Origin of the sequence: Methylobacterium sp. Leaf93 (assembly GCF_001422345.1) — a bacterium.
Classification (GTDB): domain Bacteria; phylum Pseudomonadota; class Alphaproteobacteria; order Rhizobiales; family Beijerinckiaceae; genus Methylobacterium; species Methylobacterium bullatum.
This window is the reverse complement of record NZ_LMMS01000023.1, coordinates 169,622-223,463: the sequence shown is the minus strand read 5'-3', so window position 1 is coordinate 223,463 and position 53,842 is coordinate 169,622. Positions and strand designations below refer to the sequence as shown.

60 protein-coding genes, 1 tRNA gene and 1 riboswitch (2 of these 62 cut by a window edge) are annotated in these 53,842 nt (G+C 67.9%); of the genes, 35 read left to right on the top strand and 26 right to left on the bottom strand.

Going from position 1 to position 53,842, the window contains the following annotated elements:
- The 3 genes in view from ASF26_RS12805 to ASF26_RS12795 are tightly spaced (at most 30 nt apart) and all read right to left on the bottom strand, a layout consistent with a single transcriptional unit that may run on beyond the window.
- Positions 1-42: the beginning of a DUF1636 domain-containing protein gene (locus ASF26_RS12805; RefSeq protein ID WP_056254394.1), read on the bottom strand. The gene continues 381 nt to the left of window position 1, outside the view; 42 of the gene's 423 nt are visible here — the first part of the coding sequence; it begins with the start codon at positions 40-42; the stop codon falls past the left edge of the window.
- Positions 35-814: a CbtA family protein gene (locus tag ASF26_RS12800; RefSeq protein WP_056254391.1), complete on the bottom strand. Its 780-nt coding sequence runs from the start codon at positions 812-814 to the stop codon at positions 35-37. The genes ASF26_RS12805 and ASF26_RS12800 overlap by 8 nt, the downstream gene beginning before the upstream one ends.
- A gap of 30 nt (positions 815-844) precedes the next feature.
- A complete protein-coding gene (locus tag ASF26_RS12795; RefSeq protein ID WP_056254388.1) occupies positions 845-1,021 on the bottom strand; it encodes a CbtB-domain containing protein in 177 nt (58 codons plus the stop codon).
- Positions 1,022-1,077: 56 nt separating this feature from the next.
- Positions 1,078-1,272: riboswitch (cobalamin riboswitch) on the bottom strand.
- A gap of 106 nt (positions 1,273-1,378) precedes the next feature.
- Here ASF26_RS12795 and cobU point away from each other — a divergent pair.
- On the top strand, positions 1,379-1,891 hold the full coding sequence (cobU, locus tag ASF26_RS12790) for a bifunctional adenosylcobinamide kinase/adenosylcobinamide-phosphate guanylyltransferase (protein ID WP_056254384.1): 513 nt from the start codon (positions 1,379-1,381) through the stop codon (positions 1,889-1,891).
- Complete coding sequence (gene cobO, locus ASF26_RS12785; RefSeq protein WP_056254381.1) at positions 1,888-2,508, top strand: cob(I)yrinic acid a,c-diamide adenosyltransferase; 621 nt, start codon at positions 1,888-1,890, stop codon at positions 2,506-2,508. Before cobU ends, cobO begins: the two co-directional genes overlap by 4 nt.
- A gap of 13 nt (positions 2,509-2,521) precedes the next feature.
- Here the strand turns inward: cobO and ASF26_RS12780 are convergent, their stop codons facing one another.
- A complete protein-coding gene (locus ASF26_RS12780) occupies positions 2,522-3,163 on the bottom strand; it encodes a hypothetical protein (protein WP_156462982.1) in 642 nt (213 codons plus the stop codon).
- A gap of 5 nt (positions 3,164-3,168) precedes the next feature.
- Positions 3,169-3,582, bottom strand: a complete 414-nt coding sequence (locus tag ASF26_RS12775; RefSeq protein WP_056254375.1) for a RusA family crossover junction endodeoxyribonuclease — start codon at positions 3,580-3,582, stop codon at positions 3,169-3,171.
- Positions 3,583-3,721: 139 nt separating this feature from the next.
- Between ASF26_RS12775 and ASF26_RS12770 the strand changes: the two genes are divergently transcribed.
- Positions 3,722-4,396 (top strand): hypothetical protein, encoded by a 675-nt coding sequence (locus ASF26_RS12770; protein ID WP_056254890.1) that lies wholly within the window; start codon positions 3,722-3,724, stop codon positions 4,394-4,396.
- Positions 4,397-4,453: 57 nt separating this feature from the next.
- Positions 4,454-5,914: a cobyric acid synthase gene (locus ASF26_RS12765; RefSeq protein WP_200925925.1), complete on the top strand. Its 1,461-nt coding sequence runs from the start codon at positions 4,454-4,456 to the stop codon at positions 5,912-5,914.
- A 117-nt stretch (positions 5,915-6,031) separates the two neighbouring features.
- Here ASF26_RS12765 and ASF26_RS12760 read toward each other — a convergent pair whose 3' ends face one another.
- Both ASF26_RS12760 and cbiB read right to left on the bottom strand, forming a co-directional pair.
- Positions 6,032-7,099, bottom strand: a complete 1,068-nt coding sequence (locus tag ASF26_RS12760) for a DUF3616 domain-containing protein (protein WP_244475915.1) — start codon at positions 7,097-7,099, stop codon at positions 6,032-6,034.
- 35 nt (positions 7,100-7,134) lie between these two features.
- Entirely contained in the window at positions 7,135-8,136 is a 1,002-nt protein-coding gene (gene cbiB, locus ASF26_RS12755) for an adenosylcobinamide-phosphate synthase CbiB (protein ID WP_056254371.1), read from the bottom strand.
- A 44-nt stretch (positions 8,137-8,180) separates the two neighbouring features.
- On the opposite strand from cbiB, the gene cobD reads away from it, so the two are divergent.
- Positions 8,181-9,200 (top strand): threonine-phosphate decarboxylase CobD, encoded by a 1,020-nt coding sequence (cobD, locus tag ASF26_RS12750; protein ID WP_056254367.1) that lies wholly within the window; start codon positions 8,181-8,183, stop codon positions 9,198-9,200.
- Here cobD and ASF26_RS12745 read toward each other — a convergent pair whose 3' ends face one another.
- Positions 9,201-10,388, bottom strand: a complete 1,188-nt coding sequence (locus tag ASF26_RS12745; RefSeq protein ID WP_056254365.1) for an MFS transporter — start codon at positions 10,386-10,388, stop codon at positions 9,201-9,203. It abuts the gene before it with no gap.
- A 374-nt stretch (positions 10,389-10,762) separates the two neighbouring features.
- Here ASF26_RS12745 and ASF26_RS22085 point away from each other — a divergent pair, with 374 nt between their 5' ends.
- From ASF26_RS22085 to ASF26_RS12705, 9 genes are all read left to right on the top strand, one after another.
- Complete coding sequence (locus ASF26_RS22085; RefSeq protein WP_082472996.1) at positions 10,763-10,957, top strand: hypothetical protein; 195 nt, start codon at positions 10,763-10,765, stop codon at positions 10,955-10,957.
- A 220-nt stretch (positions 10,958-11,177) separates the two neighbouring features.
- Positions 11,178-12,584 (top strand): malonyl-CoA decarboxylase, encoded by a 1,407-nt coding sequence (locus ASF26_RS12740; protein WP_056254360.1) that lies wholly within the window; start codon positions 11,178-11,180, stop codon positions 12,582-12,584.
- 54 nt (positions 12,585-12,638) lie between these two features.
- Positions 12,639-14,159 carry a malonyl-CoA synthase gene (locus ASF26_RS12735; protein WP_056254357.1) on the top strand — a complete coding sequence of 507 codons (1,521 nt, stop codon included), beginning with the start codon at positions 12,639-12,641 and terminating at the stop codon, positions 14,157-14,159.
- A gap of 162 nt (positions 14,160-14,321) precedes the next feature.
- Positions 14,322-15,401, top strand: a complete 1,080-nt coding sequence (locus ASF26_RS12730; protein ID WP_082477616.1) for a YihY/virulence factor BrkB family protein — start codon at positions 14,322-14,324, stop codon at positions 15,399-15,401.
- A gap of 64 nt (positions 15,402-15,465) precedes the next feature.
- Positions 15,466-15,873 (top strand): peptide-methionine (R)-S-oxide reductase MsrB, encoded by a 408-nt coding sequence (gene msrB, locus ASF26_RS12725; protein WP_056254355.1) that lies wholly within the window; start codon positions 15,466-15,468, stop codon positions 15,871-15,873.
- A 291-nt stretch (positions 15,874-16,164) separates the two neighbouring features.
- Complete coding sequence (locus ASF26_RS12720) at positions 16,165-17,058, top strand: hypothetical protein (protein WP_056254351.1); 894 nt, start codon at positions 16,165-16,167, stop codon at positions 17,056-17,058.
- 267 nt (positions 17,059-17,325) lie between these two features.
- Positions 17,326-18,717 (top strand): dicarboxylate/amino acid:cation symporter, encoded by a 1,392-nt coding sequence (locus ASF26_RS12715; protein WP_056254347.1) that lies wholly within the window; start codon positions 17,326-17,328, stop codon positions 18,715-18,717.
- Positions 18,718-18,726: 9 nt separating this feature from the next.
- The gene (locus ASF26_RS12710; RefSeq protein ID WP_056254345.1) at positions 18,727-19,647 is read left to right on the top strand and encodes an ROK family protein; all 921 of its coding nucleotides are present in this window, start codon (positions 18,727-18,729) and stop codon (positions 19,645-19,647) included.
- Positions 19,648-19,716: 69 nt separating this feature from the next.
- Positions 19,717-20,994, top strand: a complete 1,278-nt coding sequence (locus ASF26_RS12705; RefSeq protein WP_056254341.1) for an aminotransferase — start codon at positions 19,717-19,719, stop codon at positions 20,992-20,994.
- 281 nt (positions 20,995-21,275) lie between these two features.
- Here ASF26_RS12705 and ASF26_RS12700 read toward each other — a convergent pair whose 3' ends face one another.
- Positions 21,276-21,809: a GcrA family cell cycle regulator gene (locus ASF26_RS12700; protein WP_082477631.1), complete on the bottom strand. Its 534-nt coding sequence runs from the start codon at positions 21,807-21,809 to the stop codon at positions 21,276-21,278.
- Between the two features lie 369 nt (positions 21,810-22,178).
- Here ASF26_RS12700 and ASF26_RS12695 point away from each other — a divergent pair, with 369 nt between their 5' ends.
- The 4 genes from ASF26_RS12695 to ASF26_RS12680 all read left to right on the top strand — a co-directional run bounded on the left by ASF26_RS12695 (position 22,179) and on the right by ASF26_RS12680 (position 26,365).
- Positions 22,179-23,258, top strand: a complete 1,080-nt coding sequence (locus ASF26_RS12695) for an ABC transporter ATP-binding protein (protein ID WP_200925924.1) — start codon at positions 22,179-22,181, stop codon at positions 23,256-23,258.
- A gap of 125 nt (positions 23,259-23,383) precedes the next feature.
- Complete coding sequence (locus tag ASF26_RS12690; RefSeq protein WP_056254337.1) at positions 23,384-24,412, top strand: extracellular solute-binding protein; 1,029 nt, start codon at positions 23,384-23,386, stop codon at positions 24,410-24,412.
- 11 nt (positions 24,413-24,423) lie between these two features.
- Positions 24,424-26,145: an iron ABC transporter permease gene (locus ASF26_RS12685; RefSeq protein WP_082477615.1), complete on the top strand. Its 1,722-nt coding sequence runs from the start codon at positions 24,424-24,426 to the stop codon at positions 26,143-26,145.
- 145 nt (positions 26,146-26,290) lie between these two features.
- Positions 26,291-26,365 (top strand) — tRNA-Val (locus ASF26_RS12680).
- Positions 26,366-26,370: 5 nt separating this feature from the next.
- Here the strand turns inward: ASF26_RS12680 and gph are convergent.
- Positions 26,371-27,060, bottom strand: a complete 690-nt coding sequence (gene gph / locus ASF26_RS12675) for a phosphoglycolate phosphatase (RefSeq protein ID WP_056254332.1) — start codon at positions 27,058-27,060, stop codon at positions 26,371-26,373.
- Between the two features lie 341 nt (positions 27,061-27,401).
- Here gph and ASF26_RS12670 point away from each other — a divergent pair, with 341 nt between their 5' ends.
- From ASF26_RS12670 to ASF26_RS12655, 4 genes are all read left to right on the top strand, one after another.
- Positions 27,402-27,869, top strand: coding sequence for a hypothetical protein (locus ASF26_RS12670; protein ID WP_056254328.1), 468 nt, complete (start codon positions 27,402-27,404; stop codon positions 27,867-27,869).
- Between the two features lie 148 nt (positions 27,870-28,017).
- Positions 28,018-28,728 (top strand): ribose-5-phosphate isomerase RpiA, encoded by a 711-nt coding sequence (gene rpiA / locus ASF26_RS12665; RefSeq protein WP_056254325.1) that lies wholly within the window; start codon positions 28,018-28,020, stop codon positions 28,726-28,728.
- 56 nt (positions 28,729-28,784) lie between these two features.
- Positions 28,785-29,375, top strand: a complete 591-nt coding sequence (locus tag ASF26_RS12660; protein ID WP_018045232.1) for a DUF2059 domain-containing protein — start codon at positions 28,785-28,787, stop codon at positions 29,373-29,375.
- A gap of 22 nt (positions 29,376-29,397) precedes the next feature.
- Positions 29,398-30,681, top strand: coding sequence for an O-antigen ligase family protein (locus ASF26_RS12655; RefSeq protein WP_056254317.1), 1,284 nt, complete (start codon positions 29,398-29,400; stop codon positions 30,679-30,681).
- On the opposite strand, the gene ASF26_RS12650 is transcribed toward ASF26_RS12655, so the two are convergent.
- Positions 30,630-32,003, bottom strand: a complete 1,374-nt coding sequence (locus tag ASF26_RS12650) for a PleD family two-component system response regulator (RefSeq protein ID WP_056254311.1) — start codon at positions 32,001-32,003, stop codon at positions 30,630-30,632. The two genes, ASF26_RS12655 and ASF26_RS12650, sit on opposite strands and share 52 nt — an antisense overlap.
- Positions 32,004-32,060: 57 nt before the next feature.
- Complete coding sequence (locus ASF26_RS12645; RefSeq protein WP_018045229.1) at positions 32,061-32,438, bottom strand: response regulator; 378 nt, start codon at positions 32,436-32,438, stop codon at positions 32,061-32,063.
- Between the two features lie 76 nt (positions 32,439-32,514).
- On the opposite strand from ASF26_RS12645, the gene ASF26_RS12640 reads away from it, so the two are divergent.
- Entirely contained in the window at positions 32,515-32,820 is a 306-nt protein-coding gene (locus ASF26_RS12640; protein ID WP_018045228.1) for a DUF3572 domain-containing protein, read from the top strand.
- A gap of 90 nt (positions 32,821-32,910) precedes the next feature.
- Here the strand turns inward: ASF26_RS12640 and ASF26_RS12635 are convergent, their stop codons facing one another.
- Entirely contained in the window at positions 32,911-33,771 is an 861-nt protein-coding gene (locus ASF26_RS12635) for a cell envelope integrity EipB family protein (protein WP_156462981.1), read from the bottom strand.
- Positions 33,772-33,838: 67 nt separating this feature from the next.
- Positions 33,839-34,591, bottom strand: a complete 753-nt coding sequence (locus tag ASF26_RS12630) for an alpha/beta fold hydrolase (RefSeq protein ID WP_056254865.1) — start codon at positions 34,589-34,591, stop codon at positions 33,839-33,841.
- Between the two features lie 111 nt (positions 34,592-34,702).
- Between ASF26_RS12630 and ASF26_RS12625 the strand changes: the two genes are divergently transcribed.
- Genes ASF26_RS12625 through ASF26_RS12615 form a run of 3 tightly spaced genes read left to right on the top strand, consistent with a single transcriptional unit; the run spans position 34,703 to position 38,511 of the window.
- Complete coding sequence (locus ASF26_RS12625; RefSeq protein WP_056254309.1) at positions 34,703-35,896, top strand: MFS transporter; 1,194 nt, start codon at positions 34,703-34,705, stop codon at positions 35,894-35,896.
- Positions 35,897-35,922: 26 nt separating this feature from the next.
- A complete protein-coding gene (locus ASF26_RS12620; protein WP_056254307.1) occupies positions 35,923-38,100 on the top strand; it encodes a primosomal protein N' in 2,178 nt (725 codons plus the stop codon).
- Between the two features lie 51 nt (positions 38,101-38,151).
- Positions 38,152-38,511, top strand: a complete 360-nt coding sequence (locus tag ASF26_RS12615) for an STAS/SEC14 domain-containing protein (protein WP_056254862.1) — start codon at positions 38,152-38,154, stop codon at positions 38,509-38,511.
- A 6-nt stretch (positions 38,512-38,517) separates the two neighbouring features.
- Here the strand turns inward: ASF26_RS12615 and ASF26_RS12610 are convergent, their stop codons facing one another.
- The 7 genes from ASF26_RS12610 to ASF26_RS12580 form a co-directional block, all read right to left on the bottom strand.
- Positions 38,518-38,910 (bottom strand): hypothetical protein, encoded by a 393-nt coding sequence (locus ASF26_RS12610; protein ID WP_056254304.1) that lies wholly within the window; start codon positions 38,908-38,910, stop codon positions 38,518-38,520.
- A gap of 313 nt (positions 38,911-39,223) precedes the next feature.
- On the bottom strand, positions 39,224-40,213 hold the full coding sequence (locus ASF26_RS12605; RefSeq protein ID WP_056254301.1) for an asparaginase: 990 nt from the start codon (positions 40,211-40,213) through the stop codon (positions 39,224-39,226).
- Positions 40,214-40,221: 8 nt separating this feature from the next.
- Positions 40,222-40,428 (bottom strand): Trm112 family protein, encoded by a 207-nt coding sequence (locus ASF26_RS12600; protein ID WP_056140807.1) that lies wholly within the window; start codon positions 40,426-40,428, stop codon positions 40,222-40,224.
- 24 nt (positions 40,429-40,452) lie between these two features.
- Positions 40,453-41,121, bottom strand: a complete 669-nt coding sequence (locus tag ASF26_RS12595) for an LON peptidase substrate-binding domain-containing protein (RefSeq protein ID WP_018045219.1) — start codon at positions 41,119-41,121, stop codon at positions 40,453-40,455.
- A 28-nt stretch (positions 41,122-41,149) separates the two neighbouring features.
- Positions 41,150-42,079: a co-chaperone YbbN gene (locus tag ASF26_RS12590; RefSeq protein ID WP_056254297.1), complete on the bottom strand. Its 930-nt coding sequence runs from the start codon at positions 42,077-42,079 to the stop codon at positions 41,150-41,152.
- Between the two features lie 170 nt (positions 42,080-42,249).
- Positions 42,250-42,717, bottom strand: a complete 468-nt coding sequence (locus tag ASF26_RS12585; RefSeq protein WP_056254295.1) for a hypothetical protein — start codon at positions 42,715-42,717, stop codon at positions 42,250-42,252.
- A 59-nt stretch (positions 42,718-42,776) separates the two neighbouring features.
- Entirely contained in the window at positions 42,777-43,754 is a 978-nt protein-coding gene (locus ASF26_RS12580) for a glutathione S-transferase family protein (protein ID WP_056254291.1), read from the bottom strand.
- A gap of 105 nt (positions 43,755-43,859) precedes the next feature.
- Here ASF26_RS12580 and ASF26_RS12575 point away from each other — a divergent pair, with 105 nt between their 5' ends.
- From ASF26_RS12575 to ASF26_RS12560, 4 genes are all read left to right on the top strand, one after another.
- Positions 43,860-44,396: a 2'-5' RNA ligase family protein gene (locus tag ASF26_RS12575; RefSeq protein ID WP_056254289.1), complete on the top strand. Its 537-nt coding sequence runs from the start codon at positions 43,860-43,862 to the stop codon at positions 44,394-44,396.
- Positions 44,397-44,431: 35 nt separating this feature from the next.
- Complete coding sequence (locus ASF26_RS12570) at positions 44,432-45,190, top strand: phosphatase PAP2 family protein (protein WP_018045214.1); 759 nt, start codon at positions 44,432-44,434, stop codon at positions 45,188-45,190.
- A gap of 120 nt (positions 45,191-45,310) precedes the next feature.
- Entirely contained in the window at positions 45,311-45,883 is a 573-nt protein-coding gene (locus ASF26_RS12565; protein WP_056254286.1) for an RNA pyrophosphohydrolase, read from the top strand.
- Positions 45,883-46,554, top strand: coding sequence for a DUF2939 domain-containing protein (locus tag ASF26_RS12560; RefSeq protein ID WP_056254858.1), 672 nt, complete (start codon positions 45,883-45,885; stop codon positions 46,552-46,554). The genes ASF26_RS12565 and ASF26_RS12560 overlap by 1 nt, the downstream gene beginning before the upstream one ends.
- 126 nt (positions 46,555-46,680) lie before the next feature.
- On the opposite strand, the gene ASF26_RS12555 is transcribed toward ASF26_RS12560, so the two are convergent.
- The 3 genes from ASF26_RS12555 to ASF26_RS12545 all read right to left on the bottom strand — a co-directional run bounded on the left by ASF26_RS12555 (position 46,681) and on the right by ASF26_RS12545 (position 48,764).
- Complete coding sequence (locus ASF26_RS12555; RefSeq protein ID WP_056254282.1) at positions 46,681-47,760, bottom strand: ROK family protein; 1,080 nt, start codon at positions 47,758-47,760, stop codon at positions 46,681-46,683.
- Positions 47,761-47,912: 152 nt separating this feature from the next.
- Positions 47,913-48,296, bottom strand: a complete 384-nt coding sequence (locus ASF26_RS12550) for a hypothetical protein (RefSeq protein WP_056254280.1) — start codon at positions 48,294-48,296, stop codon at positions 47,913-47,915.
- Positions 48,297-48,335: 39 nt separating this feature from the next.
- Positions 48,336-48,764, bottom strand: coding sequence for a response regulator (locus ASF26_RS12545; protein ID WP_018045209.1), 429 nt, complete (start codon positions 48,762-48,764; stop codon positions 48,336-48,338).
- A gap of 209 nt (positions 48,765-48,973) precedes the next feature.
- Between ASF26_RS12545 and ASF26_RS12540 the strand changes: the two genes are divergently transcribed.
- The 5 genes from ASF26_RS12540 to ASF26_RS12520 all read left to right on the top strand — a co-directional run bounded on the left by ASF26_RS12540 (position 48,974) and on the right by ASF26_RS12520 (position 53,142).
- On the top strand, positions 48,974-49,645 hold the full coding sequence (locus tag ASF26_RS12540) for a YoaK family protein (protein ID WP_056254276.1): 672 nt from the start codon (positions 48,974-48,976) through the stop codon (positions 49,643-49,645).
- 14 nt (positions 49,646-49,659) lie between these two features.
- Complete coding sequence (locus ASF26_RS12535; RefSeq protein WP_056254274.1) at positions 49,660-50,667, top strand: WD40 repeat domain-containing protein; 1,008 nt, start codon at positions 49,660-49,662, stop codon at positions 50,665-50,667.
- A gap of 7 nt (positions 50,668-50,674) precedes the next feature.
- On the top strand, positions 50,675-50,941 hold the full coding sequence (locus ASF26_RS12530) for a hypothetical protein (RefSeq protein ID WP_056254270.1): 267 nt from the start codon (positions 50,675-50,677) through the stop codon (positions 50,939-50,941).
- 284 nt (positions 50,942-51,225) lie between these two features.
- Positions 51,226-51,744, top strand: a complete 519-nt coding sequence (locus ASF26_RS12525; protein ID WP_018045205.1) for a DUF2937 family protein — start codon at positions 51,226-51,228, stop codon at positions 51,742-51,744.
- A gap of 126 nt (positions 51,745-51,870) precedes the next feature.
- Complete coding sequence (locus ASF26_RS12520; RefSeq protein ID WP_056254267.1) at positions 51,871-53,142, top strand: hypothetical protein; 1,272 nt, start codon at positions 51,871-51,873, stop codon at positions 53,140-53,142.
- Between the two features lie 26 nt (positions 53,143-53,168).
- Here ASF26_RS12520 and ASF26_RS12515 read toward each other — a convergent pair whose 3' ends face one another.
- Together ASF26_RS12515 and ASF26_RS12510 are read right to left on the bottom strand one after the other, a co-directional pair.
- The gene (locus tag ASF26_RS12515; protein WP_056254265.1) at positions 53,169-53,588 is read right to left on the bottom strand and encodes a metallopeptidase family protein; all 420 of its coding nucleotides are present in this window, start codon (positions 53,586-53,588) and stop codon (positions 53,169-53,171) included.
- A protein-coding gene (locus ASF26_RS12510) for a pyrimidine 5'-nucleotidase (protein WP_056254262.1) crosses the window boundary here: on the bottom strand, positions 53,585-53,842 show its final stretch. 471 nt of this gene lie beyond the right edge of the window; only the last 258 of its 729 coding nucleotides appear in the window; its start codon lies off the right edge, out of view — the gene reads right to left on this strand; it ends in the stop codon at positions 53,585-53,587. Before ASF26_RS12510 ends, ASF26_RS12515 begins: the two co-directional genes overlap by 4 nt.

Here is a 53,842-nt window from a genome sequence, read left to right as displayed (position 1 = left end):
GAGTACGACCGGGCTGCCGGCCTGGAGGTCCTCGTCAGGCATTCGACGCCGCCGGGCTCTTGCGCCCGACGCTGTTCCAGGCCCAGCCGAAAGCGAGGCCGATCACCGCCCAGAACACGAAGGCGATGCCCAGCGACCGCGCGGCGAACTGCGCCGCATAACCCGGCGGCAGGGCAGAGGCGGTGTGGCTCGTCTCCGGAGCGCCTGCCAAATGCGGCGCGACCAGAAGCACGAGCCCTCCAGCGATGGCGATGGAGGAGCGGCGGATCGCGATGAGGTAGAGCCCCATGGCGGTGGCGGCCGCGGTCATGATCCACCAGAACTGGCGTTCGGCGAGCGGGGCCGCCTCCATGCCGGGCAGTTCCGGCGGCAGGCCGAGGGCCGGGGCGAGAGCCACGGCGAGGAACCCCGCAATGGCGAAGCGCAGGCCGGTTTCCGGGCTCGGCTCGCGCCCGCAGGCGATGAGAGCCGCGCCCAGCAACAGGGCATAGCCGACGCCGCCGACGAGGGTGGCGAGGGCGGTGAAGACCATACGGGGCAGGCCGGGGCCGGGCTGCCAGGCCGGTGCGACCTCGCCGCCTTCGACACCGTCCGTCTTGCCGCCATGGTCATGGCCGGAATGGACGGGCACGATGAGGGAGGCCGGCGAGGCGCCGCGCGGCATCCATTGCGCGGCCGGCGCCGTGGCTTCGCCGCTCTCGTAACGCTCAGCCGCGATAATCAGTGGCGAGGTGAGGGCGAGCTGCAAGCCCGTGGCGACGACAGCCGCCAGGAAGCCTGCGACCAGGGCCGCCGACACGAGTCGGATCATCATGGAATCAGGTCCTGACTGAGCGCGAGGCGGTCAGTGGCAGGGGAAATTCTGGGCGTGCCGGAAATCGTGGGCCGCGTTGTGCAGCGCCATCGCCGGGGCGAAGCCGGCCATGAAGACGAGCCCGAGCCCGAGGAAAGCGGCCATGAGCATCGCGCCGAGACGCTCGTTGCTGCGGGTGCCGGTGAGGACGAGGGTGTTGGTGGTCATCGTGTCAGGTCTCCGGCCGCCCCGCCGGCGGCGTTCGAGGATAGAGCGGGAGGACGATGTGGTCCCCTTCGGAAGGCAGGTCTCCTGGCTCGCGGGTCGTCCGGTCCTGCCGCCTTCCCGGATCGCTCCAGTGGCCGATGGCAGGCCCGTCTCCGCTCACAGTTGCGGGGGCAGCTGCGGTTTCAGGCGCGAGCCCTCACCGCATTCCCTTTTCACCCCGTCGCCGGGGCACCGTCCGAACCTCGCTTCTACGCGCTCGCGCGACCGCTGACAACGCGGCGCCAAAGCGTTTTACCGGCTTTGACGGGGCAGGGCGGTTTCGCGCTAAAGGGAGCCATGCGGCAGCCTTCTCCAAGAATGACACTGGTCCTCGGCGGCGCGCGCTCGGGCAAGAGCCTGCACGCGGAGCGCCTGATCGAAGCCTGCCCCGCGCCATGGCTCTACCTCGCCACCGCGCAGGCCTGGGACGACGAGATGCGGGAGCGCATCGCCCTTCACCGGTCGCGCCGCTCGGCCGATTGGATCACGCGGGACGTGCCGATCGACCTGCCCGAGGCCGTCGCCGCGGCGACCGGGCCGGTGCTGGTCGATTGCCTGACCCTGTGGCTCACCAACCTAATCCTGTCCGAGGCCGATATCGAGGCGGCGAGCGCCGCCCTGATCGAGGCCTGCGATCGCGCGTCGGGGCCGGTGGTGCTCGTCGGCAACGAGGTCGGTCTCGGCATCGTGCCGGACAACGCGCTCGCCCGCCGCTTCCGCGACGCGGCCGGGCGCCTGCACCAGCGCCTCGCCGCGCGGGCCGACCATGTGGTGTTCATGGTGGCGGGACTGCCGATGATCGTGAAACCCCAACCCGGAGCGAGCGCATGAACGATCTGGAAACGAATGACCCGGAGGCCGACCGTCACCGCGAGAAGATGGAGAAGCGCAAGGCCGTCCAGGACGCCGAGGTCGCGGCCAAGACGATCGAGAAGGGCCTCCTCATCGTCAATACCGGCCCCGGCAAGGGCAAGACCACGGCCGGGCTCGGCCTCGTCCTGCGGGCGCTCGGCCATGGCTGGCGGGTCGGCGTGGTCCAGTTCATCAAGGGCGCCTGGGATACGGGCGAGAAGCACGCGCTGAAGGCCTTTGGCGACCGGATCGAGTGGCATACGCTCGGCGAGGGCTTCACCTGGGAGACGCAGGACAAGGCCCGCGACATCGCGGCGGCCGAGCATGCCTGGGCCAAGGCCGAGGAGCTGATGGCCGATCCGACCATCCGCCTCATCCTCCTCGACGAACTCAACATCGCCCTGCGCTACGATTACCTGCCCATCGACGCCGTGGTGGCGGCTTTCCGGGCGCGCCGGCCCGATCTCCACGTCATCGTCACCGGGCGCAACGCCAAGCCGGCCCTCATCGAGGCAGCCGACCTCGTCACCGAGATGGGCAGCGTGAAGCACCATTTCGCCGCCGGGGTGAAGGCACAGGAGGGGATCGAGTTCTGACTACTGGGCGCGGTCAGGCCCCAGCGCCGAGCGGCTGGTTCTCGTGGAGGACGAGCTTCAGCGTGGCGACGAAATCCTCCAGGGCGGTGCGATCGAGGTCGCGCTGCAAGGCCCCGTGGGCGACGGCGTTGCGCAGGTTCGCGATGGGACGAAGACGATCCGCCTCGTCCGGCGTCACGATGCCTTCGCCCGCGAGCTGCTCGATCAGCCGTGCGGGCGATTGAGAGTGTGACAGGCGGTTCGGAATCAAGGCCCGCCCGATGGCTTCGAAGGTCGACCAGCCGAGCAGCAGAGCCGCTTCCATCTGGCCGGCCGCGATGAGGGCCTCGACCTTCGTGATCGTGCGGTCGATGATGTCTGGCGTCACGCCGTCGATGGCGGGCACGCCGCCGCCGGAGCGGGCGTAGTAGATCCGAAGCTCCCAATCGGTGACACCGAGGAACCGGTCAGCGACCCTTTCCCGGCTTCCGGATCGCGTGCCATCCCGTACGATTTCGATCGCCAGATTCTTTGGTTTGCCAAGCGCGATGGCGTCTGGAACGTAGTCGCCCATGAAGGAGGGCAGAAGCTGGCGTGAAGGGTGAGTATAGACCTCGTAGCCGGCATCCGTAAGTGCCGGGATGATGAGGTCGAGGACCGGCCGTTCTGATTCCATGCCGCTCATGCCAGTTCCTCGAAGGGATCGTCCGAAAGCCTTACGTATAGGATCGGCTTCTGTGCCGAAAGAGCCGCCGTCAGGACTGGGCTCGGCTGCGTGAAAGAAAACACCCGCTGCGGTTCGAACTTCTGGATGACTACCCGTTCGATCTGGGAATCATCCATGTAGATATGCTGGTTGAGGGCATCGAGAACCAGTTTGACGATATTGTCCACGTCGCCCTGCACGGGGCCGACCGGGAAGTAGAACAGCGTCACGGCGAGTTTGCCCTCGCAGGCGAAGTGGTTCTCGGGCAAAGAGCCGTCGCTTGCCGCCCGGACCTTCTGCTTCCACTGCGATTTGGAACTCGGTCGGGCCGATTGGAACGAGACCGGTGTGCCGCTGACGAGGAACTCGATGGGAAAGATGAGCTCCACGAGAGATCACCTGGCGTCGCGGGCTTCGGTCCCGCAACTTATGCACGGCTTCGTCAACGTGTATAGTATGATTCTAAATCGCCCTTGGGTTGTGTCTCGTCGCTGCTTCCGGCGCTGCCTCGTTCTTCTCACGATTTTTCTGTCCGGTGCCGGTGCGGCATCCGCCCAATCCGTCACGTCCTGGCCGGACACCTATCTCGGCCGGGTCGAGGCGCTGGCGGTGATGGAGGGGCTGAATGCGCGGCTCCTGGCGGGCCGCAGCGCCACCGCGACGCTCGAAGGCTGGTGCTCCGAGCACGGCATGGCGACGGACCCGCGGCTCACGGCGACCCTCCTGCGCGATGTGGACAAGCCCGCCTCGGAAGAGACGCGCCGCCGCCTCGCCGCCGGACCCGACACCGTCCTGAAATACCGCCGCGTCCGGCTCGCCTGCGGCGACCACGTCCTGTCGGAGGCCGACAATTGGTACGTGCCCGAGCGGCTGACGCCGGAGATGAACCGCCTGCTCGAGACCACGGACACGCCGTTCGGCAGGGCGGTGCAAGCCCTGGGAACCACCCGCCAGACCATTGGGGCGGACCATCTCTGGCAGCCCTTGCCGCCCGGGTGGGATCAAGCGGTCCCGCCGGACCCCGCCTGCGCGCCGCTCGCGATTCCGGACCGGCTGTTCAGCCATCGCGCCGTGCTGTTCACGGCCGAGCGGGTGCCGTTCTCGGAGGTGGTCGAGACCTACGCCTCCGCCATCCTCGATTTCCGCCGGGCCGCGCGGCCTGCCGATCCCGCCTGCGGCGCCGGCCCGCCGTCGCGGCCCTAACGCGGCCGTGCTAGGGCTCGCCGACGCCCCTCGGCACACCGGACGAGACCCGATCGCATGACCGCCCGCGCCTTCATGATCCAGGGCACCGGCTCGGATGTCGGCAAGTCGCTGATCGTGGCCGGCCTGTGCCGCGCCTTCACGCGGCGCGGGCTCAGGGTGCGGCCGTTCAAGCCGCAGAACATGTCGAACAACGCGGCCGTCACCGCCGATGGCGGCGAGATCGGCCGGGCCCAGGCGCTGCAGGCGCGGGCCTGCGGGGTGGCGCCCTCCATCCACATGAATCCGGTCCTGCTGAAGCCCCAGAGCGAGACCGGCTCCCAGGTGGTGGTGCAGGGACGGATGGTCGGCACCGCGAAGGCCCGAGACTATCAGGCCTGGAAGCCGCGCCTGCTGGCTTCCGTGCTGGAGAGTTTTTCACACTTGAAGGCTCAGGCCGATCTCGTGATCGTGGAGGGCGCCGGTTCGGCCTCCGAGGTGAATCTGCGGCGCGGCGACATCGCCAATATGGGTTTCGCGCGGGCCGCCGACACGCCGGTGATCCTGCTCGGCGATATCGACCGGGGCGGCGTCATCGCCAGTCTCGTCGGCACCAAGGCTGTGATCGACGCGGCGGATGCGGCCATGATCGCCGGTTTTCTCGTCAACCGCTTTCGCGGCGACCCGAGCCTGTTCGCCGACGGCATGGACATCGTCGCCACGGCGACCGGCTGGCCCGCCCTCGGCCTCGTGCCGCATTTCCCCCTTGCCGCCCGTTTGCCAGCCGAGGACATGCTCGGTCTCGCGGGTTCCGCGGCCACCGCCCGCACGCGGATCCGCGTCGCGGTGCCGGTCCTGCCGCGCATCGCCAATTTCGATGATCTCGACCCTCTGAGGGCGGAGCCGGAGGTGGAGGTGGTGCTGGTCAGGCCCGGCGAGGCGATTCCGGGCGACGTCGCCCTCGTCCTGCTGCCGGGCTCGAAGACCACGATCGACGATCTCGACGCCCTGCGCCGCGAGGGCTGGGACGTGGATATCCGCGCCCATATCCGGCGCGGTGGTCATGTTCTCGGGCTCTGCGGCGGCTATCAGATGCTGGGCCGGACGTTGAGCGACCCGCACGGGATCGAGGGCGAGCCGCGCAGCGTCGCCGGACTCGGCCTGCTCGACGTCGAGACGGTGATGACGCCGCTGAAGCGGCTCGAAGCGGTGAGCGGCCGGACGCTGGTCGACGATCTGCCGTTCAACGGCTACGAGATGCATGTGGGCGACACGGCCGGTCCGGACACGGTGACGCCGCTGCTGCGCTTCGCCGACGGGCGGGCGGACGGCGCCGTCTCTGCCGACGGGCGGGTCAGCGGCACCTATGTCCACGGCCTCTTCTCCGACGACCGGCAGCGGGCCGCCTGGCTCGCGCGCCTGGGGGCGGCGTCTGACGGCCATTCCTACGAAAGCGGGGTCGAGCGCGTCCTCGACGAATTGGCGCGACACATCGAGGCCCATGTCGATTGCGATCGCCTGCTGGCGCTGGCGCGTTAGCGGTTTCGCGGCGTAGGCTCGTCCCATAAGGCCCCGTTCGAGGGGCGAGCCTGATGTTCGCGGTGCTGTCCGCCCTGCGCCGAGGCGATGTAACCGCGCCGCGCCCGGCCTGATCCGTCAGGGCAGCGTGTATTCGAGCGGCCCGCCATCCTTGATGCTGTCGAACATGACGAGGATGCGCTTGTCGCCCAGCACCGCGACACCTTCCGCCTTGGCGCCCTTTTCCGCCCCGGTGAGACGCCCGATCGGCTCGAGTTTCGCGTTGACGGAGGCGCCGGCCGCGAACAGGCTGTAGGGCACGTCGGTCTGTCCTTGAGCCGGCCCGGTGAGGACGAGGAGCCGCCCGTCAGGCAGGATGGCGAGATCGCGGATCCCGGCCCCGCGGCCGACCGCGAGGGGGATCACCTGCGGGGCGGCCTTGAGCGGTTCGTGCCCCTGCGCGAACAGAGCCCCCACATCCGCCTCGACGATGAAGGTCTTGCCGTCATGGGATGGTGCGCGCAGCCCGGCGAACAGCCGCGTCCCGTCGACGGCGACCCCCTCGATGTTGAGGCCGTTGGGCGTCGCGTCGCCGTCATCGGTCTGGAGATCCTGCGTGTAGTAGGCGCTGACGGTCTCTGCCAGGCCGAGGGCATCGCCTAGACGGTAGGTGGTCTCTACCGCACCCGGTCCCGCCGGCTCGCCGTTCGCGTCGACTCGGATGCGCGCCAGCACGAAGGTGGAGAGCTTGAACTTCGCCTTTCCGCGCGAGCAGCCATGCGAACCGACCACGTAGAAGTAGGGGGCCGCATAGGCCACGCCTTCGCCGTCGAGATCGTCGAATTTGCCCTCGCCGCCCGTACACCCGTTCCTGGAGGGCGGGGTGCCCAGCGTGTTCGGGCTCGGTCCCCCGCCGACGAGGTCGATATCGGCCCCGGGCGTGATCGTGTGCCCGTCGATGGTGATGAACTGCGCGCCGGTATTCTCGTCGTTGACCACGAGGCAGCGCCGCTTGCCGTCCTTCGGCGGCATGCAGGCGATGCCGCTGATATCCTTGGCGGGTTTGCCGTTCTTGCCGCTCAGGCCGGACGTCATCGTGTAGGGCGGGTCCACCGGAACGAGGTCGCGCATGACGCTTCCCGCCGCGAGAGCCGGCGCGGCGGCTCCGTGGAAAAGCAGGATCGCCAGAAGACCAGTCCGTATCATTGCCCGCCCGCCCATAGGAATGTGAGTGATCTCAATTATATCAAAACAACCTTGAGTATAGATGCGCCGAGGGCAATACATCCGAAAAGTATCGCGCAGGCGATGCGGTACAATGCCAGCGCCCGTTCCACATCGCGCGGACCCGCCTCCGCCCGGCCATTGCCCATCCAGGCATCGTCGACGATTTCGGCGCCGTACATGCGCGGCCCCGCCAGCCTCAGACCGAGCGCGCCCGCCATCGCCGCCTCGGGCCAGCCGGCATTGGGTGAGCGGTGACGGCCCGCATCGCGCCGGACGGCGTGGAACGCCCCAGCCGCCGAAGCCCCGGGATGGAGGAGGCACGCCGCTACGATCAACCCCGCCGAGAGCCGCGAGGCGGGGAGGTTCACGAGATCGTCGAGGCGGGCCGAGGCCCAGCCATAGGCCTCGTGTCGGGGCGTGCGGTGGCCGATCATGCTGTCGGCGGTGTTGATCGCCTTGTAGAGCGCCCCTCCCGGTAGGCCGCCGATCCCGATCCAGAATGCCGGGGCCACGATGCCGTCGGAGAAGTTCTCCGACAGGCTCTCGATGGCGGCGCGGCAGATGCCGGCTTCGTCGAGGCTTTCCGGGTTGCGCCCGACGATCATCGAGACCTCGCGCCGCCCGCCCGCCAGCCCTTCGGCGCGGAGGCCCATGGCGACGCGGGCCACATGGTCGTGGAGGCTGCGTTGTGCCGGAAGGCTCGCACAGGCGAGGCCGAGGAGCAGCATGGCTGGGATTTGTCCCGCGGCGGCGGCGAGCGCCGTTCCCGCGACCGACACCGCCGCGACCGTTCCCAGGAGGATGAGGAGACCGAGGATCCCGGCCGCGCGCCGCCGTCTCCCGCCGCCCGTATTGAGGGTCCGGTCGAGCCAACCGATCAGGCGGCCGATCCAGGTGACAGGATGACCCAGCGCCTTGTAGAGCCGGTCCGGATAGCCCGCCGCCGCCTCGATGGCGAGGGCGAGACCCAGCACCACGAGCGTGTCCGGCGGATGGGCGAGGGCGGTCCAGGTCATCTGTTCGGGAATGGGGTTCGGTGCGGCAGGGTGATGGAAGAGCAATGAGCGGGACGGAGGAGGCGAACGGTCGTGGCGGGCTCATCGCCCATGGGGGCGATCTCGATGCCGCCCAGGCGCTGTTCCCCCACGCCGAACTGCCCTGGATCGACCTCTCCACCGGGATCAATCCGGTCCCGTATCCCTGTCCGCTGCTGGAGGCCAGCGCGTTCCGACGACTTCCCTCCCGCGCCGACCTGAACGCCCTGTGCGCCGCCGCCGCCCATGCCTATGGCGTCGCCGATCCGGCCCGGGTCGCGGCGGCGCCCGGCACGCAGATTCTGATCGAGACGCTGCCGCGCCTGAGGCCGCATTCGCGCGTGGCCGTCATCGGTCCCACCTATGGCGAGCACGAGGCGGCGTGGCTCCGGGGCGGACATGCCGTGACGGTGGTGCCTGATCCGGCCCAGGCCGAGGGGGCGGCCGTCGTCGTCGTCGTCAATCCGAACAATCCCGATGGCCGGACCTGGGAAGCGGGCCGTCTCCTTGATCTGGCGGGACGGATCGCCGGGCGCGGAGGCTGGCTCGTGGTCGACGAGGCCTTCATCGACTTAGAGGCGGTGGAATCCCTCGCACCGCGAGCGAGATCCGGCCTGGTGGTGCTACGCTCCTTCGGCAAGACCTATGGCCTCGCCGGCATCCGTCTCGGCTTCGCCCTCGCCGAGCCGGCGCTCGCCCTGCGGATCGGCGCGGCGCTCGGACCCTGGGCGGTGCCGGGACCGGCGCTCGCCATCGGCCGGGCGGCCTTGTCCGATGGGGCCTGGCTGCGGGAGGCGGCCATCGATCGTCACGCCGACGCGCTGCGCCTCGATCGGCTGCTCGCCTTCCGGGGAGGGCGCATCGTCGGCGGTACCTGCCTGTTCCGCACGGCTGCGTTCGACGACGCGCCAAGTCTTTTCCGGCGCCTTGGCGAGGCCGGGATCTATGTCCGCCGGTTCGAGGCCAACCCGCACTGGCTGCGCTTCGGTCTGCCGGCCGACAAGGGCGAATGGTGCCGCCTGTCCCGCGTGCTCAAACCCGCTTGATCAGGCGGGCTTCGAGCGCGACCGGTCGCCGATCGAGACGAGAAGGCCCGCCCCCGAGAGCAGGGCGCCCACCGCGCAGACACCTGGCCACCCCGCCATGAGGAAGGCCTGCGAGCCGGCGAAGGCGCCCAGCGCTCCGAACACGAACATCACCGTGAACAGCACGGTGTTGATCCGACCTCTGGCGCCAGGGACGAGTGCATAGGCCCGGGTCTGGTTGGCGATGAGCGCGCCGTTGATGCCGATATCGATGAGGAGAACGCCGATGGCGACCGCCACCAGAGAGACCTCTCCTCCCAGCCACAGAACCAGGAACGACGCGAGGACGAGCGCACCACCGGTGACGACCACCGGCCGGGCGCCCTTCCGGTCGGTGTAGCGTCCGGAGAGCGGGGCGACGAAGGCGCCGCAGACCCCGATCACCCCGAACAGGCCGGCGCCGGCAGCGGTGAGATCGAAGGGCGGAGCCTCGACCAGGAGGGCCAGGGTCGCCCAGAACGCATTGAAGCTCGCGAAAAGAAGGCCCTGCGAGAGGCTGGCATTGCGCAGGATGGGCTGCGTCTTCACGAGATGCAGGATCGACAGCATCAGCGCGCGGTAGCGCAGCGGTTTGGTCTGCTTCGTCTTCGGTAGAGTCGCGGCCGCCACGGCGGCGATGACCAGGGCCACGACAGCGGCGGCGAAGAACACCGCGCGCCAACCGAAATGCGCGCCCACGAAGCCGCTCATCGTCCGGGCGAGGAGGATGCCGGTGAGCAGGCCCGTCATCACTTGGCCCACCATCCGGCCGCGGCTCTCGTCCGGCGCGAGCTCGGCCGCGAAGGGGACCGCCTGCTGAGCGGCCGAGGACAAAAACCCGATGAGGAGACAGGCGACCGTCAGGAAGGCGAGGGTCGGCGCGAGGGCGGCACCCAGAAGCGCCACGCTCAGGCCCAGCAATTGCGCCACGATGAGCGTCCGCCTCGGCCAGGCATCCCCGAGGGGCACGAGGCCGAGAATGCCGAGCCCGTAGCCCATGAGGCACGCGGTGGGAACGAGGAGGGCGGCACGCTCACCGAACTCGCTCACCAGAACCGCGAGGAGGGGCTGGTTGTAGTAGATGTTGGCGACGGCGCCCCCGGCGATCAGGGTCAGGCCGAAGCGCGCCCTGGCGGTGAAGCCGTGGCCGGAACCGGTGCCGGGCTGCATGCTCAGGCTCGCACCGGAGCGGCGCCGTCCGCCGTGCCAAGCCGATGGAAAAGCGATGAATTGGTCGTCATCCGGTGGGGCGGGTCCGTGAGCAACGGGATGGGTGTGCCTCCGGTTAGGGGCGCCAGCGCGCGGGGGCAACCCGTGGGCGCGCGAAATGGTCCCACGTCAGAGTGCGGGCCGCGACGGGCCACACCTTCCATCGGATGCGTCGATCCCCATATACGAATCGTTACCGGATAAAGACGTGGCGCGTCTCTGTGGCGAAGTCCCGCTTGGCAGGAGCCAAGTCGTTCTGTCACACTCCCGACCGTCGAGACGAGTCGGTCTTCAAGTCCAGGGGACAACACCGCGTATCGACAACGGAGTTTGGAATGCCGAATTACCGAGTCAGCTTCGCCAAGCAAATTCTCGGCGTGCCGTTCACGATCGGATGTGTCGAGATTTCACGGGCGCGTGATCCTCGGCGGGCTCAACGCGCGGCGGAACTTCGTTTCGCGCGCCAACATGGCGTCGAGGATTGGCGCGAGCGGGCCGATCGTGTTGCCATCGAGGCCGCTCAAGCCTGACATGACAGGTGATCCGACCCGAAAGTGAGTACAGGACTTCGGGAAGACGGTTCTTGGGTCGTCGGCTCGTTCCCCCATCCCGCAGCGGCTGCGGCATGGTTCCGCGGTCAAAGCCCTGGCCCTCGGTCGCCCCGCGACATAGACTGGGACCTGCACGTGAGTTCGGCGGGTTCGGCATCTCGCGGAACTTGCGACAGGGGCAAGGAGCAGGCGGCGAGCCATGGCGGCGATCTCGTTTTTCGGCGACCTGCTTCAGACCATCAGCGACCGTGGTCGCGATCTCATCGGAATCGGCCGCGGCGACCTCGCCTCAAAGGCCAATGCGCATGAGCTCATCAAGCTCTGCGAGGATCTGATCTCCCGGCGCGGCGAGGCGTCGGGCGTTGCGCTCGCCCGCCTGATCCTCGAACGCTACGCCAGCCTCGCGCGTGCCGAACGGCTTGTCTTCCTGCAGGGGATCGCCACCGTCTTCGGGGCCGATCACGAGGCGGTGGACGATGCCATCGCTGCCTATCGTCGAGACCCGACACGCGCCGCCCTCGGCGTGTTGCACGAGGCGGCCGAGCCGCGCAGCCAGGAACTCATCCGCCGGCTCAACCTCGCCCGCAACGGCACCCTCGCCCTGGTGCGGATGCGGGAAGACCTGTTCGTTCTGCGAAAGGACTTGCGTGGGAACGAGGCCGATCCCGACCTCGTCGATGCCGTCGACAGCCTCGACAGCGATTTCGAGCACCTGTTCGCCTCGTGGTTCAACCGGGGGTTCCTGGTGCTGCGCCACATCGACTGGACCACCCCCGCCCATATCCTCGAGAAGATCATCCGCTATGAGGCGGTGCATGAGATCGCGGGTTGGGACGAGCTGCGCCGTCGCATCGAGCCCACTGACCGGCGCTGCTTCGCTTTCTTCCATCCCGCCCTGCAGGACGAGCCGCTGATCTTTGTGGAAGTGGCGCTCACGGACGGCATCGCGCCGGCCATCGCGCCGATCCTCGCGCATGGGCGCGAGCCCCTGCCCACCCGGGCCGCCACCACCGCGATCTTCTACTCGATCTCGAACTGCCAGAAGGGACTTGCCGGCGTCACCTTCGGCAATTTCCTGATCAAGCAGGTGGTGGAGGATCTCGCCCGCGAGATCCCGAGCCTCAAGACCTTCGTGACCCTGTCGCCGGTGCCCGGCTTCTCCGCCTGGCTCGATCGTGAGCGCCGCTCCGATTCGCCGCAGGGCCTGACCCGTGACGACGTCGAGGCTCTGCAGGCCATCGACGAGCCGGGCTGGCACGCCGACAAGGCCAAGTCCGATGCGGTGAAGAAGGTGATGATCCCCGCCGCCGCCGCCTATTTCTTGCGGGCCAAGAACGAGCGCGGCAAGCCCCTCGACCCCGTGGCGCGGTTCCATCTCGGCAACGGAGCCCGCCTGGAGCGGCTCAACTTCCTCGGCGACGTTTCGCCCAAGGGGCTGAGCCAGTCGCGCGGGCTGATGGTCAATTACCTCTACGATCTCTCGGCCATCGAGAAGAACCACGAGACCTATGCCAATCTCGGCACCGTGGCGGCATCGAGCAGCGTGAGCCGCGAACTCAGGACCAACCTGCCGCCGATTCGCGCCGTGGCGTTGGCCGAGGCTTGATTTCGAGGCGTCGTCCGGCCACGGCTGTCCGTTCGATAACGGCTGGACGACGTCATGCGTAACCATCTCTTCGACCTCATCCGGGCGAGCCTGCCCGCCGATCCCGCCTCCCGGACCTTCATCGAGACCGGTGACGGCGCACGAATCAGCTATGCGGACATGCTCGGCCGCTCGGCCGCCTATGCCTCGGCCCTCAAGGCGCTCGGGGTGAAGACGGGCGACCGGGTCGCCGTGCAGGTCGAGAAGAGCGCCGAAGTGGTGTTCCTCTATCTTGGCGCGGTTCGGGCGGGCGCCGTCTTCCTGCCGCTCAACACTGCGTACACGGCCCCCGAGATCGCGTATTTCCTCTCGGATGCCGAGCCGGCCCTGTTCGTCTGCGACCCCGCCCGGCTCGCCGCTCTCGAACCGGTCGCCGCCGAGGCGAAGGTGCCCGCCCTGCGTACCCTCGACGGGGCGGGGCGCGGTAGCATGGCGGAGGCGGCTGACGCGGCCGGCACCGCTTTCACGGATGTTGAACGCGGCCCCGACGATCTCGCGGCGATCCTCTACACCTCGGGCACCACCGGGCGCTCGAAAGGCGCCATGCTCAGCCACGACAACCTCGCCTCCAACGCCGTCACCCTGGTGGAGACCTGGCGCTTTACCGCCGACGATGTGCTGATCCACGCCCTGCCGGTGTTCCACACCCACGGCCTGTTCGTGGCCACCAACATCGTTCTGCTGGCCGGGGCCACGGCGATCTTCCTGCCGAAATTCGACCCGAAGCAGGTGCTCGCCCTGTTGGGCCGGGCGACCGCGATGATGGGCGTGCCGACCTTCTATACGCGCCTCCTCAAGGAGCCGGGCCTGACCCCTGAGGCGGCGGCGACAATCCGCCTGTTCGTCTCCGGCTCGGCCCCGCTTCTCGCCGAGACGCACAGGGACTGGCAGGCCCGCACCGGCCACGCCATCCTCGAACGCTACGGCATGACCGAGACCAACATGAACACCTCGAACCCCTATGACGGCGAGCGCATCGCCGGCACGGTGGGGCTGCCTCTACCGGGCGTCTCGCTCAGGGTGGTCGATCCCGAGACGGGACGGGCATTTCCCGCCGATACGGTGGGGATGATCGAGGTCAAGGGCCCGAACGTGTTCCAGGGCTATTGGCGCATGCCCGAGAAGACGGCCTCCGAGTTCAAGGCGGACGGGTTCTTCATCACCGGCGACCTCGGCAAGCTCGACGGGCGCGGCTACGTCCATATCGTCGGACGCGGCAAGGATCTCATCATCACTGGCGGCTACAACGTCTATCCGAAGGAGGTCGAGAACGAGATCGATGCGCTTCCGGGCGTGGTCGAATCCGCCGTGATCGGCCTCGCCCATGCGGATTTCGGCGAGGGTGTGACTGCCATCGTCGTCGCCCGCCCGGACGCACCGGGAGAGCAGGAGATCCTCCGCATCCTCGAAGGGCGCCTCGCGCGGTTCAAATGTCCCAAGCGCATCCTCTTCGCCGACGAATTGCCGCGCAATGCCATGGGCAAAGTGCAGAAGAACCTGCTGCGCGAGGCGCATGCGGATCTCTACCGCCGCTGAGGGACGAGACGGCGGAACGCTTTGGCGGGCCGGCGGTTCTCGTCATCGAACGGCCAAGCTCGCGCCGTCTCCGTACCGGTTGCCGTCATGCCTTCGTCTCAGTCTCACCGTCCCGAGCCCGCGGGGCCTGGCTCCACCCATTCCGTGGTCTGGACTCTGGCGATGGGGGCGGCGCTCGTCGCCCTGTCGCTGGGGCCACGGTCGCGCGGCGCCCGGCGTGAGGCCGAACCGCCCGAGCCGCGACGCGACGAAGGCGCCCGATCGCATAGCGGGCGCAGCGCCGAATGGGTGGCGGCGACACAGGTCCATCGCGGCCGTGCCGCAGACAGTCCGACCGAGATCACCCGCGCCGGCTGGAAGGACATCGCCGTCCGGGTCTATCTGGAATTCAACAAGGACCGCGTGCTCGCGGTGGCCGCCGGGGTCACGTTCTTCACCCTGCTGTCGCTGTTCCCCGCCATCGCCGCCCTGGTCTCCTGCTACGGACTCGTGGCCGATGTCGGCGCCATCAACGAGCACCTCTCTAGCATGCAGGGCGTGCTGCCCTCCAGCGCCATCGACATCATCGGCGAGCAGGTGAAGCGCATTGCGGCCAAGGACAATGGCACCCTGGGCCTGACGTTCTTCTCCAGCCTCGTCCTGTCGCTCTGGAGCGCGAACGCCGCCATGAAGGCGATGTTCGATGCCCTGAACGTGGTCTACGAGGAAGACGAGAAGCGCTCCTTCGTGATGCTGAACCTGCGCTCCCTGACCTTCACGGTCGGGGCGCTCCTCTTCACCATCCTGGCGCTTACCAGCATCGTCGTGCTGCCGGTGATCTTCAACTTCTTCGGGTTCGGGCAGGGGGCGAGGCTGATCGCCCTGCTCCGCTGGCCCTTCCTGCTCGTCGTCCTCCTCGGCGGCCTGTCGCTGCTCTACCGTTACGGCCCGAGCCGGGAGCGGCCGCGCTGGCGCTGGGTCGGCACGGGCGGGGCGGTGGCGGGCCTGCTCTGGCTCGCGGCCTCGATCCTGTTCTCGTGGTATGTCGGCAGCTTCGGCAATTACAACGAGACCTATGGTTCACTGGGCGCCGCCATCGGCTTCATGACCTGGATCTGGATCTCGACGACGATCGTGCTCCTCGGTGCCGAGATCAACGCCGAGATGGAGCATCAGACTGCGCGGGACACCACCACCGGCCCGGAAAAGCCCATGGGCGACCGCGAAGCACGGATGGCCGATACGATCGGCGCGGCCGCGTGACAGGGTGCGGGACGGCCTCGGGAGCCCTATTTCTTCGGAATATCCTGAGGAACCGGAGGCCATCATGAGCGAGACCCAGTCAGGCACCGTCCAGCGCAGCGAAGCCGAGTGGCGCGAGATCCTGACGCCTGACCAGTACCGTGTCCTGCGCGAGCATGGCACGGAGCGCGCGGGCACGAGCTGCCTCAACGCCGAGAAGCGTCCCGGCACGTTTCACTGCGCCGGCTGCGATGCCCCGTTATTCGAGAACACCACGAAATTCGAATCTGGCACCGGTTGGCCGAGCTTCTTCGATCCCATCGACGGCGCGGTGGAGACAACGACCGACCGGAGCCACTGGATGGTGAGGACTGAAGTTCACTGCGCCCACTGCAAAGGTCATCTCGGCCACGTCTTCGATGATGGCCCGGCGCCGACGGGGCTGCGCTATTGCATGAACGGCATTTCACTGCGTTTCGAGCCGAATGCGTGAGCTCATTGGTATAAAAGGATAAAAATCGGGGCCGGGCTTACGAGGCCGGCCTTGATTTAGTCCCATTTTTTCTTAGTCGAAGGGAAGTGGTCTTCCCCTTTGTGTGCCGTCGGCGGTGCGAGGCGGGAAAACGATCGAATTCGGACGGTTCGTGCCGGCCGGTTTCCACAGGCCGGGCATTCCGTCGCTGCTGAAACAGGGTATGGCTTCGAACGGCGCTGACGTTGCGCCCATGGCGCGGCGCTCCGGAGGAGTGCCGCCATGATGAGCCGATCCGGGGGGAGAGAATACATGAGTGTCGTTCGTCGGTTTCTGGTCGCGCCTTCGCTCGTTCGCCTGATCCGCAAGGAGCGCGGCGGTTCGAAGATCACCGAGGGCTATTTCGCTCCCCAGGCCGGTCGCACTTCCTATGTCCGGGTCGACGGCCAGAACTGCCATCTCGTTCTCGTCACGACGACGCCGGACGGAACGTCGAGCGAGGAGCGGACCGATGTCCCCCGCGCCCACGGCGATGCCCTTCTGGATGTCTGCTCCGGCAAGGCGATCTATGACCGCGCCGTGCTCGCCCTCGGCAACGGCCGCGAGGCGCTCGTCGACCGCTACGCGACACCGGGCGCCCTCGACCTGCTTAGTGTCGTGTTCGACGACACCGCCCAGGCCGCAGCCTTCGTGCCCCCGGTCTGGTTCGGCGAGGACGTCTCCGAGAATGCCGCCTATGACCGGCATTCCGTGGCGATCCAGGGTGTGCCTCAGACCGGCGAGGTTCCCCTGAACAACGCCGCCCTCGAAGCGATCCTCGATCTGCTCGAACCGCGCTTCGGTTTCGGCCGCTTCAATGCCCCGTCGCCGAAGACCGGCGAGGACGAGGCGACCCTTCGGGCCAATCGCCGTGCCGCCGCTCTGGCTGCCAAGGCCGCTGCTCCCGCGGCCCTCCCGGTGGAAGAGCCCGCGCCCCAATCCGTCCTTGAGGAACGGAGCGAGCAGCCTCGGGAAGAGCCCGCCGCCGCGGAGGAGACCGCCACGGACACTCCGATCCGCACCGATGCCCGCATCGACGACGTCATCGAGAGCCTGTCTCAGGCTCTGGGTGCCTCTCAGCCGTCCCGCGCTCCTGCACGCGACGACGATCCGGCCGCCGAATTCGAGCGCTGGACCGTGCGTCCCCGCCGTACTCCGCAGACCTGAACGATCGGGACCGGAGGTGGACCATGCCCATCTCCGGGCTCCTCCCGAGGACCCGGCCGCACCGGGCAGATCCGGCTCAGTCGATCACCAAAGATTGTATGCAGTAGCGCGGCAGAAGCGCGGCGCGTTACAGAAGCACCCCATCCTCACGCTTTCGGCGAGAAACAAAGATAATCTCTCATAGCCGCGTTGAGGCGAGGGATTAAACTCGCTAGCGTCTCGGCAAGACAGACGAGCGTGCGCCCAACGAGGCGCCTGTGAGGGAACATGGCTCAGACCACAGTCCATGCCGGAGGCAGCGCGCCGGCAGCACCGACACCTCACGAACCTTGGTACAAGGTCCTCTACATCCAGGTGCTGATCGCCATCGCGCTTGGCATCCTGCTCGGATATCTGCACCCCGAATGGGGCAAGTCCGTCAAGTGGTTGGGCGACGCCTTCATCGCCCTCATCAAGATGATGATCGCACCGATCATCTTCTGTACCATCGTCCACGGCATCGCCTCCATCGGCGACCTGAAGAAGGTCGGCCGCGTCGGCTTGAAGGCCCTGGTCTATTTCGAGGTTGTCTCCACCATCGCGCTTCTCATCGGTATCCTCGTCGGTGAAGTGGTGAAGCCGGGAGCCGGTTTCAATGCCGATGTGACGAAGCTCGACGGTAAATCGGTCGAGAAATACGCCAAGATCGCGGCCGACGATTCCGTCACCGGCCATATCATGGCGCTGATCCCGAAGAGCTTCTTCGACGCCTTCGCCACAGGCGACCTGCTTCAGGTCCTGCTGATCTCTATCCTCACCGGCGTCGTGGTGACCGGCATGGGCAAGCGGGGCGAGGCCATCACGCACGCCATCGACACGGCGGGCCAAATCTTCTTCCGGATCATCGGCCTCGTGGTGAAGCTTGCCCCCATCGGTGCCTTCGGCGCCATGGCCTTCACCATCGGCCAGTATGGCATCGGCAAGGTGATCGATCTCGCCTGGCTGGTTGGCACCTTCTACGTCACGGCCTTCTTGTTTGTGGTCCTGGTCCTTGGCGGCATCGCACGGGTGGCCGGCTTCTCGATCTTCAAGTTCCTGGCCTACATCAAGGACGAACTCCTCATCGTGCTCGGCACCTCGTCCTCCGAGACGGTGCTGCCGCACATGATGACGAAGATGCGCCGCCTGGGCGCCTCGGATTCCGTCGTGGGCCTGGTGATTCCCACGGGCTACTCGTTCAACCTCGACGGCACCAATATCTATATGACCCTGGCGACGCTGTTCCTGGCCCAGGCCGTGGGCGCCGACCTGTCGTTCGGCCAGTACGCCACCATCATCCTGGTCGCGATGTTGACCTCGAAGGGGGCCTCGGGCGTCACGGGTGCCGGCTTCATCACTCTTGCGGCCACGCTCAGCGCCATCCCGAACAATCCGGTGCCGGTGGCCGCCATGACCCTGATCCTGGGTGTCGACAAGTTCATGTCGGAGTGCCGGGCCATCACCAACCTGATCGGCAACGGCGTCGCCACGGTGGTGGTCAGCCGCTGGGAGGGTGAACTCGACCAGGAGAAGCTGAACCAGGTCATGGCGCATCCCTTCTCCATCGGCACCGACATCTCGGATCATGCGCCCAACATGGACCAGGAGTCCGCTCCCCGTCCGGCCGTCGCCGCACAGTAGCTCCGCATCGTGGATCCTGCGCGCCTGCGCATTGGGATAGACCTCGGCGGCACCAAGATCGCCGGCATCGCCCTTGATGCCGGCGGAGCCGTGCGCGCCGAGGCGAGGATCCCGACCCCGCGAAACGATTACGACGCCACCCTCGGCGCGATCGTGGCGCTGGTCCGTCGCCTGGAGCGGGACGCCGGAGGCGTCGGCAGCGTCGGTATCGGCATGCCGGGGGCCATCACCCCCGGCAGCGGCCTCGTGAAGAACGCCAACTCGGTCTGGCTAAACGGCAGGACTTTCGTCATCGATATCGAGGCACGGCTCGGCCGACCGGTCCGCGCCGAGAACGATGCCAATTGCCTTGCGGTCTCCGAGGCGGTGGATGGCGCGGGTGCCGGGGCACGGGTCGTCTGGGCGATCATCCTCGGGACCGGCGTCGGCTCCGGCATCGCCATCGACGGGGTGGCCCTATCGGGTGCCAACCGCATTGCCGGTGAATGGGGCCACAACCCGCTTCCCGCGCCGCGCGACGACGAACGGCCCGGCCCGTCCTGCTATTGCGGGCGGCACGGCTGTATCGAGACCTGGCTTTCTGGCCCCGGCCTCGCCGCCGATCATGCCCGCCGTGTCGGTGCTCCGGCGGCGACCGGTGAGGCGGTGATCGCCGCTGCGCACGCCGGTGATGCCATCGCATCCGAGAGCATCGCCCGCTATCGGGAGCGTCTCGCCCGCAGCATCGCCGGCGTCATCAACATCCTCGACCCCGACATGGTGGTCCTCGGCGGAGGCTTGTCGACGGTGCCGGAACTGACCGCCGATCTCGACGCGCTTCTTCTTCCGCACGTCTTCTCGGATGAGTGCAGAACACCGATCCGGGTGAGCCACCACGGCGACGCATCCGGCGTGCGGGGTGCAGCCTGGTTATGGGGCATCCCCGTCTGAACCTCTCCCCATCGCGCCCCGCAGCCGGTATGGACGGGGACAATCACACAACGACGTGAGCGTATTCCCATGACGAGTCTGGCCTCCCTCGATCCCGCCGCCCGCGACGCGCTTCATGCGAAGACCCGCGAGGCCTACGAGGCCTTCAAGAGTCGCGGCCTCAAGCTCGACATGACCCGTGGCAAGCCGGCGCCGGAGCAGCTCGACCTGTCCAGCGCGATGATGTCGTTGCCCGGCAACGGCGATCATTTTGCCGAGGCGGGTGACGATGCGCGCAATTATGGCGGCCTCCAGGGTCTGCCCGAGGCGCGTGCCCTCTTCGCGCCAATGGTGCAGGCGCCGCCGGCCCAGATCGTCATCGGCGACAATTCGAGCCTCGCGCTCATGCACGATTGTATCGCCTGGGCCCTGCTGAAGGGCGTGCCCGGCTCGGTGAAGCCCTGGTCGAAGGAGGAGGAGCCGGTCTTCCTCTGTCCCGTTCCCGGCTACGACCGCCACTTCGCCATCTGCGAGGCCCTGGGCATCCGCATGCTGCCCGTCCCCATGACCGGCCAGGGGCCGGACATGGACGTCGTCGAGAAACTGGCCGCCGATCCGGCCGTGAAGGGCATGTGGTGCGTGCCGAAATACGCCAATCCGAGCGGCGAGACCTATTCCGACGAGACTGTCCGGCGCCTCGCTTCCATGGAGACCGGCGCCCCCGACTTCCGCCTGTTCTGGGACAACGCCTACACCGTCCACCACCTCACCGCGACGCGCCACCCCCTCGCCGACATCCTCGCCCTCTGCGGAGAGGCTGGCCATCCCGACCGGCCCTTCATCTTCGCCTCGACCTCCAAGGTGACCCTGGCGGGAGCGGGCATCGCCATGTTCGCCTCCTCCCCGGAGAACGTACGCTGGTTCCTCGGCCGCTCTTTCTTCCGCACCATCGGGCCGGACAAGCTCAACCAGCTGCGCCACGTCCGCTTCCTGAAGGACATGGCCGGAATCGAGGCGCATATGGAGAAGCAGCGTGCGCTCATCGCGCCGAAATTCCAGGCCGTCCTCGATGCTCTGGAGGCCCGCCTCGGCGGAACCGGCGCGGCGACCTGGACGAAGCCCGAAGGTGGCTACTTCATCACCGTCGATACGGTGGACGGCGCGGCGCAGCGGACCGTGGCGCTGGCCAAGGAGGCCGGCATCGCCCTGACGCCCGCCGGCGCGACCTCCCCTTACGGACGCGACCCGCATGACCGCACCCTGCGCCTCGCGCCGACCTTCCCTTCGCTCTCGGACGTGAAGGCGGCGGCGGAGGGAATCGCCCTCTGCATCCTCCTCGCCGGACTCGAGACCGAGAAGGCGGCCTGACGCAAGCCGCCACTCATGGCGCATCCCTCCGCCCCGCCCGGGCGGGGGGAGCTGCCCGGGACGCGCATCGAAGCATCTGCCTAAGGCGGGGACTTTACCGGGGCCGCCCCATCCCGCTCATTCGTCGCAGATACGACAGGCCGCGATCCTCCACCATATATTGGCGGACGGTCTGAACGTTCGTGGGATCGGGTGGTGAAGGGGGCTCTCCCGGCCTGCGACAGGGCGGGAGACGTCACCGCCCCGAGGCGGCGGTGACAAGGAAGCCGAGCCCTATGGCCTCAGCGGAAGCCGCCGACCCTGCGGTCGCGCTTGCGCTCGGCGGCAGGTTGATACGCGATCTCGGCGTGGTGGGTGCAATAGGGCAGGCCGGTGATCGAGCGGTCGCCGCAATAGTGGAACTCCGGCGATGTCGGATCGCCCAGCGGCCAGCGGCACATGGACTCGCGCAGATCCATGATGGTCACGCGCTTGGACACGGCCAGCGGCATGCTCGGGGCGGCGACCACCGCATTCGTCTCGGGAAACAGCAGGCTCGGCGCGGCGACGGGCTCGGCCGCGAGTTCCACGACGTTGTCGGCTTCGGCTTCGCGGATTGCCGGCTTCTTGCGGCCGTTGCCGGGCGAATCCGCCGCTTTCACGCGGCCCGACAGACCCAGCCGGTGGACCTTGCCGATGACGGCGTTGCGGGTGACGCCACCGAGCTGCGCGGCGATCTGGCTCGCGCTCAGTCCCTCGTCCCAGAGGCGCCGCAGTACCTCGACACGCTCGTCCGTCCAGCCAGCACCGGTATCCGTCATCGCCCCCTCCGACATCCGCTCGATTCCCCCGACCGACACGGGACGATCCCTGCGACACCTCGCATGGCCACTCCGTCCGTTGCCATACGGATGGTGGTCGCGCAGGGCACCCTTACGACGACGACCGGAACCGTACAGGACGCCTCGACACGGATGCAAGAGCACCCGGAAGGAGGGGGGGACTTTCCACCGGCAAACCGTCGGGGGCGTCCCGCGCGCACTGCGAAAGAGTCGGCCGGGACGCGGCTCCTCCGTGACGGCGAAGGCGTGATCCCTCGTTCACCCCCGGCCGCGCCGCCCGCTGGCCAAGCTTCCCCTTGACCTGCGGCGGGATCGGGCGAGAAGCGCGTATTTCAGCACGAGCCGAGTAGCGAGAGGCAGGTCATGGCCGCGACCGATCCGACCGAGGGACGCCGCTCCGGCGAGGTGCCGCCGCGCCTCGAGACGCGCGGGCTCAGCGTCGAGTTCGGCCGCAAACACGCCCTCGACGACGTGTCCCTCGCAGTCCGGGCTGGAGAAATCATCGCGCTTCTCGGTGATTCCGGTTGCGGCAAGAGCACTCTGTTGCGAGCGGTGGCGGGCCTCGAACAGCCGAGCGGCGGGCTGGTCCTGCTCGATGGTCAAGCGATGAGCGCCCGGGTGCCGCCGGAGGAGCGCGGCGTCGGCCTGATGTTCCAGGATTACGCCCTGTTCCCCCATCTCACCGTCCTGCAGAACGTCCGCTTCGGTCTTCACCGGCTGCGCGCCGATGAAGCCGATGCCGTCGCGAAGGCGCGGCTGGAGCAGGTCGGCCTCGCCGACCGGGCCGCGAGCTATCCCGGCTCGCTCTCGGGCGGGGAGAGCCAGCGCGTGGCACTCGCCCGTGCCCTGGCGCCGGGGCCGCGCGTGCTGCTTCTCGACGAGCCGTTTTCGAATCTCGACCGGCGCAACCGCGACAGGGTGCGGGCCGATACGCTCTCGGTCCTGCGCGTCACCGGCGCCACCGCGCTCCTGGTGACACACGATCCGGAGGAGGCCTTGCTGGTGAGCGACCGCATCGTCCTGATGCGGGGCGGGCGCATCGTCCAGATCGGCACCGGGGCTGAACTTTATCGCCGCCCCGTCTCGTGGTTCGCCGCGAATTTCTTCGGCGATCTCATCGCTTTCCCCACGCGCTGCTTCGACGGCGCTGCGGTGACGCCTTTCGGCGCGTTTCCGGCGCCGGGGATCGAGGACGGTGCGCCGGTCACCGCCTGCGTCAGGCCCGAGGCGATCGGGCTGGGGCACGCAGAATCCGGTCATCCGGCGCGGGTGATCCGGCGGCGTTTCCTCGGGCCCGTCGTGGAGTTGACCCTGGCGGCGGATGGATTTCCCGAACCGTTCCGACTCACGGTCTCCCAAGAGACATCGGCGGGGGAGGGCGATCGTGTGGGCCTGACCGTTGCGAAGGGAGCGGGGCTGGTTTTTGCCGCCGGACTGGATTAACCGAGCCTCGCTGTTCGTACCCGGCAATATCCAGAAGTATAGTTTTTAACAATGATAAACTGAGGACATAAGTCTTGCTTTTCTCGCGAAGATGCGGCCCAGAACCGCTCATTGCGAGAAGAGGGATGGACGTCATGGTCGGTTGGGTCTCGAAATGTCTGATCGGCGGTGCGACCGCCTTCGCCTGGATCGCCGGAGCGACCGCCGCCGAGGTCAACATCTACACCACCCGTGAGCCTGGCCTGATCAAGCCCCTGCTCGATGCCTACACCGCCAAGAGCGGCGTCACCGTCAACACCGTCTTCGTCGAGAAGGGCCTCGCCGAGCGCGTGGCCTCCGAGGGCGAGCGGTCTAAGGCAGACGTGCTCATGACCGTCGATATCGGCAATCTCATCGAACTCGTGGATCGCGGTCTGGCACAGCCGGTTCGTACGGAGACCCTGGAAGCCGCTGTCCCGGCCCCCCTGCGCGATGCCGGTGGTCTCTGGTACGCCCTCTCCATGCGCGCCCGTGTCGCCTATGCCGACAAGGACCTCGCGGAGAAGGCCCTGACCTACGAGGATCTCGCCGACCCGAAATGGAAGGGCAAGCTCTGCCTGCGCGCGGGCCAGCACCCTTACAACACGGCGCTCATCGCCCATTACATCGTCAAGCACGGGCCGGATAAGGCGAAGGAATGGCTGACCGGTGTGAAGGCCAATCTCGCGCGCAAGCCGGCCGGCGGCGACCGTGACGTAGCCCGCGATATCCTGGCCGGAACCTGCACCGTCGGTCTCGGCAACTCGTACTATGTCGGGCTGATGCGTTCGGGCAAGGGTGGCCCGGACCAGCAGAAATGGGGCGACGGGATCAAGGTCGTGCTGCCGGTCTTCACGAGCGGTGGCACCCATGTGAACGTCTCCGGCGCCGTCGTCGCGAAAGGCGCGCCGAACCGCGACGAGGCGGTCAAGCTTCTCGAATACCTTGTCTCGGACGAAGGCCAGGGCCTCTATGCGAAGGCGAATTTCGAGTATCCGGTGAAGGCGGGAGCGCCGATCGACCCCCAGCTCACCGCGCTGGGCCTGCTGACCATCGATACCGTGCCCCTGGCCGAGATCGCCCGTAACCGGAAGGCCGCGAGCCTGCTGGTGGATACGGTCGGCTTCGACAACTGAAGCCCAGGCCGATGCGGGTGGCCGCCGAACTGGCCGGATCGGAGGCCGCGCTCGGCACGGACGTCGTTCCGCGCCCGGCCTCGCGCCTGCGCGCCGGGCCTCTCGCCTGGGCGGCGGGAGCGCTGGCGCTCGCCGCCCTGATCCTGAGCCCGGTCGTATCCCTGACGCTGACGGCGGCGGGGGGATCGAGCGAGGTCTGGCCGCATCTCCTGGCGCATGTCCTGCCGCAGGCGACGCTCACCACGGCGTTGCTCCTCGGCGGCGTTGGCCTCCTCGTCGTCATGCTCGGGGTCGGCTCCGCCTGGCTCGTCTCGGCCTACGAGTTCCGGGGCCGCCGCTTCCTGGAAATCGGGCTGCTGCTGCCCCTGGCGGTGCCGACCTACATCGTCGCCTTCGCCTATCTCGACCTGCTCCATCCCATCGGCCCGGTCCAGAGCACCCTGCGCGAGCTTCTCGGCGTGGCACGGCCGAAGGATCTGCTGCTGCCGGAGATCCGGTCCCTGCCGGGCTGCATCCTGCTCCTCGGCTTCGTGCTCTACCCTTACGTCTATCTGCCGACGCGGGCGCTTTTCGTGATGCAGGCGGGCACTCTCATCGAGGCGGCGCGCATCCTCGGGCGTTCGCCGACGGCGGTCTTCGTCCATGTCGCCTTGCCGCTGGCGCGCCCCGCCATCGCCCTCGGCACCAGTCTCGCCCTGATGGAGACGGTCAACGATATCGGCGCCGCCGAATTCCTGGGCGTGCGGACACTGACGGTGCAGGTCTACGCCACCTGGATCAACCGGTCCGACCTGCCCGGCGCGGCGCAGATCGCCCTGGTCATGCTGGCGATGGTGCTCCTGCTGCTGACGGCCGAGCGCTGGGGACGGCGTGGGCGCGGCTATGCCGGCACGGCCCAGCGCCAGCGCGGCATGGCCCGCCATCGCCTGTCCGGTGCTGCGGCCACGGCCGCCTTGTGCCTCGGCCTCTTCCCCATCGCCATCGGCTTCCTGATCCCGGCGGCCTATCTCGTCCATTCCGCCATCGCCCGCGTCACCCGGCTCGGATTTCCCCGAGGCGTCATCGCCGAGGCGGGAAACACTCTGCTCTATGCCGGCCTCGCTACCCTGCTCGCGGCAGCCTGCGGGTTCCTCGTCGCCGCCGGCCCCCGCCTGGTCGCGCGGCGCTTCGGGCAGGGGCTGATCCGCATCGCCGCCCTCGGCTACGCGCTCCCCGGGGCGATCCTGGCGATCGGGCTGCTCGGCCCGCTGGCGCTCGCCGATGCCTCCCTGTCCCGCATCACGACGGCGCTGTTCGGCGTCGCTCCGGCGCTCATCGGCGTCGGTGCGGGTGGCGCTCTCGTCATCGCCTATCTTGTGCGCTTCCTCGCGGTCGGTGTCGGAGCCTGCGAAGCAGGCCTGGCGAAGGTTCCGAGCTCCCTCGGGGAAGCCGGGCGCATGCTCGGCCGGGGCCCCGTCGGCACGCTGATGCGCGTGCACCTGCCGATGACATGGCCGGCCGTGCTCAGCGGCGCGCTCCTCGTCTTCGTCGACTGCGTCAAGGAACTGCCGGCGACCTTGCTCCTGCGCCCGCTCAACGTGGAGACCCTCGCGACACACCTCTACGGGGAGGCGGTGCGGGGCACCTACGAGGACGGCGCGGTCGCCGCCCTGCTCATCGTGGTCGTCGGCCTGATCCCGGTGGCGTTGCTCATGCGCCTGGGCTCGGCGGAGAACGCCCCGAGGGGCGGATAACGTCCCGGACCGCATCCCGTCGGAGGGGAGGCGAGGACCGTCTCCGGTGGCGAGCTGCCGACCCCCCCTCTGATGCCGGCTTAGCGAGAAGGCGACAGAGGCCCTTGACGGGCGAGTGGGCCTCGCCCTAGAAGGCCCTCGGTCCGGGTGCGTAGCTCAGCGGGAGAGCATTCGCTTCACACGCGAAGGGTCACAGGTTCGATCCCTGTCGCGCCCACCATTCCCTCAAGCCGCAGCGATAGCCGGCACGAGGGCATCCACCGCCCCCACCAACTCATCGAAATGCTGGATCACCCGCGTGGGGCCGAGTTGCTCCACCGGCAGGTCGGTATAGCCGAACGGCACCGCGATGACCGGGATCCCCGCCGCCTTGGCCGCGTCGATATCCGCGCGTGAATCTCCCACCATGACGGCGCGCGAGACATCGCCCTTGGCCTGCTCGACGGTCAGAGTGATATGGGCCGGGTTCGGCTTGTAGACCGGGAAGGTGTCGCGGCCGCAGATGGCGGCGAAGCGTCCGGCGACGCCGAGCTCCTGCAGAAGCTGCTTGGCGTGGGCCTCGACCTTGTTGGTGCAGACCGCCAGCAGGAAGCCTCGTGCGCTCAGCGCATCGAGCGCCGCCTCGGCACCGGGGAACAGGTAGGAATGCTCGCTGAGATGCCGGCCGTAATGGTCGAGGAAATCGACGAAGAGCGTCTGCAGGCGGGCGTCGTCGATGGGTTCGCCTGCGGCCTCGAAGCCGCGCTGGATCAGTGCTTTCGCCCCGGCGCCGATCATGTCGCGGGCCCGGTCGAGGGGGAGAGTCGGCAGTCCCTCGCGGGCGAGGATCGCGTTGAGGGTCCCGACGAGATCGCCCGCGGTCTCGGCGAGGGTTCCGTCGAGGTCGAACACGACGATGGGCGGCAGGCTTGGCATGGGGACTCGCAAGGTTGGTGGATTGGCGACGGGAGATCTCGGGCAGGGGTACGGACGCCGCGGGCCGGGAAAAATCCGATGCACACGCAAAGGCTTAACGCACAGGTCGGGCTGCTTTCCGTGCCACGATGCTGTAGAATCCGGCCATGATGCGATCAAGGCCGCCGCGAGCGGGTCACGGTTGCGCCGCAAGGCCGCTATAGGGAGGCGGCCGCGAGATTCCCTCTGCAAGATTCATCTGTCTGCATCAGGACATGAAGGCGACCATGCGTTCGACACTGCCGACCGACCGTGCGTTCATATCCGCCGTTCCCGCCGCCTCCACTCGTTCGTGGCGAGCCATGGGATGCCGGGCAGGGATCGCGCTGGCCCTTCTCGCCTTTACGGCCGCGGGTGCCCGCGCCGCCTCCTTCGAATTCGTCCCCGCGCCGCAGATCGACCTCAACCGGGTCTACCGCGTCGACAAGGTCACGGGCGAGGTCACCTCCTGCCAGTACGGGCTGCGCGAAGGCGCGGTGGGCAGTGTCGGCCTCACCGTCTGCTACGGCTCCGGCGAGGGCGCCAGCGCCCAGGCCCCCTCCGAATACGGCCTCGTCGCCTCCCGCCACACTCGCGAGGCCGGGGTGTTCCGGGTGAACTACCGCACCGGTGAGATGAGCATCTGCTACGTCCAGCTCCAGAAGGAAGCGGTTGTCTGCACGGCTCAGGCGAACCCGGCCGCCAACGGTCCCGAAGAAGCCGTGGCCACGGGACAGGCACCCGGCCGCGCCGGGCCCAGCGCCACGCCGCCCCAGAACACCCGCCCCTGACGGGCATCGCCGCGCATGTTCGGCGACAGCCGCGTTGGACGGCGTTGCCAGCCGTGCTAGGGCCACCGGACTTTCAGCGGCCCAGCCCGTAGCCCGAGAGCCCGCCCATGCATCTCGCCCCCTCCCTCCCGATGAACGGGGCTTCCTCGTGAGCGGTCCCGACCTGCGTCGCGCCGCCGCCGCCCGCGCCCTCGATCTCGTCGAGGACGGAATGCGGCTCGGCATCGGGACCGGCAGCACCGCCAACGTGTTCGTGGAGTTGCTCGGCGCGCGGGTGCGTGACGGGCTCAAGGTCACGGGCGTCCCGACTTCGGAGGCGACGCGCATCGCCGCCGAGCGCGTCGGCATCCCCCTGGCCACGCTCGAAGACCTGCCCGAACTCGACCTCACCATCGACGGTGCCGACGAGATCGATGCACGGATGCGCTTGGTGAAAGGCGGCGGCGGTGCGCTCCTGCGCGAGAAGATCGTGGCTTTCGCCAGCCGCCGCATGGTGGTGATCGCCGACGCGGCGAAATCGGTGACGACCCTCGGCGCGTTTCCGCTGCCGGTGGAGGTCAATCCGTTCGGGCTCGGCGCCACCCGCATCGCCGTGGCCCAGGCCATCGAGACCGCCGGTTGCACGGGCGACCTCGTCCTGCGTGCCGGCCCCGGCGGTACGCCCTTCGTGACCGATGGCGGCCATCTCATCCTCGACGCCCATCTGAAGGCCATCGCCGATCCCGAACGCCTGTCCGCCGCGCTCTGGGCGGTGCCCGGCGTGGTCGAGCACGGTCTGTTCCTCGGCCTCGCCACCGGCGCTGTCCTGGCGGAGGCCCGTGACGGGCAGGCGCACGTCACCTGTCTCGGCGCGGTCTGACGCGCCTCCACCCTCCTTCGATATCCTGATCGACACGCCTTTCCGGAGCGTTCGCCATGTCCCGCCGCCTCTCTTCCGTCCTGACCGGCTCCATTCTCGCCGCACTGCTCGCCGCCTCGGTTCCGACGATCGTGCACGCCCAGGCGCAGAAGCCTACCGCGCCGGCCAAGCCCGGCGCCAAGCCCGCCGCGCCGGCGCCGTCGACGCCCGCCGCCCAGCAGCCGACCTACACGCCGAACCATCTGGCGCTGGCGCGTGAGGTCACCCTCAGCTCCGGTATCGCCCGCTCGTTCGATTCGATTCTTCCGGCCTTCGGCCAGCAGATCAAGCAGGCGGCCATCACCCGTCCGGACTTGACCAAGGACCTCGATGAGGTTCTCACCTCCCTGGCGCCGGAGATGGAACTGCAGAAGCAGATGATGATCGAGACGGCCGCCAAGATCTACGCGAGCCGCCTGTCCGAGGCCGAGCTCACCGAGATCGTCGCCTTCTTCCATTCGGCGGCGGGCAAGCGCTACGTCGAGACCCAGCCGCAGGTGCTCGACGAGATCGTCCAGGCCATGCAGAACTGGACCCAGGGCGTGTCCGAATACATGATGGTCCGCGTGCGTGCCGAGATGGGTAAGCGCGGCCACGAACTCCAGTAATCGCCCGGTCCGCCCGTCTCCGATGTTCGCTCTCCCACCTCGATCGGAGACGGTCGCGCTTCTGCGCACCGCCGGTGCCGTCACGCTCGCCATCCTTCCGGTGGCGATGGCGCTTGCCAACCGGTCGAGCCCGACCGTCGTCGGCCTCGCCGCATTGTTCTTCCTCGTCGCGGGGCTGATCGAGGATGCGCGCGCTACGACGCGGTTCGTGGCGAGGCCCCTCGCCACGCCGATCGGTCTTGCCGCCCTCGGCTTCGTCGTCTGGTCGCTGGCCAGCATCGCCTGGAGCCCGGCGCAGGATCTGTCCTGGCGCAACATCCAGGAATTCCTGCCGACAATCGCTGGGGCCTATCTCCTCGCCCGCCTCGCGCCCGGGAACATGCCGGCCTTCACGCCCCGGCTCGCCGCCTGGTCCATCGCGCTCGCCGGCCTGTACATCGTCGTGGCCCTGGCCGCCCACCTGCCTCTCCATCGGGCGATGGGCTCCCGGGTGGCGCTGTTCGTCTTCAACCGTCCCGCCCTGACGATCCTGCCCGTGATGGGGCCCCTGGCCTATCTCCTCCACCGGCGCGGGCAGGGAATCGCGGCACTCCTCGTGCTCGTGATCGGTACCGGGGCGATCCTGCGATCGATCAGCGGCGCCGCCGCCCTGGGGCTCGCAGCCGGCGCCGTCACGGCCCTCATCGCCGTCCTGACCCCGCGGCGGGTCGGGCTCGCCATTATGGGGGCTGTGCTGGGCCTCGCCCTCGTCCTTGCACCGGTGGAGGGGGATATCCTCCAGAAAGTGATGCCCGATGCGGTCCACGAACGGCTCGTGCAGAGCAGTTCGCGGGCACGGGTGGCCATCGCCCGCAGCTTCGGCGCGGCCGTGGCCCTCGATCCCTGGAGGGGTGCGGGTTTCGGGATCTCCGCGCGGTTCATCGATACGCCTGTCGCCGCACGGATCGAGCCGGGACTGCGGCCGATGCTGGCGGTGGGCCACCCGCACAACATCTTCCTGCAGATATGGGCCGAACTCGGCATCGTCGGCGCCGGCCTTGCCAGCGCGATCCTGATGATGATGCTGGCGCTCATCGCCCGCATGCCCCGCGGCGAAGGCGTGGTGGCGCTCGGCCTCGTGGGCTCCTGCACGGCGGTGGCCTTCGTGGAGCACGGCGCCTGGCAGGGCTGGTGGATCGCGGCCCTCGGCGCCGCTGTCGCCTGGACACGCGAGGCCGGGATGGAACCCTACCGCTGCGACCGCTCTGACCGATCTCAGGCCGCTTCGGCTTCGACCCGGTTGCGGCCGGAGGATTTGGCGCGGTAGAGGGCGAGATCGGCACGTTTGAGCATGTCTGCCGGGCCCTTGTCGTCGACATGGCGGCACGCCACCCCGATGGAGACGGTGACGTGGATCTCCCGTGTCTCCTGGTCGATCAGGAACGGGACGGCTTCGATGCGCTCGCGGATACGCTCGGCGATGACATGGGCGGCCTCCGGCTCCGCGTCGGGCAGGATGATGACGACCTCTTCGCCGCCATAGCGAGCGACGATGTCGACGACGCGGGTATGAAGGCGGATACGGGCGGCGAAGGCGCGGAGCACCTCGTCGCCAGCCTCGTGACCGTAGGTGTCGTTGATCGCCTTGAACCGATCGATATCGAGCATCAGCATCGAGACGGCACGGTGGCGCAAGGCGGCGTCGTCGAACAGCACCGCGAGATGGCTGTCGAGGTAGCGTCTATTGTGGAGCCCGGTGAGCCCGTCAGTGACGGCCATCTCCATCGAGGCCTGGACGGCACCGCGCAGGGTGTCCGAGAAACGGCTGCGCCGCACCTGGGTGCGCACGCGGGCCACGAGTTCGTTCCGGTCCACCGGGCGCATGAGATAGTCGTGCACGCCGAATTCGAGGCCCCGGATCACCCGTGCCTTGTCGTTCTCCTCCGCGATCATCATCACCGGCATGGTGCGGGTACGGTCGAGGGACAGGACCTGGCTGCAGAGGCGCAGGCCGTCGAACCCCTGGAGGTCGAGGCTGACGAGAGTCAGTTCGAAATCCCCCTCGGTGGCGAGGACCATCGCGTCGTGCGGGTCCGCCACGACCGTGACCCGATGGTGCAGGTTCAAGGCCGCCGAAAGCCGCTCCGCCGAGTTCTTCCGGTCCTCGACCAGCAGGATCGACGCGTTCTGGCCGTCCCCGGCGGCGGCGAGGGCCAGGGGATCGCCGATGCCGAACTCCCGCGAGGCCAGCGCCCTGTCGCGAAGCTCATCGGTGACCGCCTTCAGCCGGACGAGGTTCCGCACCCGCGCGAACAGGGCGGTGTCGTCGATCGGTTTCGTCAGGAAGTCGTCGGCCCCCGCGTCGAGGCCGCGCAGCCGGTCCGACGGCTGATCGAGGGCCGTCACCATCACGACGGGGAGATGGGCGGTGGTCGGGTTGCGCTTGAGGCGCCGGCACACCTCGAAACCGTCCATGCCGGGCATCATCACGTCGAGCAGAACGAGGTCGCACAGGCCCTTCTCGCAGATCGAGATGGCATCTGGCCCGTTCATGGCCGCCAGAACGTCGAAATACTCGAGGGACAGCTTCGTCTCGAGCAGCTTCACGTTCGGAAAGAGATCATCGACGATCAAGATGCGGGCCGACATCGTTCCTCGCGGATTCTAACGGGTTCGACGGGGCGGCCCTGTGGACGGTGGCCCTCATCAACGGGCTCCGTCGCCGAGGTAGAGGCGGACGGTGGCGAGAAACTTCGCCACGGAGATCGGTTTCGAGAGATAGGCCTCGCAGCCACCTTCACGGATGCGCTCCTCGTCGCCCTTCATGGCGAAGGCCGTGATGGCGATGACGGGGATATGCTTGAGGTCGTCGTCTTCCTTCAGCCATTTGGTAACTTCGAGGCCGGAGACCTCGGGAAGCTGGATGTCCATCAGGATCAAGTCGGGCCTGTGGGCGCGGGCGAGTTCGATCGCCTCGATCCCGTTGGCCGTCTTGAGCGTCGCATAGCCGTGCCCCTCCAACAAATCGTTGAAGAGCTTCATGTTGAGTTCGTTGTCCTCGACGATGAGCACGGTCTTCGGCATGGCTCATTGTTCCCGGCAGGCTGGCGGCGCATTCTGGAAGGACCGACGTCCCGCTCGATGAGAACCTAAGGGATACATGTTGACGAAACGCAAATCCGACCGTCCCGAAGAATCCGCCGAGCACCTCGCCATCTCGGTGCTCGGATGGCTCGCGGAGGACGGCGACAGGCTGCTGCCCTTCATGGCCTCCTCCGGTCTGACACCCGACACGTTACGGGAAAGCGCCACCGATCCGGCCTTCCTCTCGGCGGTCCTCGACCATCTCATGGGCGACGAGGCGGTACTGATCGCCTGCGCCACGGCTCTCGACGTGAAGCCCGAACAAATCGCCGCGGCGTGGCGCCGTCTCGGGCCGGCCGATCCGGATGCCGAGTTCGGGTGAGGACGAAGCTCGGCAACGTAAGGGTGTCCTCCGCGCCCTGCGAGCCGCCCCCGCCGACCGCCCTTTACGGGCATCGGAAGGCGTCGGGTCTCACGGCTTGCATTCGGCCTCGGTTTTTGCGTCGGCCTTGTGGAGGTCGAGGCGGCTGAGGTCGCCGGCGATGGTGAAGTCGCCGTAATTGAGGCTGAGCCCGCCGCTAACGCCGTTCTCGTAGAGGAGGAAGGTGAGGGTGTAGACCGGGGTGCGCTCACCCTGTCCGGGGGTGAAGTAGCTCAGGGTCACCGGCCAGCGCCGCATCGCCGCCATTTCCGCGTCCCGCAGGGGCTTGTCCCTGTCGGTGCCGCCATCCTTGGCAGGCTCTTCGGCGGTGATCGGTTTGCCGATCACCGCGAGCGTGTCGAAGATCTTGCGGCCGTCGTCCGACCCGTCGAACACCCTGGCCGACATCGTCGTCTCGCCGGCCTGTGCCGCCTCGATCATGCGGCGCATGTGGAGCGTCGGGAACAGCACGGAGCCGTTCTCGGTGTACTGGTCGCGCTTGGGCTCCTTCAGCTTCACCTTCAGAGCGTCCGCGCCGCTCTCTGCCGTGCCATCCACCGAGGTCGATGCGCTGCCGTTGAGCACCGTGTTGGTCTTGAAGCGGAAACTGTGCCCGTCGCCGCCCTCGAAGGTGGTGTTGCGCAGATCGGAGAGGCGCTTGCCGGTCTCGCCGCTATCGAGTTCCGTCACCTGACGGGTCTGCATCGTGTAGCCCTTGCAGGCATCTCCGCTGAAATCGAGGACGATGCGTCCCCGTGCGCTCTCGACCGCCCGCGCCCCCCGGCTTTCCGCCAGAGACAGGTCGTAGACCGCGCGGTGGCCGGCCAATCGCATCGGCGCCGCCTCGGCGATGGCCGTAGAGGCGGCGATGGCGCCGAAGGCGATGGCGAGGGTAGAGTTTGGCAACCGCATGAGGTCTCCCGATGGACGCGCCGGTCGAAGCGAGAGGCGTGCCGATGCGCCGTCACAGATAGGGGGGCTATGCCGTAGCGGCAACGGCGGCGGTTTGCGCCGCCTCCTCGATGCCGGGAGCGTCTCGGAACCGCCCGTGCCGGATGAAGCGTAGCGAAGCGGTGATCGCGGCGCGGTTCAGGATCATCAGGTCGTGGGTGGTGTGGAGGGTGAGGTGGTCGCTCATGCCGGAGACCCGCGTCCGCGCCACGCTCACGCGCCCGTCATTGGGGCGGGGCAGGATCAGGAAGGATTCGATGAGCCAGACCGAGCGGTCCGCCGCAATGACCCCCAGGGGAAAATCGACATCGCCGAGGAGCGTGGTGAGGGCTTCCGAGCGGTGTGTGGTGAGTTGTGCGCCCGCCGGCCCGAAGAACAGCCGGTATGGCCTCATCCGATGGAGAAAGTCCGCCACTTCACTTCCGCCGTTCGGCGGTCCCAGCATCACCACACGGCCGAGATTGGCCGGGCGATGCCGGGTGATGATCCCCCGCGCCACGAGCCCGCCCATCGAATGGGTGACGAAATGCAGGCGGCGGAGGCCGGACGCGAACGCCGTCACCTGGGGCGCAGCGCCCTCGACGATCGTCTGGATCGTGGCTTTTCGCCCGGGGTAATCGATATTGAGAGTGCGGTATCCCTCGGCGCGAAAGGCGCGCTCCATCCTCCCGAGGGAGGCCGAGCGCCGCGCGATGCCGTGAAGCAGTACGATGCCCTCGGCACCGTCTGTCTTCCTCGCGTCCGCGCTCCTGCCGTTGAGGTCGACTGGCGAAGCCGTCATCGGGTTGCTCCCCGCAGCACTGCGCCCGACACTCGTCGGGGCGGCGGTCGAGGTAGTGCCGGCGGTCGCCATGACGCAAGCGGGGAAACGCACGATGCCGGCCACACTCGCGTGAGCGACCGAACCGACGACCGTCGGCTGCTGGCCGGCCATCTCGCCCTCTTCGTCGCGCTCTATGCCGGATACGGGGCGCTCTCGCCATTCCTGCCGCTGTTCCTCGAACGGCGCGGGCTGCCCGCGCATGAGATCGCTTGGCTCCTCGCCCTCGCGATCCTGGTGCGGATGGTGGCGGGACCGCTCGCCGGCTGGATCGCCGACCGGCGGAGGATCGTCCGCCCGGTCCTGGCCGGTGCGGCCGTGCTCGCGGGGCTTGCCGCCTTCGGGCACCTCGCGGTGACGGAATTCGCGGCCCTGCTCGTCGTCGGCCTCGCCTATGCCGTCCTCACCGCCCCCCTGGCGCCGTTCAGCGACGCCCTCGCCCTGGCCGCCTCGCGAAACGGCCGCCGCTTCGTGTACGGCTGGGTGAGGGGCGCCGGCTCGGCCGCCTTCATCCTCGCGACGAGTCTGGTCGGCTGGCTTGTGCCTGGGCTCGGGATCGAGGCCGCGATCCTGGTCGGGGGCGGTCTCTTTGTCGCCGCCGGTCTCGCTGCGAATGGACTTGAGACGAGCGGACCGCCGGAGGTGGTGGCCAGACCAATGCGGCGGCGGGGCTTCTCGGAGTTGCTGGTGAACCGGCGTTTCCGTGGCGTCGTCTTGGCGGCCTCCCTGGTCATGGGCGCGCATGCCATGCACGATGCCTTCGCGATGATCCTGTGGAGCCGGAATTCCATCTCGGCCGGAATCGCTGGCCTGCTCTGGTCGGAGGCGGTGGCGGCGGAGATCCTCGTCTTCCTCCTCGCCGGGCCGTGGATCCTGAGGCGGCTGGATCCGGGCCGGGCGATCGGGCTGGCAGCCGTCGCCGGCGCATTGCGATGGGGGATCAGTGCCGAGACCGTGGCACTCCCGGCGCTCGTTGCGATCCAGTGCCTGCATGGGCTCACCTTCGCGCTCCTGCATCTCGCCTGCCTGAAGGAGATCGGTCGCTGCGTGCCGCAGGACCTCACCGCCATGGCCCTGACCCTCTATGGTTCGCTCGGCCTCGGCCTCTCCTCAGCCTTGTTCACGCTTGCGTCCGGTCCGCTCTTCGCCGCTTACGGGGCTTCGGGGTTCTGGGTCATGAGCGGGGTCAGTCTCGCGGCCCTTCCGGTGGCGGTCCTTCTGGCGCGCGGCGAGCAGTCGCGATCGGGCGAGAGAGTACATAGATAGAACATGGTTCCCATGCAGAAGAGCCCATGCCCAGCGTCGCCGATATCCTGATCCCGCTCGCGCTCGACAACGCCTATAGCTACGCCGTGCCCGCCGGGCTGGTCCTGTCGCCGGGCGATGTCGTGCAGGTGCCGCTCGGGCCGCGTGAGACGGTGGGTGTGGTCTGGCAGGTGGCGGAGAGCCCCGGCGGCTCCAACCTGCGGCAGGTGACGGGGCGAATCGAAGCGCCGCCCTTGTCCGACCCGTTGCGCGAACTCGTCGATTGGCTCGCCCGCTACACCCTGGCGCCGAAGGGCTCGGCTCTCGCCATGGCCCTGCGCCTGCCCGATGAGGCAGCGCGCGGCGAGACCTCGCGGATCGGCGTGCGCGGTTCGGGCAAGCCGCCCGCCCGGCCGACCGCGGCGCGGATGAAGGTGCTGGCAGTCACCGCCGATGGGACGATGCGCGGCAAGAGCGCGCTCGCCAAGGAGGCGGGCGTCTCGCTCAGCGTGGTCGACGGCCTCATCGATGATGGCGCCCTCGAAGCCGTGGCTCTGGCACCGGAGCCGGTGGCGCTCCCGCCCGATCCGGACCACGAGCGCGTCCCCCTGTCGGAGGCGCAAGATCAGGCGGCCCGTGACCTCATCGGCCTGGCCTTTCCCGCGCCGGAGGATGCGAAGGCGCCGACGATCCTCCTCGAAGGCGTCACCGGCTCGGGCAAGACCGAGGTTTACTTCGAAGCCGTCGCCGAAGCGGTGCGGCGCGGGCACCAGGCCCTCATCCTGATGCCGGAAATCGCCCTGACGGCGCAGTTCCTCGACAGGTTCGCCGAGCGGTTCGGCGTGCGCCCAGCGACCTGGCACTCGGGTATCGGCTCGAAGCGCCGCGAGCGCCTGCGCGCCGGCGTGGCGGCGGGCGAGGTCTCGGTGGTGGTCGGCGCGCGCTCCGCCCTGTTCCTGCCCTTCACCGATCTCGGCCTCGTCATCGTCGATGAGGAGCACGAGGCGGCTTACAAGCAGGAAGACGGCGTGCATTACCACGCCCGCGACATGGCGGTGGTGCGCGGCCGTCTCGAGAACTGCCCGGTGGTCCTCGCCTCGGCGACCCCCTCCATCGAGACCAAGGTCAATGCCGAGAAGGGGCGTTACGCCCATATCGTCCTGCCCGAGCGGTTCGGCGGGCGGCGGCTGCCGGACATCCATGCCATCGACATGCGCCTCGACAAGCCGGAGAAGGGCCGCTTCCTCGCCCCGCCCCTGGTCAACGCCGTGCGCGCCACCATCGAGGCCGGCGATCAGGCGCTCCTGTTCCTCAACCGCCGTGGCTATGCACCGCTCACCCTGTGCCGGGCCTGCGGCCACCGCTACCAGTGCCGCAACTGCTCGACTTGGCTGGTGGAGCATCGCTTCCGCCGGGCGCTGGTCTGCCACCAATGCGGCTATGCCGAGCGCCGGCCCGACGCCTGCACCGAATGCGGCACGTTTGACAACCTGACCCCCTGCGGTCCGGGGGTGGAGCGCATCGCCGAGGAGGTGGCCGAGCTGTTTCCCGACAAGCGCGTGATCGTCCTCTCCTCCGACTTTCCCGGCGGGGCCGAGCGCCTGCGCGCAGAGTTGCAGAGCGTGGCGGATGGGGAATGCGACATCGTCATCGGTACCCAGCTCGTCGCCAAGGGCCACAACTTCCCGCATCTGACCCTGGTCGGCGTGCTCGACGCCGATATCGGCCTGACCTCCGGCGATCCGCGTGCGGCCGAGCGGACCTTCCAGCTGCTCCAGCAGGTGACGGGCCGTGCCGGGCGTGGCGACAAGCCGGGCCGCGCCCTGGTCCAGACCTACCAGCCGGATCATCCGGTGATCGCGGCTCTGCTTTCGGGCGATGCCACCCGGTTCTACGAGGAGGAGATCGCCTCGCGCGAGGCCGCCGGCCTGCCGCCGTTCGGGCGGCTCGCCGCCCTCATCGTGTCGGCAAACGAGCGCGAGGTGGCGGAAGCGCATGGACAGGCCTTGGCGCGGACCGCCGAACCGCCGGAGGGAATCATGGTGCTGGGGCCGGCCGAGGCCCCTCTCGCGCTGATCCGAGGACGCTACCGGTTCCGGCTGCTGGTGAAGACCGAGCGGGCCGTCGATCTTCAGGCCTACCTGCGCGACTGGCTAGGGCGCGGGCCGAAGGTTCGCGGCAACGTGAAGGTCGCCATCGACGTGGACCCCCAGAGTTTCCTATAAGTCTGGTCCGACGTTCGCATGGTGCGTTCGACCCGACCAGGAGTGCTGCACGTGCTGACCTACACCAAGACACAGGATTCGAACGTGGCCGAAATCGTCGTCGACGGCCAGATCACCGATCAGGACATGAACACCGTCATCACCGCCATGCAGGCCGACCTCGACAAGGGCGGCAAGCTCAAGCTGCTGGAGGACGTGCGCGAGTTCAAGGGCATGGAGCCGGCGGCCTTCTTCAAGGATGTCCGCTTCGGCCTCGCCATGATGAAGGGTGTCAGTCACGTCGCCCTGGTCACGGACGCGTCCTGGCTACGCATGGTTGCCGACACGTTCGGCAAGGTCTCGCCGGCCAAGATCAAGACCTTCGACCGCGCCCATATCGACGAGGCGCGGAGCTGGCTCGCTGCCGCCTGAGGAAGCCTAATCGGCCTGGGCGGTGCGCGTGGTTTGACGCCGCGCCGTCCAGCGCCCCGAGCAGAGCGGGGAAACCTTCCAAGTGCCACTGCCCGAACGGGCGTCGAGCCGGCCGGAAGCCGCACCGCTTGCGCCGCCATTCGAGACATTGAGCCCCACCGTTCCATCGGTGCCGACGCGACCGGTCATCGTCGCACGGTCGGCCGACGAGATGAGCCGAACCTGACCGTCCTGGACCGAGACCGAGTAGCTGTAGCGGCTGTCGCAGATGCCGCTCTCGGTTACGAGCTCGACGGACCACGCACCATTGAAATTGCCGCCCTCGCGGCTGACGGCCGGTTGAAGGTGAGCGGATAAGAGTCCGGCTCCGAGCGCCAGCACAGCCACGAGTTTCGACATGTTTCCCCCTGAGTTGAGATAGTTCACAGATTCCCACGGACAGCCTTTCGGCGCTCTTGAGAGGAATCCTGCGTTCTGTGAGTTGTTGGATTGTATAGATCTAGGATGCTCAGGGCAAATTTATGGCATCGGCTAAGTTAAGCTTTGCCGTTGCGATGTGGAGATGGTGGCGAATGCTCGAGCGAGATGTCGAGCGGGAGCGTGCAAATCGGGCGCGGTGTGACCTGGCGCGCAAACTATAGCCAAACCGGGATCGCTTCGATGTTGGCAATGCTTCGGTGCCGGGCGATGGCACCTCAAATCAACGCTCGTTTCAACGATCGAAATAGGCCTGCAACGCGTCGCGGTCCTGCGTGATCGGGAGCGCGAGGAGGGCCAGCACGCGGGCCTTGTCCGCCGACAGGTCGTCGGCGAAGACGGCGCCCTCCGCCTTCAGGGTGCTCCCGCCGCCGGGGAAGCCGTAGACGGGCAGGGCACGGCCGTTCTCTAGTTTGGTGGCGATGATGATGACGACATCCTGGGCGATGGCGCTCCTGATCGCGTCGAGGAGCGCGGCATTGACGTTGCCCATGCCGAGGGCGGCCACCACGATCCCTTCCGCGCCGCTCTCCACCGCATGGCGGATCTGGCTGCCATCGGCACCGGCATACATCGCCACGATGGCGATTCTGGCGAGCCGCTCGGGCAGCGGCAGGGTCTGCCGTCGCCGGGGCGACCGGCGGATCACCACGCGATCCTCGTCGATAGTGCCGAGATAGCCGGTCTCGCCCGAATGGAAGGTCTCCACGTTGTGAGTGTGGGTCTTCCTCACCTCACGGGCCGCGTTGATCGCGTGATTGAGCGTCACCGTCACGCCAAGGGATGCGGCGGCGGGCGTCAGGATCTGGCGTACCGCATTGAGGAGGTTGCGGGCTCCGTCACTGTCGCGGTCGGAGGCGTTGCGCTGCGCGCCGATGACCACGACCGGCTTGTCGCTGCGCAGCGTCAGATCGAGGAAATAGGCGGTGGTGTCGAGGGTGTCGGTCCCGTGCAGCACGACGACTCCGGCGATGTCGGGATCGGCGAGCAATCCCTCGACGGTCCGTGTCAGCGAGGGCCACAGGTCCGGGCCCATCTCCGCGCTCGGAATGTTGGAGAACTCCGTCACGGTGATCCGCGCGAGCTTTTCCAGGCCCGGCGCGGCGGCGACGAGGTCGGCTCCGGACAAAGCCGGCACCGGTGCATGGGTCACCGGGTCGGACTTCATCGCGATGGTGCCGCCTGTGGCGACGATGGCGACGGTGGGGAGAACGAGGTCCGTCACCGTTCGCCTCAATCGTTCAGGGGCCGTGCCTCTTCGGGCAGCATGATTGGGATACCGTCGCGGATCGGGTAGGCGAGCTTGGCCGAGCGGCTCACCAGTTCCTGGCGGACGGAATCGTATTCTAGCGTCTGCTTGGTCAGGGGGCAGACCAAGAGTTCGAGGAGCTTGGGGTCGACGCGGGTGGCTTCCACGCCGGTGGGGATTTCGTCGGTCATCGTCATTGTCCTCGGGTCGCGGCTTCACTGCAGGGTCGGCTCGGACCCCGATCCGCGCACCAACTCCATCTCGGTCACCGCAATCAAGACCTCAGCGCGGGTCTTGAGGTCGGCCGCCTCCAGCATCGCCTGTTTTTCGCGCGAGCCGAACGGGCTCATCATGCAGAGCGCGTTGACGAGGGCCTCGTTGGGCGCCTCGTCTATGCCCGCCCAGTCGACCTTGAGGTCGTTCACCTCGACGAAGTCCTTCAGTGCCTTGAGGACGCCTTCGCGGTCTACTGCGTCTTCGCCCGCTCGCGGTTCGAAGTCGCTGAGGAAATCGTCGTAGGAGACCTGGCAGCGACGGTAACGGGTGGTGGTCGCGAGTTCGCCTTCGACGCGGAACCGTGCAATGCCAGTAAGCGAGATGAGGTAGCGCCCGTCGCCGGTCTCGGCGAATTGGGTGATCCGGCCGAGGCAACCGACGCGAAAGAGCTTGGGCGTCATTGGCGACGATCCGCTTTCCACGTCGGGCTGGATCATGCCGATGACGCGATCGGTCCTCAGGGCGTCATCCACCATGGCGAGGTAGCGCGGCTCGAAGATGTTCAGCGGCATCTGTCCACGGGGCAGGAGCAGCGCGCCGGGCAGTGGGAAGACCGGGATGACGCCGGGGCAGTCGCCCGGTCCCTTGTAGCCCGCATGGGTGCTCATCGCGTCTCTCCGCCCCGGCGTTGATGCATCATGCGAAGACCAGCGTCGACAGTCGCCGCCGACCCCGGATCGAAGCCTTGTCCATGAGGCCCCAGGCCTCGAAGAACGTCAGGAGCTGCTTGCGGGCCGCCCCGTCGTTCCAGGTCTTGTCCTGCCGCTCGATCTCGATCAACTCGTCCACCGCCTCGTCGCGCTTCCCGAGACCGTTGAGGCCGAGAGCGAAATCGAACCGGGCCTGGAAATCGGCGGGATCGGCGGCGATGCGCTTCTGGAACACGCCGAGATCACCGAGGGAGGCCGCCTGTTCGGCGAGCTCCACCGCCGCGCGGATGCTCGCCAGAGCCGGGTCACCGGCCTTCTCTGGCGGCGCCATGTCGAGAATCTGGCGCGCGTTGGCGACCTCGCCGGAATCGAGTTGGATCTTCGCGAGGGCAGCCAGGGCCACGAGGTTCTCCGGCTCCTGCCCGAGGACGGCGGCATAGAGTTCGGAGGCGCCTGCCATGTCGCCTTCGCCGAGGGCCGCTTCGGCCTCGGCCATCATCGCCTCCACCGGCGTCGGGCCGGCGGGACCTGCGAGCCTGGCGATGAATTCCTTGATCTCGCTTTCCGGCAGCGCCCCGACGAACCCGTCCACGGGACGTCCCTTGTCGATGGCGATGACGGCCGGGATCGATTGCAGCCCGAGCTGCTGGCTGATCTGCGACCAGATCGCCGGATTCTCGTCGATATTCACCTTGGCGAGGATGACGGCGCCCTTGGCGGCGGTCACGGCCTTCTCCAGCAAAGGAGTCAGCTGCTTGCAGGGGCCGCACCATGTCGCCCAGAAATCCACCAGAACCGGCTGCTGCAGGGAGGCAGTGATGACCTCGTCGCGAAACGTCGCGGTGGTGACGTCCTTGATGAGGTTCGCGGGACCGCCGGCGGGGCTCGCCCCGGCGGTGGAAACGTCGTTCAGCATGCCATCCTCAACTCTCGCACTCGGATCGACGGAACGGATGCCGCCGGTGGCCGATCAGATTTGTCCAAGCCCTAGATGGGCGCCCCGGATCAACTGGACCAGAGCGGTACTCGGGCTATTCACACCATCCCGGCCTCTAAGCGCTTCGGCCGTCTCGCAGCACCACCGCCTCAGGGTTTCGGCGCGCCGGGGGGCGTTTTCGCGTCCGTGACGAAACGGGCTTCATAGCGTCCCTTGGCCGAGGTCGCCTCGCAGGTGATCGCGGTCTTGCCTTCCTGCGGGTTGCTGAAGCTGCACGACCCGACAGCCGCTAGCGGTCCGCGAACCACGCCTTCGTCGGTCTTCTCGCCGGGAACGACGAGATTGATCGGCTGCAAAGCGTCGGTTTCCTCTGTCCGCTCCTGCTGTGCCCCACTGCCGCTGAAGCTCAGGGAGCGGCCGTCCCAGGCGGAGAAGTCGAAACTCGTCCGGTTGCGGGACACGGTGTTCATCATCGTGTCCTTGCAGTTCTGGGTCACGTCCAATCCCGCCACGATCAGCTTCTCGCATGTGCCCTCGAGCTTGATCGCAGTCTGGGCGCCCGCAGGACTTGCCAAGGCGACAAGGACGGGAAGGATGAGGGCGGATGGTGTCTTCATAGCGCTGATGTATGTCCGTCGTCGGATCTGTCGAGGGCAATGTCGCGAAGGTCGCGGCCTCATGTTCCGAAGCGTAACGCCCTGTCGTTGGGAGCGTCGAGATCGAGCTCTGGACCTTTCGGCACGATCCCCGTCGGATTCAGGCTCGGATGACTCCCGTAATAGTGCTGCTTGATGTGGATGAGGTTCACCGTGCCCGCGATGCCGGGCAGGGTGTAGAGGTCGCGCAGGTAGTGCGAGAGGTTCGGATAGTCGGCGATCCGGCGCAGGTTGCACTTGAAGTGCCCGACATAGACCGGATCGAACCGCACCAGAGTGGTGAACAGGCGGATGTCGGCCTCGGTCAGCGTCGCGCCGCACAGGTAGCGGGCCTTGCCCAACCGCTCGTCGAGGGAATCGAGTTCGGCGAACAGGGCGTCGAAGGCTTCCTCGTAGGCGTCCTGGGTCGTCGCGAAGCCGGCCTTGTACACCCCGTTGTTGACGGCATCGTAGACGCGGGCGTTCACCGCATCGATCTCGCCGCGCAGGGCTTCCGGATAGAGGTCGGGTCCGGTGCCGCCGAACGCGTCGTTCAACATGCGGATGATCTCGGACGATTCGTTCGAGACGATAGTGCGGCGCTGCTGGTCCCAGAGGACGGGGACCGTGACGCGACCGGTGAAGTCCGGCACTGCCTTCAGATAGACCTCGTAGAGTCGGTTCGCGCCGTTCACCGTGTCGGGTGTGGCGCCCGGTGAATCGCTAAAGACCCAGCCTTCCGATCCCATATGCGGATCGACCACCGAGACCGTGATCGCCTCCTCCAGCCCCTTCAGAGCGCGCACCATGAGGGCGCGGTGCGCCCAGGGGCAGGAAAGCGAGACGTAGAGGTGATAGCGGCCGGCCTCCCCGCGAAATCCGCCCTCGCCGGACGGGCCGGGCTCGCCGTCGGCGGTGACCCAGTTGCGGAACTTGGCATCCGTTCGCTTGAACCGGCCGCCGGTGTCCTTCGTGTCGTACCAGGTATCCTGCCAGGTGCCGTCGACAAGCAATCCCATCCGTCGTCTCCCACCAGACCCGCCGATAGCGAGATGAGCCATGTGTGGCTTGTCGGAAAGAGCAAAATAGCGGGAACAGGTCTGCATCCGCACGGTTTGCCGGCGATGAGTACCTTGCCCGACGCGCCCACGGCCGATCCGCTGATCCTTACCCTGGAGATGGACCCGGAGACTTTCTGGCATTTCGACGGGTTGAGACGGCGGCATTTCCCGCAGAAGCTCAACGTTATCCCGGCCCATGCCACCCTGTTCCACCACCTGCCGGGCCGGGAGGAGGAGGGGATCGCCGCGACCCTTTCCGAACTCACGGCGGAGCGCGAACCGGCGGAGGTCGCCGTCACCGAACTTCGCTTCATGGGCCGCGGCGTCGCCTTCGCCCTCGCCTCCGACGCCCTGTCCCGGCTTCGGGACGAGATCGCCCGGCGTTACGCGGATGTTCTGACCGCACAGGACCGGCAGGGATGGCGGCCCCACGTCACCGTCCAGAACAAGGTCGCGCCGGACGTCGCCCGCACCCTGCATCATACGCTGGAGCGTGATTTCGAACCGTTCAGCTTCACTTCGCCGGGGCTGATCCTCTGGCGCTACCTTGGCGGGCCGTGGCAACAGCGGGGACGCTTCGCCTTCGGGCGGCATCGATGATCGAGGGACGACGAACCGATGACGAAGACAGCAGCATGAAGGCGCCGCTCCCGACCTATCTCCAGCATCCGCTGTTCAGCCACGCCACGGCCCTGTGGCTCCGCCTGCGCCTCAACGAGGTCGGCCCCCTCGTGGCACTGCTGGGCGTGAGCTTCCTCGGCTACGCCTTCTTCTTCCTCGCCGACGAGGTCGGGGAGGGCTCCACCGAAGCGCTCGACCGCAAGATCCTGCTCGCCCTGCGCAACCCCGCCGACCTGTCGGACCCGATCGGGCCTCGCTGGCTCGAGGAGACGATGCGCGACATCACGGGACTCGGCAGCGTCTTCACCATCACCTTCGTGACCCTGAGCGCGGTCGCCTATCTGGCGCTCACCCGGCGGCACCGCATCGCCGCCTTCGTGCTGGGCGCCATCGGCGGGGGATTGCTCGTCTCGACGGTGCTGAAGATGTTCTACCATCGGCCGCGGCCGGATCTCGTCCCCCACGGCATGGACGTGTTCACCGCGAGCTTCCCCAGCGGCCACGCGATGATGTCGGCCATCGCCTACCTCACCCTGGCGACATTGCTGGCCCGCGTGGACCAGAACCGTGCGGTGAAGGTCCTGATCCTCCTTCTCGGTGTCGGGATGACGCTCATCGTTGGGGTGAGCCGGATCTATCTCGGTGTGCACTGGCCGAGCGACGTGCTCGCCGGCTGGTGTATCGGCGCGGCCTGGGCCTCCCTGTGCTGGTTCATGGCGCTGATCCTTCAGCGAAGAGGCGAGGTCGAGTCCCCCGATCCTCCGCCGGGCTGACCTTGCCCGAAGGTTTTGTTGGCAGAGTGAGTCCGGCGGGCGGCGCGAGGGGAACGCTCTTCACGCGATCCCATCGTGAACTGCCCCTTGCCGCATTGCGGCCCATCGCTGCCCTAACCTATGGTCCCGCCGATGAAGCTCACCGTGCCCGAACCCGACCTGCCGTATCGGCCCTGCGTCGGCATCATGCTGATCGCTCCCCGGGGGAGCGTCTTCATCGGCCGTCGCCGTCAGGAGGCGGGGCCGGAGCATGTGCAAGGAGACCGCGCCTGGCAGATGCCGCAGGGTGGGATCGATGAGGGCGAAGATCCTCTCGCGGCGGCCCTGCGGGAACTGCACGAGGAAACCAACGTCTCGGCCGGTTCGGTCGTACTCCTCGGGGAGACACCCGGCTGGCTCGCCTACGATCTGCCGCCCGCCGTACTGAAACAGGCCTGGAAGGGCCGGTATCGCGGACAGACGCAGAAGTGGTTCGCTTTCGGTCTCGTCGGGGACGAGACCGAGATCGACGTGCTTTCACCCGGCGGCGGCTTGCACAAATCCGAGTTCGATGCCTGGCGTTGGGAAGAGATGGACGGGTTAGCCGACCTCATCGTGCCGTTCAAGCGGCCCGTCTACAAGTCCGTGGTCGCCCAGTTCGCAGTCCTTGCCGGGTGGAGCGAGCAGGCGCAGAGGGCTGCCCCATCGCGATGATGCGATTGTGGTGGATCCCCATTTCCCTGATTCTGTCGTGGTTCGTCTACACGCTGACGCCGTTCTGGATGCTCTATGATCTGGCCTCGGCGGTGCAGGCACGGGACGTCGGGTATGTCGAACGGCACGTCAACTTCCGCATCCTGCGCCAATCCATGATCCGTCAGATCTCGGCCGCCGCCTCTCAGCCGAGGGGCGAGGCCGGTGCCGAGGTCGAGCTCTCGCGGGATCGACAGAGACTGATCGAAGCCGCGGCGGCCCTGGCCGAACCTCTGACCGAATCCCTTGTGACGGCACAGTCGGTCATCGATCTCCTCGATGACGGCATTCCGCAATCCCTCGATATCGGCCTCCGCGGCGGCGATGCCGCCGGTTCCGATGCCGAGCACAGGAGCGACGTTCCCGCCGGATTGAAGATCGACACCATCTCTCGGCTGATTCCGTACTACCTTTCCTCGGAGATGCGGGGATTCCGCACCCTCGTCATCGCCGTGCCTCCCGAAGCGTCGCGGTCGCAGCGGTTCCGCCTGCGCCTGCGCCTGCGGGGGTGGTCGTGGCGGCTGGTTGAGATCGAACTACCGAGCGACCTGCGTAACCGCATCGCCAGCAAGGTAGCCCGCGTCCGCAATCATCCGGACCAGGATGCCGTACCGCCGCCTACCCCGCCCTGAGCAGTTTTACACCCGACGACCTGCGACACTCCGAAGACTTGAGCGGGGGATGACATCGGGCTCGCGATGCGCGGGAGCCCCTCCAAACCGTGGGGACCGCGCGCTGAAGGTCGCGCGGTCCGATTCTCAATGCACCGTGTCGGGGAGCCGTCGGTTGGTGAAGCGGGCATTGCCGAGGCCGGTGCCGATGGTGAGGACGCCCCATCGCGCGACGCCCGTCATGTCCGACATAGCCGAGAGGCCCTGCACCACGGCATCGTTGTGCATCAGCACCATGGTGTCGTGATCCCCGATGGTGGGAATGGCTTCCACCAGCCGTTCGGCAAGGTTGAAACGACTGCTCTCCCAATCGCCGGGCAGGTTCTGGCCACCGCGTTCGATGGTCCCGTCGGCGGCGATGACGCCGGGGCACCCGACCCCAATGAAGGGCGCGAGTTTCAGGCGCGAGCGCTCCGCCCGCGAGATCAGGTCGTTCAGCATCGCGATCAGGCGGTCGACCGCCTCGTCGCGGCTCGGGGCCGGATCCTCGTCGCGGTGGCGCCAGAGCTCCGAACGCCAGATCTCTGCGCGCGACAGGTCGGCGGCTTTCTTCAGGTTGGTCGTAACGACTCCCGCCCGGATGTTGCTGCCCCCGATATCGACGGCGAGCAGGCTGTCGTACCCGGAAAAGATCCAGGACGGCGCCAAGTGGACGGCCCCGATCAGCCCTGCCTCGTCCGGGTGGTGACGGATCGGTTCGAGGTTCAGGTTGAGACCGCCGGCACGGAGGATCACGCTGGCCCGGTCGATGGCGAGCCGTCCGGCGAGGCTGTCGCTGAAACCGCCCCCGACGACGATGCTCTGGGTATCGCGCCACCCTTTCTGACGCAGGAAGCGCCGTACGACCGTGGCGAGTTCCTGCGCGAATTCCTCGATTGCGCCGAAGACCACGCCGGCGGCGAGCGGGGCACCGTCGATCAACAGGTCGTCGAGGCGCCGCTTGCTGAAATCGTGGCTCGGCTTCGTGCCGAGCGGGTCGGGACCGAGCTTGCGCAGCTTTTCGCGCCAATCCTCCACGAGATCGCGGAAGGCCTTCTTCGATACGCGATCACCGATGAAGCCCTCGCCGTTCTTCAACTCGATGTTGTAATCGTCGAGGGTGACCGAGGGCAGGTCGTTCGACGCGTGGGAGAGGCTCGATCCGCGCGTTGCCGTATCCGTGCCCATGCTCGATCGATCCTTTCAGAGTGAGGGAAATGCCGACCGTCGAGATCCGGCCGCACTGGCCCGCCGCGTGGAGTTCGGCATGGCCAGCGATGCAAGCGTTCTCGCCCCGCGAGTGTTCCGTCCGAGACGCATTCCAGCTTTTGCGAGCGTGGTCACTTCGCCTTGGCGGGGGCGGCCTCGGCGGGGGGAGCCTTCGGCTGGCGGGCTTCCATGAGATCCTCCGCCTTCTCTTCGTCGGTATCGCCGCTCTGCTCGATCGCCCTCTCAGGGTTGGTGGCCAGCGCCTTGATGATCGCGACGAGGCGATCGCATTCGCCCTCGTACTTGTACGTCTCCAGGATGATCGCTGCGTCACGCAGGGTGCGCAGGTCGCGCACCGCCTGCTTGTTGGCGGTTTCACGAAGCTCGGATTTGCCAGCGATGGCTTCCTCGAGCTTCGCCCCCTTCACGTCGCACGCGGCCTTGGCGTTTCCTGTCGTGTAGGCGCTGAGCGTCGTGGCGCAGAGGACGAGAGCGGTGGCTAGCAGGGTGCGCATGGGGGATGGGGCTCCAGGAGGAATGGGGCGCGGTTGCGCTCAGGCGTAGTGGGGGAAACGGCGCAGGAGGCCGTTGGCGAGGGCGATGAGCTGGCTCGGGCGATAGGGCTTCGGCACGAAGATTGATTCCGCCACCGCATCCGCCTGCGAGAGGCTTCCGCGTCCTCCCGACGTGTAGATGACGGGGAGGTTCGGACGCAGGCGCCGCGCCCGGCGGGCAAGGGAGAGGCCATTGGTGTTGCGGGCCAAATCGATATCGGTGAAGAGCAGGTCGACGCGTTCCCGCGCCAGGATGTCTTCGGCCTCCTCGGCATCGGCGGCGCTGAGAACGCGGTAGCCTTCGTCCATGAGGGCTTCGACGGCCAGTTCGCACACCATGGCTTCATCCTCCACCACCAGGACGGTTTCGGATCCGCGGACGGAGCCGAAATTCGGCAACGCGAAGGCAGCGTAAGCGACAGGGATCATGACGCAACTCCAACTCACCCGGCCTGGAATGACCATCCCGACGCCGGATCGTCACACCAACGGGGCTCACGGCTTCGATGTTCGATCCCGTTCATTCGAATTGCGCAGACTTGGTAAGCAATGCCTTAACCCTACCGGCCCGGTGCCGGTCGTCCCGGGACGGACCACAGCGTCCAGGCATCGCGCGTTGCAATGAGCCGGTCCCTGTCATGAGCCGCAACTGGCATCTCGGCTTCGGCTTAATCCTCACGGCCCTCGCGGGCTACGTGGACGCTCTCGGGTTCATCCGACTCGGTGGCCTGTACACCTCGTTCATGAGCGGCAACACGACCCAGCTCGCCGTGGCGATGGGGCACGACACGCCCCTCCTGGCGATTCTGCCGGCCCTTCTCATCTTCGCCTTCTTCCTCGGAAGCCTGTGTGGGGGCGGGCTCTCGGCCCTGACCCCGGCCCGGTGGAGCACTCCGGTGCTTCTCGGCTTCGAGACCGTCCTGGTATCCGGCGCCTATCTCACGGCGGTGGAGGACCCGAGCCCAGGCCACGCCTCACTGCTTCTCGCCCTCGCCATGGGCGCACAGAACGCCGCTCTCGCCCATGTCCAGGGGTTCCGGGCCGGCACCACCTTCGTCACGGGGGCGCTGTTCAGCACCGGGCAGAAGCTCGCTTCGGCCCTCGCGGGGCGCGGACCCCGCTTCGGCTGGGTGGGCGATGGCGTCGTCTGGCTCGCGCTGCTGTGCGGTTCCCTGCTCGGGGCGGTCGCCTATGGCCGCCTGGCGTTGTATGCCCTCGCCATTCCCGCCGGCATCGCCGGTTGTCTTACCCTGGTCGCTATTGTGATGACGGTGCTGAAATCGGCGCCGGATTCCGCATCCGCGTCCTGAGAGGTTCTTAGCCGATGAGCGCCAGCGCTCCCTCACTCGTCGATCATGTCGTTCCGCTGGAGTCCGGTGCCCATGTGTCCGGGGCCGTCTGGCTGAAGGACGTCCTGGCCCTGGCCCTGGGCGACGGCGCCGTGATGCTGGTCGGCCCCCACGAGACGCGGCGCGTGGAGGCTCACCCGGATGCCGGTATCCTGGTGGCCTCGGGCGATGGACGGCGGATCGTGACGGGCGGCGACGACGGCCGCATCGTGGCGGTCGCGGCCGATGGCGACATGACCGAGGTGGCGACCGCCAAGGGCGGGGCCTGGATCGACGCCCTGGCGCTCCATTCCGATGGCGCCATCGCCTATGCGGCCGGCCGCAACGTCGTCGCCCGCGATGCCAAGGGCCGGGAGAAGGTCTTCGCCGCGCCCACCACGGCGCGGGGGCTCGCCTTCGCGCCCAAGGGCTACCGCCTCGCCGTGGCCCATTACAACGGTGCCACCCTCTGGTACCCGAACCTCGAGACCGCACCCGATTTCGTGGAATGGAAGGGTTCGCATCTCGACGTGACCTGGTCGCCGGACGGCCGCTTCGTGGTGACGACGATGCAGGAGAACTCGCTGCACGGCTGGCGCCTCCAGCCCGACCGGGGCCACATGCGGATGTCGGGCTATCCCGGCAAGGTGCGCTCGGTGAGCTGGTCGGGGGACGGCAACTGGCTCGCCACAAGCGGCGCGGAAGCCGCCATCATCTGGCCGTTCGATTCGAAGGAAGGCCCCACCGGCAAGGCGCCGCGCGAATGCGGCATCCGCCCGGCCCGCGTGACGCGGGTGGCGTTCCACCCCAAGGCCCTGGTCCTCGCCATCGGCTACGAGGACGGCTGCATCCTGCTCGTGCGCTTCGCCGACGCCTCGGAACTGCTGGTCCGGCCCGCCACCAAGGGCGGAGCGATCTCCGCCCTGGCCTGGGACGGGCGCGGCGGCCGGCTCGCCTTCGGCTGCGCCGGCGGCATGGCCGGCATCCTGACGCTGCCGGGTTGAGGCGGCGATGGCGCTCCTCGGCTTCGGACGCCGGCGCGAACCGGCCGACGATACCGCGCGCCGCCGGGTCGAAGAGTGGATCCGCGCCCTCGTCGAGCCCGGGACCGTGGTGAAGGTCAACGAGATCCTGTGCCCGGACCCCTCCTGTCCCGGCCTGGAGACGATCGTCCTCGTCATGAGGCCGGGGCGGAAGACGCAGGCCGCGAAGGTGCCCAAACCCCTCGCCGAGGTGACGCGGGCGGAGGTGGAAGCCGCCTTGGCGGACCTCCCCTGATCGTTCGGGAACCGCAACGGAGCGGCCCCTTCGTGCGCCATCCGACCGTCCGGGAACCGCCACGGAGCGGCCCTTTCGTGCGCCATCCGACCGTTCGGAATCGCCACGGAACCGCCCTTTCGTGCGCCTTCCGACCGTTCGGGAACCGCCACGGAACCGCCCTTTCGTGCGTCATCCGACCGTTCGGGAACCGCCATGGAGCGGCCCCTTCGTGCGCCATCCGGCCGTTCGGGAACCGCTACGCGGCTCGGCCTTTTGTCTGACGACGTGTTGAGGGATGAATCGTGCTGCGTGTGATCCGGACCCTTGGCCTCGCCCTCGGAATCCTAGGCGGCATCGTCGCCGCCCAGGGACCCGAATTCGCGCAGCAATATGCGCAGCGGCTCGGGGGCACCCTCGACGAGTTGCGACGCTCCATCGCCGCCCTCGACGCGGATGCCGCCGCGAGCGGGACCAACCGGCAGGGGGCCGTCGAGCGCCTGCGCGGGAACGGCGACGCCCTGGTGGCCCGTCGCGGGGAAGCGGCCCGCGCCGATATCGAGCGCTTGCAGCGTCTCGACGCCCAGAAGCAGGCCCTCACCGAGGCGGGCGGCCCCATGGGCCGTTTCGCCGCGCTGCTGCGCGACCCCGACATGGCGCTGGCCCGCGCCACCTACCAGGATTACGTGCCCGCAGTCCCGGCGAGTGCCGACGGGATCATCGCCGGATTCCTCGGCTTCCTGGCGACCTGGGCGGGTTGGCGGGTGCTGACGGATGTCGGCCGGCGCCTGGTTCCGAGGCGGCGGCAACCGAAGGCCGCGTGAAGGCAGGCGGCGGAGGACGCACGGGTGTTGCACGACATCTACAGCGCGCACCGCCTCCCTGCACTACGACTCGACCGGTAGCGCACGGGCGGACTCGTGGCGCCGTCGAACGGCTGCAATCGCACCATGGCCCGCGCGCCCACCTCTCGACCCTCCATCGATCCGGCCCTCGACGCGGCGGCCCTGCTCCGGCGTGTAGGGTTCTTCGGCCTCTTCGTCCTGCTCCCCGTGGCGGCGCAGGTGGCCCGGCGCGCCACCGTGATCCTGGCGCCCATCGCCATCGCGCTCATCGTCATCGCCAGCGCCATCGACGGCAAGCAGCGGCCGCTCCGGGTGACGGCGACCCGGATGCTGACGTCCACGGCCTTCCTGGCGGGGGGGCTGGTCGTCCTCTGGTCGGCCCTGTCCCTTGTCTGGACGCCGTTCCTCGGACCGGCAACGGAGCGCCTTCTGAATCTCACGGCCACCATCCTGATGACCCTGGCCGCCTATCTCGCGCTGCCGGACCGCATGCGCTCGGCCAACCTCTACCTGCTGCCGCTGGGCGTCATCGCCGCGTCCATCGTCTCCATCGTGTTCGGGCTGTTCGGCGACACGCTCCTGCGCACCATGCCGGAGGACCAGAGTTCGGCGGATCGCGGGCTGACGGTGCTCGCCCTGCTGGTCTGGCCCTCCGTGGCGTGGCTGCGCTCGCGCGGGCGTGATCTGGAGGCCCTCGGAACCGCCATCCTCGTGGCCCTGGCCCTCTCGATCTCGCCGAACATCACCCAGATCCTGGCGCTCGCCGTCGGCGCGGTGGCTTTCGCCCTCACGACCTATCGCCCCCTCGTCGGCGTGCGCGCGGTTGCCCTCGTCTGCGGCGGCCTGCTGGTGAGTGCGCCGTTCCTGCCGTTCATCGCCCGGCCCATCGGCATCGTCGCTTTGGGTCCGACGGCGCCCAATGTCCTCACCATCAAGGCGTGGCAGAAGGTGGTGACCACCGAGCCGGTCCGCCTCGTGACCGGACACGGGTTCGAGACCGCCTCGCGCGGCCGGTTCGTGAACCTGCTGCCCGGCAACGCCCCCACCACGATGCTGTTCGAACTCTGGTACGAACTCGGGATCGTGGGCGCCTTCGCCGCGGCCTTCGCCCTCCACGCGGCGATCCTCCATAGCGGCCGCTCGGCCACCGCCACCGCCCCCGGCGCGATCGCACCCGGAGCGATGGCGGTCTTCGCCAGCGCCTTCACCATCGCCTGTATCGGCGTCGGCCTCACGGTGATCTGGTGGGTGACGACGCTGACCGTCACGGTGCTCGTCTTCATCGCCGTGGAGCGCGGGCAATTCCGCACCCGTCGCCCGAAGGCCAGCCTGCTCAGACCTCGCGCGGTGAGCCCGCGTCCCGCCAACGACGATTGACGGAACCGGACGGGCTCATCCAGATCTCACTCGTCCGCCGCCGACTCGATGGCGGCCATGTCGTCGTCGGACAGGCCCATATGGTGGCCGATCTCGTGGATGAGGACATGGGTCACGAGATGCCCGAGGGTCTCCTCGTGCTCGGCCCAATAATCGAGGAGCGGCCTGCGGTAGAGCCAGACCCGGTTGTGCCACTGCCCGGTCGCCACCTCGCCACCCTGCGCCAGGCCGACGCCCCGGAACAGGCCGAGCAGGTCGAACTCGCTCTCGCACTCCATCTCGCGGAGCGTGGCGTCGTCGGGAAAATCCTCCACGTGGATCGTCACGCCTTCGCACAAGGCGAGGAACTCCGGCGGCAGGCGGGCGAGGGCATCGCGTGCCAGGATCTCCACGTCGTCGAGGGACGGCGCCTGGAGATCGGCCCAATTCCGGGCGGGAGCGTTCATCCGAGGACCGGGAGGACCCGGTCGCCCAGGAACGCGGCGAGATCGTTGGTGATGTGGTCGATATGCGGCTCCTTCACCGCCTCCTGCTCGAAAGCCTCGCGGAACGGATCGATGGTGCGGGGCACGACGAGGACCGTCGCCATTCCGAACTCGTGGGGCACGACGAGATTGCGGGCGATGTCCTCGAACAGGGCCGACCGGCGCGGATCGACATCGTGCCGAGCGAGGAAGCGCTCGTAGGTGGAGCGTTCGGG

Bases quoted from the DNA above. Each gene is read 5' to 3' on its own strand.
- ASF26_RS12800 (WP_056254391.1), bottom strand. From the start codon at position 814: ATGATGATCCGACTCGTGTCGGCGGCCCTGGTCGCAGGCTTCCTGGCG.
- ASF26_RS12795 (WP_056254388.1), bottom strand. From the start codon at position 1,021: ATGACCACCAACACCCTCGTCCTCACCGGCACCCGCAGCAACGAGCGT.
- cobU (WP_056254384.1), top strand. From the start codon at position 1,379: ATGACACTGGTCCTCGGCGGCGCGCGCTCGGGCAAGAGCCTGCACGCG.
- cobO (WP_056254381.1), top strand. From the start codon at position 1,888: ATGAACGATCTGGAAACGAATGACCCGGAGGCCGACCGTCACCGCGAG.
- ASF26_RS12780 (WP_156462982.1), bottom strand. From the start codon at position 3,163: ATGGAATCAGAACGGCCGGTCCTCGACCTCATCATCCCGGCACTTACG.
- ASF26_RS12765 (WP_200925925.1), top strand. From the start codon at position 4,454: ATGACCGCCCGCGCCTTCATGATCCAGGGCACCGGCTCGGATGTCGGC.
- ASF26_RS12760 (WP_244475915.1), bottom strand. From the start codon at position 7,099: ATGATACGGACTGGTCTTCTGGCGATCCTGCTTTTCCACGGAGCCGCC.
- cbiB (WP_056254371.1), bottom strand. From the start codon at position 8,136: ATGACCTGGACCGCCCTCGCCCATCCGCCGGACACGCTCGTGGTGCTG.
- cobD (WP_056254367.1), top strand. From the start codon at position 8,181: ATGAGCGGGACGGAGGAGGCGAACGGTCGTGGCGGGCTCATCGCCCAT.
- ASF26_RS12745 (WP_056254365.1), bottom strand. From the start codon at position 10,388: ATGCAGCCCGGCACCGGTTCCGGCCACGGCTTCACCGCCAGGGCGCGC.
- ASF26_RS22085 (WP_082472996.1), top strand. From the start codon at position 10,763: ATGCCGAATTACCGAGTCAGCTTCGCCAAGCAAATTCTCGGCGTGCCG.
- ASF26_RS12740 (WP_056254360.1), top strand. From the start codon at position 11,178: ATGGCGGCGATCTCGTTTTTCGGCGACCTGCTTCAGACCATCAGCGAC.
- ASF26_RS12735 (WP_056254357.1), top strand. From the start codon at position 12,639: ATGCGTAACCATCTCTTCGACCTCATCCGGGCGAGCCTGCCCGCCGAT.
- ASF26_RS12730 (WP_082477616.1), top strand. From the start codon at position 14,322: ATGGGGGCGGCGCTCGTCGCCCTGTCGCTGGGGCCACGGTCGCGCGGC.
- msrB (WP_056254355.1), top strand. From the start codon at position 15,466: ATGAGCGAGACCCAGTCAGGCACCGTCCAGCGCAGCGAAGCCGAGTGG.
- ASF26_RS12720 (WP_056254351.1), top strand. From the start codon at position 16,165: ATGAGTGTCGTTCGTCGGTTTCTGGTCGCGCCTTCGCTCGTTCGCCTG.
- ASF26_RS12715 (WP_056254347.1), top strand. From the start codon at position 17,326: ATGGCTCAGACCACAGTCCATGCCGGAGGCAGCGCGCCGGCAGCACCG.
- ASF26_RS12705 (WP_056254341.1), top strand. From the start codon at position 19,717: ATGACGAGTCTGGCCTCCCTCGATCCCGCCGCCCGCGACGCGCTTCAT.
- ASF26_RS12700 (WP_082477631.1), bottom strand. From the start codon at position 21,809: ATGTCGGAGGGGGCGATGACGGATACCGGTGCTGGCTGGACGGACGAG.
- ASF26_RS12695 (WP_200925924.1), top strand. From the start codon at position 22,179: ATGGCCGCGACCGATCCGACCGAGGGACGCCGCTCCGGCGAGGTGCCG.
- ASF26_RS12690 (WP_056254337.1), top strand. From the start codon at position 23,384: ATGGACGTCATGGTCGGTTGGGTCTCGAAATGTCTGATCGGCGGTGCG.
- ASF26_RS12685 (WP_082477615.1), top strand. From the start codon at position 24,424: ATGCGGGTGGCCGCCGAACTGGCCGGATCGGAGGCCGCGCTCGGCACG.
- gph (WP_056254332.1), bottom strand. From the start codon at position 27,060: ATGCCAAGCCTGCCGCCCATCGTCGTGTTCGACCTCGACGGAACCCTC.
- ASF26_RS12670 (WP_056254328.1), top strand. From the start codon at position 27,402: ATGGGATGCCGGGCAGGGATCGCGCTGGCCCTTCTCGCCTTTACGGCC.
- ASF26_RS12660 (WP_018045232.1), top strand. From the start codon at position 28,785: ATGTCCCGCCGCCTCTCTTCCGTCCTGACCGGCTCCATTCTCGCCGCA.
- ASF26_RS12655 (WP_056254317.1), top strand. From the start codon at position 29,398: ATGTTCGCTCTCCCACCTCGATCGGAGACGGTCGCGCTTCTGCGCACC.
- ASF26_RS12650 (WP_056254311.1), bottom strand. From the start codon at position 32,003: ATGTCGGCCCGCATCTTGATCGTCGATGATCTCTTTCCGAACGTGAAG.
- ASF26_RS12645 (WP_018045229.1), bottom strand. From the start codon at position 32,438: ATGCCGAAGACCGTGCTCATCGTCGAGGACAACGAACTCAACATGAAG.
- ASF26_RS12640 (WP_018045228.1), top strand. From the start codon at position 32,515: ATGTTGACGAAACGCAAATCCGACCGTCCCGAAGAATCCGCCGAGCAC.
- ASF26_RS12635 (WP_156462981.1), bottom strand. From the start codon at position 33,771: ATGCGGTTGCCAAACTCTACCCTCGCCATCGCCTTCGGCGCCATCGCC.
- ASF26_RS12630 (WP_056254865.1), bottom strand. From the start codon at position 34,591: ATGACGGCTTCGCCAGTCGACCTCAACGGCAGGAGCGCGGACGCGAGG.
- ASF26_RS12620 (WP_056254307.1), top strand. From the start codon at position 35,923: ATGCCCAGCGTCGCCGATATCCTGATCCCGCTCGCGCTCGACAACGCC.
- ASF26_RS12610 (WP_056254304.1), bottom strand. From the start codon at position 38,910: ATGTCGAAACTCGTGGCTGTGCTGGCGCTCGGAGCCGGACTCTTATCC.
- ASF26_RS12600 (WP_056140807.1), bottom strand. From the start codon at position 40,428: ATGACCGACGAAATCCCCACCGGCGTGGAAGCCACCCGCGTCGACCCC.
- ASF26_RS12595 (WP_018045219.1), bottom strand. From the start codon at position 41,121: ATGAGCACCCATGCGGGCTACAAGGGACCGGGCGACTGCCCCGGCGTC.
- ASF26_RS12590 (WP_056254297.1), bottom strand. From the start codon at position 42,079: ATGCTGAACGACGTTTCCACCGCCGGGGCGAGCCCCGCCGGCGGTCCC.
- ASF26_RS12585 (WP_056254295.1), bottom strand. From the start codon at position 42,717: ATGAAGACACCATCCGCCCTCATCCTTCCCGTCCTTGTCGCCTTGGCA.
- ASF26_RS12580 (WP_056254291.1), bottom strand. From the start codon at position 43,754: ATGGGATTGCTTGTCGACGGCACCTGGCAGGATACCTGGTACGACACG.
- ASF26_RS12575 (WP_056254289.1), top strand. From the start codon at position 43,860: ATGAGTACCTTGCCCGACGCGCCCACGGCCGATCCGCTGATCCTTACC.
- ASF26_RS12570 (WP_018045214.1), top strand. From the start codon at position 44,432: ATGAAGGCGCCGCTCCCGACCTATCTCCAGCATCCGCTGTTCAGCCAC.
- ASF26_RS12565 (WP_056254286.1), top strand. From the start codon at position 45,311: ATGGTCCCGCCGATGAAGCTCACCGTGCCCGAACCCGACCTGCCGTAT.
- ASF26_RS12560 (WP_056254858.1), top strand. From the start codon at position 45,883: ATGCGATTGTGGTGGATCCCCATTTCCCTGATTCTGTCGTGGTTCGTC.
- ASF26_RS12555 (WP_056254282.1), bottom strand. From the start codon at position 47,760: ATGGGCACGGATACGGCAACGCGCGGATCGAGCCTCTCCCACGCGTCG.
- ASF26_RS12550 (WP_056254280.1), bottom strand. From the start codon at position 48,296: ATGCGCACCCTGCTAGCCACCGCTCTCGTCCTCTGCGCCACGACGCTC.
- ASF26_RS12545 (WP_018045209.1), bottom strand. From the start codon at position 48,764: ATGATCCCTGTCGCTTACGCTGCCTTCGCGTTGCCGAATTTCGGCTCC.
- ASF26_RS12540 (WP_056254276.1), top strand. From the start codon at position 48,974: ATGAGCCGCAACTGGCATCTCGGCTTCGGCTTAATCCTCACGGCCCTC.
- ASF26_RS12535 (WP_056254274.1), top strand. From the start codon at position 49,660: ATGAGCGCCAGCGCTCCCTCACTCGTCGATCATGTCGTTCCGCTGGAG.
- ASF26_RS12530 (WP_056254270.1), top strand. From the start codon at position 50,675: ATGGCGCTCCTCGGCTTCGGACGCCGGCGCGAACCGGCCGACGATACC.
- ASF26_RS12520 (WP_056254267.1), top strand. From the start codon at position 51,871: ATGGCCCGCGCGCCCACCTCTCGACCCTCCATCGATCCGGCCCTCGAC.
- ASF26_RS12515 (WP_056254265.1), bottom strand. From the start codon at position 53,588: ATGAACGCTCCCGCCCGGAATTGGGCCGATCTCCAGGCGCCGTCCCTC.